Here is a 57671-nt window from a genome sequence, read left to right as displayed (position 1 = left end):
GAACGTGCAGCACCGCAACGTCGACGCCGTCGGCTTGCAATTGCTGGGCGACCTCCAGCGAGCGCATCGTCATGAAGCCGCTCGAGATCACGAGCACGCTCTTGCCGTCGCGAATCAGCTTGGCCTTGCCGAGTTCGAACTTGTAGTCGTACTCGTCGAGCACGAGCGGCACGTTGCCGCGCGGCAGCCGCATGTAGACGGGGCCTTGGTGATCCGCCATCTGAGGCACCGCCTGCTCGATATCGAGTGCGTCGCACGGATCGATGATCGTCAGGCCGGGAATACCGCGCATCAACGCCAGATCCTCTGTCGCCTGGTGGCTCGGCCCATAGCCGGTCGTGAGCCCCGGCAGCGCGCAGCACATCTTGACGTTGAGGTTCTCTTCGGCGATCACCTGATGCACGAAGTCGTAGGCGCGGCGGGTGCCGAACACCGCATACGTCGTTGCGAAGGGGATGAATCCTTCCTTGGCCATGCCGCCCGCCGCCGCCATCAGCAATTGCTCGGCCATGCCCATCTGGAAGAACCGTTCCGGATACTCCTTGGCGAACAGGTGCAGGTCGGTGTACTTGGCGAGGTCGGCCGTCATCCCGACGACGTCCGGGCGATTGCGGCCCAGCTCGACCATGGCCTTGCCGAACGGCGCCGCCGTGACGCGCTGGCCCTCGCCGGCGATGGAAGCAATCATCGCCGAGGTCTTCAGACGCGGCTTCTTCTCGATAGTGGCACTCATCACAAGACTCCTTCAGGTTGCGTGCTGTCGACATGCTCGATGGCTTGCTGCCACTCCGGCGGATCGACTCGGATGAAATGGTTCTTGTCGCGGGTCTCCAGGAACGGAACGCCCTTGCCCATCAAGGTGTCGAACAGAATGACGCGCGGCTTGTCTTCGTTCAGCGCGCGGGCCGCGTCGAAGGCAGCGATGACGGCGGGCATGTCGTTGCCATCGACGCGCTGCACGTGCCAGCCGAACGCGGCCCACTTGTCGGCGAGCGGCTCGAAACCCATGATCTTTCCGGAGGGGCCGTCGGCCTGCTGGTTGTTGATGTCGATCAGGCAGATCAGGTTCGACAGCTTGTGGTGGGCGGCGCCCATGGCGGCCTCCCAGGTCGACCCTTCGTCCAGCTCGCCGTCGGACATCGAGTTGTAGACGAAGGCCGGGTTGTTCTTCAGACGCAGCCCGAGCGCCATGCCGACGGCAATCGGAAGACCCTGCCCGAGCGATCCACCAGACATTTCCATGCCGGGCGTATAGGTGACCATCCCCGACATCGGCAGGCGGCTGTCGTCGCTGCCGTAGGTTTCAAGCTCCTCTTCAGAAATGATCCCGGCCTCGATCAGCGCGGCATAGGCTGCGATCGCGTAGTGGCCGTGAGACAGCAGGAAGCGGTCGCGGCCTTCCCACTCGGGATCCTCGGGCTTGTAGGTCATCGCGTGCTTGTAGGCAACCGCGAGAACGTCGGCCCATCCGAGCGCCTGGCCGATGTAGCCCTGCCCCTGGACTTCGCCCATCCGCAGCGCGAAGCGGCGAATGCGATAAGCGCTCTGTCGAAGCGTCGATAAGTCAGACATTGAAATCTCCTGGTTAGAGTGAAATGCGGAGTTGTCCGCGCGAGCGAGAAAAGCAGTGGTTGCGGTGATCGGTTGCATGTGTCATTTCACGAACCCCGTCGAGATCCATGGAACCGCCGCCACGATGACGACACCGACAAACAGGGCGACCATGTAGCCGACGATCGGCTTCATGCCCTCGTTCGGATGGATCCGGCTGATCGCGCAGGCCGCGTAGTACCCGACCCCGAACGGCGGCGCGAAGAGGCCGATGCCCATCGCGAGGGTGACGACCATCGCGTAGTGCACTTCGTGAATGCCGACCTGGCGGGCGATGGGGAACAGCAGCGGTCCCAGCAGCACGATGGCAGGGATGCCTTCCAGTACCGATCCGAGGATGATGAACGCCACGACCGACACCGCCATGAAGGTGACCGCGCCGCCGGGAAGTGCCTTCATCGCGTCCGCCAATGCGGTCGAGAACCCGGACTGCGTCAGCGCCCAGGCCATGCCGGTGGCCGCACCGATGATGAACAGGATGGACCCTGAAAGCGCCGCCGTGCTCACCAGCATCGGATACACGCGCTTCCAGTCGAACTGGCGATAGATCAGCAGTCCCGCAACCACCGCGTAGACGATGCCGATGGTCGACACCTCGGTGGCCGTTGCGACGCCCTCCACCACCGCGGCGCGAATGATGACCGGCAGCGCCAATGCGGGGATCGCCACCAGCAAGGATTTGCCGATCTCGCGAGCGCTGGCCTTGCGCACACCCGACAGGTCCTCGCCACGATAGCGCCACCATACGAGGGCGCCCAGGGTCACGCCCACCACGACGCCCGGCAGCAGGCCGCCGGTGAACAGAGCCGCAATCGAGACGCCGGTTGCGGAGCCGATCGTGATCAACACCAGGGACGGCGGAATCGTCTCGGTCTGCGCGCCCGTTGCCGACAGCAATGCCACCAGGTCGCCGGGTTTGGCGCCCCGCTTGCGCATCTCGGGGAAGAGCGCCGGTGCCACCGCTGCCATATCCGCCGCCTTGGAACCGGAGATGCCCGAGACCAGGTACATCGCGCCGATCAGCACATACGAGAGTCCACCCTTTACATGCCCCAGCAGGTTGGCCAGGAAGTTGACCATGGCGCGTGCAATGCCCGTCATCTCGATGAGCAGGCCCAGCAGCACGAACAGCGGCACCGCCAGCAGGATCAGGTGGCTCATGCCCTCGTCCATGCGACCGACCACGACGACGGTCGGCGTGGTGGTCGTCAATGCGATGTAGCCGAACGTCGCCAGTCCGAAAGAGAAGGCGATCGGCACGCCCAACAACACCAGTGCGCCAACACCGACGACGAAAAAGAGCAGAAGATTCCAATTGCCAAGCGACTTGAGCAAAGGCCCCACCAGTGCCAAGCCCCCGACGACAACCGCCACGATAGCCAATGCGAGGAACGCGTCCTTGAGCCGGCCGATGCGGAAGATCTGGAGGACGCCGACGATGAGCATCAATCCGAGCCCGATCGGCAGCGCGGCAGCGCGCCAGGAGTTGACGATGCCCATCGCTGGCGTCGTGACATACACCTCGTCCTGCGCGAACTCGTAGGCAGGGTGGACGACGAAAGCGAGAAAGGCAATCGCCGCGGCGATGGCAATCAGGTCCAGGAAGGCGCGTGACCTCGGTTGCAGCTTGCCGACGATGGCCGTCATGCGCATGTGCTCGCCGCGCTGGAACGCAACGATCGACCCCAGCATCGCCAGCCAGAGGAAGAGGATGGAGGCCAACTCGTCGCTCCAGCCGAGCGGCTGGTGCAGCACGTAGCGGCTGGTCACGCCCATCAGCAGCACGATGACCTCGGCCAGCACCAGCAACGCGGCCGGGACTTCGACCAGAATGCCGATGGCCTTGTTCAGTTGCTCGACCCACGCGATCGGCTCGCGCCGGCCCGTTTCATGAAGGGACCCGGCAAGGCCAGGGTCGTCACTTGGTATGTTCATGGCTTTCTCTCCTGTGAAGGGACGAAGGCAGGCCTCCGCCAACGGCGCGGCTCACCGATCAAAAACTTTCATTGGGTGTTGCGCTTCGCCTGGGCAGGCGAAGCGAGGCGGGCGATGGATCAGCCGAGCTTGCCGGAGACCTTCTCGAGGAGACTCCAGGCTTCTGCGCCGTACTTCGACTTCCACTCGCTGTAGAAGCTGGTGCCGGCGAGCTTCTTGCGGAAGTCGTCCTGCTGCACGTCGACGAAGCTGATGCCCTTGGCCTTGAGATCGGCCTTGAGGGTGCCCGTGAGCTTGGCGATGTCGGCGCGCTGGTCGGTCGCGGATTTGTCGATCTCGCGCGTGATGATCTGCTGGACGTCCTGCGGCAGCTTCTGGAATGCGCGCTTGTTGCCAAGCACCCAGTAGCCATCCCAGACATGGCCAGTCAGGCTGCAACTCTTCTGAACCTCGTAAAGCCGCGCGGTTGCGATGATGGCGAGCGGATTCTCCTGGCCCTCCACCACCTTCGTCTGCAAGGCCGTGTAGAGCTCGTTGAAGTTGATGGGCGACGGTGCGGCCTCGAGCGCGGTGAACAGCGAGGTCAGGGGCGGCGCCGGCGGTACGCGCACCTTGAACCCCTTCAGGTCCGCCGCTGTCTTGATCTCTTTCCCGGAGGAGGTGATCTGGCGGAAGCCGTTGTCCCAGATCTTCGAAACGGTAAAGATGGGCGTCTTCGCGATCTCGGCACGAATGTAGTTGCCCAGTTCGCCGTCCATCGCCTTCCAGACATCGTCGTAGTTCTTGAACGCGAAGCCGACGCTGGTGATGCCCGAGACCGGTACGAACGTCGCGAGGATCAGGGACGACAGGTTGAAGAACTCGACCGAGCCATTGCGAACCTGCGTGAGCAGGTCCGTGTCGCTGCCGAGTTGATTGGCCGGGAAGAGCTTGATGTTGACCCGTCCGGACGTTGCCTCTCGGATGCGGTCGAGGGCTTCCTTGGCACGCAGATTGATCGGGTGCGTCGGATCCTGTCCGGTGGCGTACTTGAGCTCGAACTCGGCTGCATCCGCACGGTGCGAGATGATCGAGAACAGCGGAAGTGCAGCAGATTGGGCCAGCAAGGCGCGGCGAGTCAGTTTTGTCATGATGCTTGTCTCCATTAGCTCGGGTGGTTCACGTTGTGCCGTTGGTGAGCGGCGTTCGGGGGATCGTCAAAAGACGGCAGCCACAGGCGGGCCTCTCATCGGGCGCGTTGGGCGCCCACTGAGTTCCTGCTTGCAGATACGGGTGGATCGGGGACCTGCGAAGAGGTCCGCGCCAATTCAGTGAATCAGCATTCCGCCGTTGACATCCAGCGTCACGCCGGTGCAGTACGCCGACAGCTCACTTCCGAGGAAGATGCAGGCACCCGCGATGTCATTGGGATGGCCCAGGCGGCCGAGCGGGATCGTCTCGGCAATCTCGGCCTTGCGGTCCTCCGTCAGCTTGCCCTTGATGATGTCGGTGCCGATCAGGCCGGGGGTGATGCAATTGACGCGAATGCCGGCGGTGCCGAGCTCGCGGGCCATGGCGCGCGCCAGTCCCAGCACGCCGGCTTTGGCCGCGGAGTAGTGCGGACCGCCCAGGATGCCACCGCCGCGCTGCGCCGAGACAGACGAGATGCAGATGATGGAGCCGCTGCCTTGGCGCTCCATCGCAGGAATCACCGCCTGGGAACACAGCAGCGTGCCACGCAGGCTCACATCCAGCACCGCGTCGTAGTCGGCGGCGGAGATGTCGACGGTCTTGCGCGGCTGGGTGATGCCGGCGTTGTTGACCAGGATGTCGATGCGGCCGAACTTCGCGAGGATCTGCTGCACCGCGTTGTCGACAGCCGTCTTGTCGGTAACGCTGGCGACGACGCCCAGGTGTTCGTCGCCCAGTTGCTTGGCGGCCTCTGCGGGCTTGGCGCCCTCGAGATCCATGATCGCAACGCGTGCGCCATGACTGGCCATCTGAAGCGCTGTGGCGAAGCCCAGCCCGTTGAGCCCGGCGCCGCCGGTGATGAGTACGACCTTGTCTGCAAGAAGCATTTTGTGTCTCCACGTGAGTTGATGCCGTGATTGTGGAAACTTGCTTTGTTGAAGACAAGCGATAGTATTTCAGGGTAGGCTGATGTTTCGTCATCATTGGGTTTTCCCCCATTCACACCATGCGCTCATCCTTCCCGCCTTTCGCCTGCCTCGCAGCCTTCGAAGCCGTCGCACGGCGCAGGAACTTCTCGTTGGCAGCGGGCGAATTGCACCTGACCCCTTCGGCGATCAGTCACCAGGTCGCCAAGCTGGAACAGTTCCTGGACATTCGGCTCTTCGAGCGCACGGCGCACAGCGTCGAGCTCACTGTCGCGGGCGATGACTACCTGAATCGGGTAAGCGGTGCGATGGCTGCAATCAGTGCGGCAACCGACAACGCAAGAAAAGGAGTGCGCAACTCAATGCACGTGCACTCGACGCCGAGCTTTGCCACGCTCTGGCTGATGCCGCGCCTGACGGACTTCGTGAAAGAGCATCCCAGCATTTCGCTGTCGATGTCAGCTTCCGTGACGCATTCCGATTTTTCCGCCGGCCACACGGACATCGACATTCGCTATGGCGCGGCGCATTGGCCGCAACTGACAGTGCGGACGATCTTCGACGAGCAGATCATGCCCCTGGCAAGTCCTTCATTCATCAGGCGCCATCGGATCGTCACGCCTGAAGACTTGATGCACGTTCCGCTCATCCAGTCCACCGTCGGCGTGCTCCAGTGGCCAGACTGGTTCACGGCCCAGCACATCGTTCACACGCCTGGAAGCTATGCCTATCGTTTTGATCGCGCATTCATGGCGCTCGATGCTGCCGTGCAGGGTTTGGGCGTTGCATTCGAGAGCACGTCGATCGGCGAGCCACATCTACGGAAAGGCCGGCTCAAGCCGGTGTTCGAAACGGGCGAGTACCTGCCAGTTCAGGCGCATTTTCTGGTGTACCCCGAGCGACACGCTCAACGTCCGGAAGTCATGAGCTTCGTCGATTGGGTCCTGGAACGGGCTGCGAGCGAACCGGACCTGAACATGCGAAGAGCTGGTCTGGGGCGATCTTCACGTCCACGGGCAAAATAGAGACACGGCATTTGCGGGTAAATACCTAGGGGTTTACACTTAGTCCACAGGCGCAGTGCCTTGTTGGAGCCCCCCCATGATCCTGTCGTTCCTCTCTGTGGCAATCGTTCCCGGCGTGGCCGCTCTCATTGGCTTTCTTGCTGAAAGCCCGACAACCGAATTCGGGCCTTCGGTCGAACCGGAGGCTTCGATCATCTAGCTGCTTCGCCAAGTGCAACAGGGATGCGCTGCCTGGCGAGTGGCCTCGCCGTTGTCGAGAGCCAGCGATCTCTGCGGCGAATTCCTTCTGGTCGCATCCGCCGACCCTCTCACCGACCGGAGGCTGCGAAGGGTTGCGGTGAGCGGGCCACAGGGCAGGTGTATCCCGTAAAGCGCTTACCGCATGTAGGAAACGTCGGGTGTTGCGAAGGTATTGCGGACCAACTCCGCGCGCTGCGTGACCTTGACGCACGACTCTTCGAGATGGCGTTGCAGCAACGACTGTGCGCGGTCGGCGTCGCGTTGCATGGCCGCCTGGAAGACGTCCAGGTGTTCCGCCATGAATGGATCGTTCCTGGGCATCGGTGCCGCGCCGCCGAGCACGTGCTTGCTCAGCGTGAGCAGGCAACGGGTGCGTTGCAGGCTTTCGAGCAGCGGCCTGTTGCCGCAATAGGCAAGATAGGCCACGTGCAGATCGTGCTCGAGGTCGTCCATCTCGCCGCGCGTGACGTCCGGGTAGGACTTCATGGCCTTGCGCAGCCGCTTCATCATCGCTGCGACTTCGTCCTTCGGGGCCACGCCGATGGCAGACCGCAGCGCGGCGGGCTCCAGCAACCAGCGCAGCTCATAAAGATTGCTGATCCGCTTGCCGTCGAGAGGCGTCACGTGCCATCTCAATCGCTCGTCCTTTTCGACGAGGCCGAGGGCTTCGAGGCGCAGCAGCACGTCCCGCGCCACCGTTCGCCCGACGTTGAAATGCCGTGCCAATTCGACTTCATTGATGCGGTACTGGTCGAACACGGACAGGTGCACGACATCCCGCTCGACCTCCAGATAGATCGCTTCCCATCCGGGCGCGTTGCGTACGGGCGTGGCGCTTTCGTCCTGTCCCAGCATGGCCGGTGTGAGCGTCACCCGTGAGGGCTGCGCGCCGGCCGGCCCGGCCAGCACCCCGCGGCCTTCGAAGCGGCTGACCAGGGCCTCCAGCTCGAGTTCGTGCAGGGCCTGACGCACCGGCGTGCGCGTCACACCCAGGATCTCGGCGACATGCCCCTCCAGCAGGACCGCGCCAGGGGGGATGGATCCCCCCGCGATGGCCTCCTGCAGGACCTGCTTGACGCGCGCATAGACCGGCGAACGCGGGCTGCGCTCGCTGGCGGCCTGTTCATCAGGCACCGGGTCCGATGGTTCCCGGTTCGCCCTTTTTGCATCCTTGTCCATGCGTCGATGGTACGGCGCGCGGACTGTCTGCAGACCCGGCTAGGGGAAAACCATAGTGAGTTCTGCTGGCATAAGTCATTTACATTTGACTCATGCCCGCACAAGTCATTTCACCCGCATGAACTACGACTTCGATTTCAGTTTCCTGTCCACGCATTGGCGCGAGCTGATCGACGGCATGCTGCTCACGCTGCGCCTGTCGGTTGCGACGATCGTGTTCGGGTTCGTGCTGGGCGTGGCGCTTGCTGTCGTGCGCACCCAGGGCTCGCCGCTGGGACGCCGGCTGGTTTCCGGCTATGTGGACCTGATCCGCAATACGCCGCTGGTGATCCAGGCGTTCTGGTTGTTCTTCGGTCTCGCCGCGCTGCAGATCCGCGTTCCGGCCATGGCCGCGGCCATCATCGCGCTCACGATCAACGTCTCGGCGTACACCACCGAGATCGTGCGTGCCGGCATCGAGTCGATCCCGCGCGGCCAGCTCGAGGCCGCATCGTGCCTGGGCATGTCACGCTGGAAAGTGCTGCGCCTGGTCATCCTGCCGCAGGCCGTGGAGCGCATGTACCCCGCACTCATCAGCCAGTTCGTGCTGATGATGCTGGCGACTTCGATCATGTCGCAGATCTCCACCGAGGAACTCACGGCAGCGGGCTACGCGATCCAGTCGCAGACATTCCGCGGGTTCGAGATCTACCTCGTGATCGCCGCGCTCTATCTCGTGCTGTCCTGGCTGCTCAGGCTTTCGATGGCCGGCTTTGCCGCCGTCGTGTTCACCCGCCGTCGCCGTCTGAAGACTCCGCTCTGACCCATCTCACGAAAGAAGACGGAGACAACCATGGAAGGCATCTCGATCAGTCAGCTGGGCTTCATCTTCAAGGGTGCGGGCTGGACGCTCGTGCTCTCGGCGATGGGTTTCGCAGGGGGCGCGCTGGTGGGTCTGCCGCTGGCGCTGGCACGCACCCGTGGTGGCGCCGTGCTGCGCGCGGCGACCGGCGCCTATGTGCAGCTGGTACAGGGCATCCCGCTGCCGGTCATCATGTTCCTCTGCTACTTCGGCATCAGCATCGCGGGGTTCGACGTGCCCTCGCTGGTGGCCGCGGGCATCGCCATGACCGCGTACTCGAGCGCCTACCTCGGGGAGATCTGGAAGGGCTGCATCCAGGCCGTGTCGCGCACCCAGTGGGAGGCAGCCGAATGCCTGGCCCTGCGCCCGGTGCAGCGCCTGGCCTACGTGATCCTGCCCCAGGCCGCACGCGTCGCCATCGCACCGACGGTGGGATTCCTGGTGCAGATCGTCAAGAACTCCTCCTACGCCGTGGTGATCGGCTTCTTCGATCTGACCTACTCGTCGCGCGTCGTCAACAACTCGACCTTCAAGCCCTTCCTCGTCTTCAGCCTCGCGGCATTGATCTATTTCGCGATCTGCTATCCGTTGTCTTCGCTCTCCTACCGCCTCGAAAAGCGGATGGCACGGCGCTGACCCTCCCTGCATTCCCCAACTCACGGAATCCACGTCATGGATGAAATCGTTCGCTTTGACAAGGTCTGCAAGTCCTACGGACCGACGCAGATTCTCAAGGGCGTCAGCTTCACGGTGGGCCGCGGCCAGGTGGTCGCCCTGATCGGCCGCAGCGGCTCGGGCAAGACCACGGCCCTGCGCTGCATCAACGGACTCGAAACCATCCAGGGCGGCGAGCTGCACGTGTGCGGTCGGGCCATGCACGGCGGGTCGGTCGACCTGATGGCCCTTCGCAAGGAAGTCGGCATCGTGTTCCAGAGCTACAACCTGTTCCCGCACCTCACCGTCCTGCAGAACATCACCCTGGCCCCGCGCAAGGTCAAGGGTGTGCCGCGCAAGGAAGCGGAAGCACTGGCGATGGAGGTCCTGCAAAAGGTGGGGCTCCATGAGCGCGCAGCGTACTACCCGGAACAACTCTCGGGCGGCCAGCAGCAACGCGCGGCCATTGCGCGCTCGCTGGCCATGCAACCCAAGCTGATGCTGTTTGACGAGGTGACCTCGGCGCTCGACCCCGAATTGACGGGCGAAGTGCTGAAGGTCATCGAAGGCCTGGCCAACGACGGCATGACCATGGTGCTCGTCACGCACGAGATGGCCTTTGCGCGGTCCGTGGCGGACCAGATCATGTTCATGCACCAGGGCATCGTCTGGGAGTGCGGCAGCGGAGACCTGCTGGGCCAGCCCACCACCCCTGAACTGCAGCAATTCGTCGGCAGCGGACTGTGACGCCGGCCGACCTCATTCCCTTCCCATTCCCTTCCGATTGATTTCAACCTCCCACGGAGACACCCCATGCCATTCACCCGCCGCCAACTCGCGTTCCTCGCCTCGGTCCTGCTTCTGGGCGCCACTGCGACGGCCTCGGCCGATACGCTCGACACGATCAAGCAACGCAAGAAGGTCCTGATCGCGGTCGACATTGGCGCGCCGCCGTACGGGTTCCTCGACAGCGACGCGAAGCAGGCGGGCTCCGACGTGGAGGCCGCGCGCATGCTGGCGAAGGACCTGGGCGTCGAACTGGAGATCGTCCCGGTCTCGGGCCCGAACCGCGTGCCGTTCCTCCTGTCGAAGAAGGCTGACCTGGTGATGGCCTCCTTCTCGATCACGGACGACCGCAAGAAGGTCATCGACTTCTCCGATCCCTACGGCGTGGTCCCCATCGTCGTTGCCGGACCCAAGGCCACGACGCTCAAGAGCTTTGCCGATCTCTCCGGCAAGAACGTTGCCGTGACGCGCGGCACGACCAGCGACCAGGAGCTGTCGCGCGGGGTCAAGGAGATCTCGGGCGTCACGGTCGTGCGCTACGAAGACGACGCCACGACCAACACCGCCGTGGCCACGGGTCAGCAGGACTACATGGCGGCCGCCCCCAGCGTGATTCCGGCCGTCAAGAAGGCCAATCCCTCGCGCGACATCGACATCAAGTTCGTCATGAAATCCTTTCCCTACGGCGTCGGGCTGCGCAAGGACGACTCGGCGCTCAAGGCGTGGGTCGACGGCTGGGTCAAGACCAACCTGAAGAACGGCAAGTTCAACGAGATCTACAAGCGTCACTTCGGCATGTCGTTGCCCGAAGAAATGCTGAAGTAACCCATTCGACACCGGAGCCCCAGACCATGTTCTCACCCACCGAAGAGCAGGCTTTGAAGCAGCCCGCCGAGCCGCCGGCGCGCCCTCATGTGCGGGTGATCCGCCTGCACCCCGAAGACGATGTCGTCATCTCGCTCGACCAGCTGATGTCGGGCACGCACATCGCGAGCGAGGGCGTCGACGTGGCGGGCCTGGTGCCGCCCGGCCACAAGATGGCCACCCGAGCGATCGAAACCGGGCAGGCCGTGCGCCGATATGGGCAGATCATCGGCTTCGCCAGCCAGCCGATCCGCCCCGGCCAGCACGTGCACACGCACAACCTGGCGATGGGCGACTTCACGCGGGACTATGCCTACGGTGCCGATTCCAAACCGTCGCCACCGGCCGCCGAACCGGCGACGTTTCAGGGCATCGTGCGCGAGGACGGGCGTGTCGCCACGCGCAACTACATCGGCATCCTGACCTCGGTGAACTGCTCGGCCACCGTGGCCCGCGCCATCGCCGATCACTTCCGCCGCGACATCCACCCCGAAATGCTGGAGGACTACCCCAATGTCGATGGCGTCGTCGCACTCACGCATGGCGCTGGCTGCGCGGTCGACCCCGATGGCGAAGGCCTGGCCATCCTGCAGCGCACGCTGGGTGGCTATGCATGCCATCCCAACTTTGCGAGCGTGCTGGTCATCGGGCTCGGTTGCGAGACCAACCAGATCCCGAAGCTGCTCGCCACGCAGGGGCTGAGCGACAGCGCGCGGCTGCGCAGCTTCACCATCCAGGACACGGGCGGTACCACGCGCACCATTGCGCATGGCATCGAGCAGATCAAGGCGATGCTGCCCGAGGCCAACAACGTCAAGCGCGAGACCGTGCCCGCGAGCCATCTGGTCATCGGCCTGCAGTGCGGCGGCTCCGATGGCTATTCGGGCATCTCGGCCAACCCGGTGCTTGGCGCCGCGGTCGATTTGCTGGTGTCACATGGCGGTACCGCCATCCTGAGCGAGACGCCCGAGATCTACGGTGCCGAGCACCTGCTGACGCGTCGGGCGCAGACGCCGGAGATCGGCCACAAGTTGATCGCGCGGATTCGCTGGTGGGAGGAATACTGCGGCCGAAACGGCGCCGCGATGGACAACAACCCCTCCGCTGGCAACAAGGCCGGAGGCCTCACCACGGTGCTCGAGAAATCACTTGGCGGCATCGCCAAGGCCGGTTCGACCAATCTCGTCGACGTCTACGAATACGCGCAACCCGTGAAGGCGCACGGCCTGGTGTTCATGGACACGCCGGGCTACGACCCGATCTCCGCGACAGGCCAGGTCGCGGGCGGCGCCAACCTGATCTGCTTCACGACCGGGCGAGGTTCCGCCTACGGTTGCGCGCCCTCGCCTTCGTTCAAGCTGGCGACCAACACAGCGTTGTGGGAGCGGCAATCCGACGACATGGACCTGAACTGCGGCGAGGTGCTCGACGGCACGCGCAGCATCGCGGAACTCGGTGCACGGCTGTTTCGCATGTTGCTGGACACCGCGTCGGGTCAGCCCTCGCGCAGCGAACTGCATGGCTATGGCCAGCAGGAATTCGTCCCTTGGCAGATCAGCGTGATCACCTGAACACAAGACAGGACATGACCAGACAAATGACTTCATCTTCCCGCGTCCGCTACCAGGGGCTTTTCCCCGTCGTGCCCACTCCCTTCACCGAAACCGGCGAGCTCGACCTCGACAGCCAGAAGCGCTGCGTCGACTTCATGATCGACGCTGGCTCCAACGGCCTGTGCATTCTCGCGAACTTTTCCGAGCAGTTCCTGCTGTCCGATGAGGAGCGGGAGGTACTCACGCGCACCGTGCTCGAACACGTCGATGGCCGCGTGCCGGTGATCGTGACCACCACGCACTTCAGCACCGACGTCTGTGTGGCGCGCAGCCGCTGCGCGCAAGAGCAGGGCGCGGCGATGTTGATGGTGATGCCGCCGTATCACGGCGCGACCTTCCGCGTGCCCGAACCGCAGATCCACGAGTTCTACGCGCGACTGTCCGACGCGGTGGCCATTCCGATCATGGTCCAGGATGCACCAGCGGCCGGGACGCCGTTGTCCGCCGCCTTCCTTGCGCGCATGGCCAAGGAGATCGAGCATGTCGCCTATTTCAAGATCGAGACCGCCGGTGCCGCCGCCAAGCTGCGTGAACTGATCCGCCTGGGCGGCGACGCGATTGAAGGCCCGTGGGATGGCGAAGAGGCCATCACGTTGGTGCCTGACCTCGACGCGGGCGCCACCGGCGCGATGACGGGTGGTGGCTTCCCGGACGGCATCCGGCCGATCCTCGACGCCTGGCGCGCCGGGCGCCGCGACGAAGCGATCGCGGGCTACGAGCGCTGGCTGCCGCTCATCAACATCGAGAACCGCCAGTGCGGTCCGCTGGCCGCCAAGTCGCTGATGAAGGAAGGCGGCGTGATCGCCTGCGAGGCGCCGCGCCATCCTTTTCCTGCGATCCACCCTGCGGCCCGCGCACTGCTGATCGAAACCGCCAAACGCCTCGATGCGCAAGTGTTGCGCTGGGCCCGATAAGCTGAAAGCCAGCGTGGCGATAGCCGCGCCCGGCGTTACGGCCATGAAAACAAAAAATGGAAGCGTCGCGCTTCCACGCCGGACCGGCAGGCGGGACCAGGCTCAACCTAGTCGCTGACTTCGGCCGCAATTTTTTCCAGCACTTCGCGCGGGCGATCGGTGATGACATCGCCATGGCTCACGATGATGCGTGCCAGATCCGGCTCGGCTGCCCAGGCGCGCAGCGCGCCCGCCACCGCGGCATGGTCCTTGACGAACATTTTCTCGCCGACCCAAGGCATCTGTGGTTGCTTGACTCCAAAACCCATGAGGCGCGCCATCACCTTGGCGCCCAGCCCGTCGGGATGACGCACGTTGGCGATGATGTCGTTGACGACCAGTGACGTGCCGTCCGGGCGCCGGATCAGCAGGGCGGCTTCCTTGCCGTCCACGCCCGGCACGGTCTGAAACGCCACGGTAGGATCGTCAAGCACATCCACGGTGGCATCGACGGGCACGGCCTCGGCCACCGCCTCCCGCGCTCCCGGCGGACAGACAACCTTCGCAGCGGGGTACCGGTGCTTCCAGGCCTTGAGATCGAGGCGATGCGCAACGCCGGGCACGATCAGATAGGCCACCGAACCCATCGATTCGAGTTGCGCCATCTCCGTTTCGCGCAAAGGAATGGCGCTCCACACGGCGAGTCGCCCGCCCTGCAATGTGAGCACCGTCATCCGGCGTGGGAAGTGGCCCAATGGCATGTTGATCTCGCCAGCCACGCTGTGCAAACCCTCGCCGAGCATCTCGAGCGGGCCGTGCTTCTCGACTTTCCATTCGTCGTTGAGCCTGGACATCTGGACACCTCCATTCGCCTGATTCGCCGCAAGCTAGACCTGTGGATCGCACCCGGGCGCCGGTCTCTCGCGCCATTTCGTGTAGGAAACCTGATCCCTTCAATCGAGCTTTTTCAAAGGTCGAAATGGGTCGGCATCATGACGACGTCGCGAATGGTCATGCCACGCGGCCGGGTCAGCATGAACTTCACCACCTCGGCAACTTCGCTGGCCTCCAGCAGGCTGCCGGACGCCCTCGCCTCCGCCAGTTTCTCCGGCGGCCAGTCGGCGAGCAGCGCGCTGATGACCGGGCCCGGCGAGATCGAGCCGACCCGGATGCCGTGCTTGAACACCTGGCGCCGAACCGTCTGCACGAAGCAATTGATCGCCCATTTCGACGACGCGTAGACGGGCTCCCAAGGCGTCGGAAAGTGGGCCGCCAACGAACTCGTGACGATGATGTCGCCGGTCTTGCGCTCGATCATGTGCGGCAGCACGTCATGCACGTTCTTCATCACGACGTTGACGTTCAGGTTCAGCATCCGGTCGATGGCGGCGGTGTCGGCGTCGACGAGGTCGCCACCGATATAGGTGCCGGCATTGGCATGCAGGATGTCGAGCTGGCCGGCCTTTTCGAGCACCCGCGGCAGTAGCGTCGCGCAGTCCTTTGCATCCAGCAGGTCGATGACCAGCGGGATCACCGCATCGCCATGCCTGCTGCGATGCGCCTGCAGCGCGGCCTGGTCGCGGTCCACCATCACCACGCGCGCGCCTGCGGCGAGCATCGCCTCGGTGCTGGCCAACCCGATGCCCGAGGCGGCGCCGGTGACGACGGCCACTTTGCCATCCAACTCTCTTGTCATGCTATTGATCCTTGCTTGTGCTGTGATAACAGGCGGTCAACATTCGTCGGTGAAGAGCCGCCGACCGCACTCCGGTATTCAATCGATGCGGGCGTGCCAGCGCAAAACCGCCTAGCAGCCTCCTCGTGAAGCAACGCCTCTTCCAAGCCGAGCCAGGGCCTGATGGCGAAACTCGCTGGGGGTGGTGCGCTTGACCTCCCGAAAGCGCCTGTTGAAGTTGGCGAGATTGTTGAATCCGACGGCGTAGCAGATGCTGGCGATCTGGCTCTCGCTGTGCATCAACAATTCACATGCCTTGTGGACGCGCAAGCGGTTGACGAAGGCCGTAAAGGTGCTGGACGTGGCCTTGCTGAAAAACCGGGAAAAGCCGCTTTCAGTCATGTTGAAGTGGGCCGATATGTCGCTGAGAGAAAGGTCCTCGGCAAAGTTTTCGTTGAGGTACTCGACGATCGTGTTGATGGTGGACGGAGTGTCCCCGGCGCTCCCGACCGCTGCCGGTTCGGACGACAGCACCCGGTAGTCGTCGCAGCGTCGCAGCAGGCACAGCAAGCTGATGAATTCTGCGAAACGCTCCAGCCCATGGCTGCGCTTGATGCGATAGAACCGATCCCTCACGTTGTCGCTCAGGCCGAAGAACTCGATGCCCTGGCGTGAGCGCTCGAGCAACGGTCGCACTTCCTCCATCTCCGGGATGGCACGCATCCCGTCTCGAAGCGGCTCCGCGCGAAACTGGAGGACCAGGCTGCGCACGTCGATGCCGTTGGGCGGCAGATCGTTCGAAATCCAGTTGTGCGGCAGGCGCGGGCCGGTCAGGACAAGATGGCCCGGCTCGAAATGACCGACGTAATCGCCCACGAAGGCGCGGCCGTGCGCGCCGACGATCAACTGCAATTCGTACTCGTCGTGGCAATGCCAGCGCTCCAACGGCGTCGGACTGCCATGTTCCACGCAACGGACGAAGTCCGGAGACGCTGCCTCATAGCCAAGGCGAGGGTCTCGACAAAGGTCATGTTCGAACTCCGGGAGGAGCTTGAGGCGTCTATTTGCCATCGTGGATTGTCCTTGCGAGGCACGTGCTTCTCGTGCGGCTGGTTGATCCGCCCGACGATAGGACACCTGCCGAAGAACACCGATAGCGATGGATTCCGTTCTGATACTTTTCTGCGCTGAGCACCTAGGGTGGACCCTATGATCGCAACGCGAGACTTTCCTTCGGACGCTGTGAAGGGTGTGCCCCTCGCGCGGACGGCTACGCGTCGGGTGAACTCATCGCCTCAAGTGCCAGACGGGGCGTATCGAGTGCCAGCGGGCGACGCTGCCGATTTCGCGATCGCATCCATTGCAAGGATGGTGACAAATGCTGCGACCATCCTTAAGCTGCCTGTTTGCGCACTCGAAGGCTGTGATGAATGGGGAGCAATGTCATGAATCCGGTTGTTCACTTCGAAATGCCCTACGACGATCCCGATCGAATGTCGCGGTTCTACGAGAAGGCCTTCGGCTGGCAAACGCAACAACTCGGTGCCGAGATGGGCGGCTACGTCACGGCCGCGACGGCGGAAACCGGGCCGGAAGGCCGCCCGGTGCGCCCCGGCACCATCAACGGCGGCTTCTTTCCGCGCAAGCCCGACTGGCCCGCCCAATATCCCTCGGTCGTGATCGCAGTGGACGACATCCAATCGGCCATGAAGCAGGTCGCGTCCTCCGGTGGCACGGTGCTCGGCGAGCCGATGGAGATTCCGGGCGTCGGGCACTACGTGTCGTTCATGGACACGGAGAACAACAGGGTCGGCATGCTGCAGCCATTTCCCCGAGCGAGTCAATGATTCGGACGAATGGATTCGAGTTCAACGAAACAGGGCAGTGAACGAACCGGGAGCACGCCATGCACCACGATCCCACCAAGACGTGTCTGGACCGAAAACCGATCTCCCTGGACATGCCCAACGAGGTTCGCTTGTGGTGCAACGTGTTCGGCACCACCGAAGCTGAATTGCGCTTCGCCGTCAGCAAGGTCGGTAACTCGGCAAGGAAGGTGCGCCAGTACCTGAAGGGTTCCATGTCTTTGTCCAATGCCTGGGAATGATGATCGCGCCATAGCCGAAGGATCATCGACATCTCGTCGATTGCGGGCGTCCCGGGCCTCTCTTTCCGCAGCCCCGACCATTCGGCATCCAAGGCCGGCGTCATCGGCTTTACCCCGAGCCGTCGGTTGGGTGCACCGGCATACGCTCTACCGGCGACTTGCGGACCAGGGGGCCGACTGCACCGCCCTGATGGAAGAGTCGCGCTCCCGCATCTCGACGCATTTGCTCCCAGGAACCGACATGTCGCTCGGTGAGGTTGCCGCGCTGCTCGGCTACAGCACGCAATTTAACTTCACAGCCTTTGAGAATGACCACCAGTCGCCCATCACGCGCTTGCACCGGGAATACCGGTGGCGCGTGGCCCTGCGCCTGATGGCATGCGGCCTCCACAACCGAGGTCACTTGGGTGCGGACGATGCCTTTGCCTTGACCAGCATGAAGTCGATGAAGGTCGTCGCCGCCTTCGTGCGGTGGCGGCCGGGCATGTAGAGCATGTACATGTGCGTGCCGAAGATCGACAGGCGCCACTCGCTCAGCGCGGCCACCACTTCTGCGTTTCGCAGTTCTTCGTCGAACACGTAGTCCGGCACGATGCCCACGCCCAGGCTGGCGAGGATCGCCTTGCGCAGGAAGAGGAAGTTCTCGGAGATGAGGGTCGGCTCCAGCAGCACCTCGTGCCGCTCCTGGCCAAGGTAGGCAGAGACGCGCAGTTGGCGTCCATGCACGGCCGAAGTGATCAGCGGCACGTGGCGCAGATCCTCCAGTTGCACCGGCAGGCCGTGCTCGCGTGCCCAGGCACTGCTGGCGCATGCCACGTAGTGCACCGGCCCCATGTCGCGCGCCACCAGATTCTGCGGCGGCTCGGACATCACGCGGATGGCGATGTCGACCTCCTCGCGCATTAGGTCTTCCACCCGGTTTTCGAACATCACGTCCAGCACGATGCCGGGGTAGGCGCGCTTGAAATCCACCAGCCAATCGGACATGACGAGCTGCCCATAGCCGCTGGGGACCGACAGCCGCACGCGCCCCTGCAGGCTCTGGCCGAGGGATGCCACCGATTCGCTCGCGGCCTGCAATTCGTCGCGGATGGCGCAGCCGTGCGCGTACAGGCGCAGCCCGATCTCGGTGGGCTCGATCCGGCGGGTGGTGCGGCGCAACAGCTGCTGGCCCAGGCTGCGCTCGAACTGGCCGAGCCGGTTGCTCACGTTGGCGCGGCTCATGCGCAAGCGGCGCGCAGCCTCGCTGAGATTGCCGGCCTCGACGATCTCGACAAACAGGGACAGGGCGTTCTGGTCCACGTGCAGGTGCCTTCCACGATCTACTGTCAACTAGAGATTGACAGTGTGTCAATCCCCGCGGCAATTGTAGATTTTGGATTGGCATATCAGAATTGGCACCAAGACCCCACTCGTGGCCGAACGTACTTCGAAGCCCCCTCGCATGACCACCATTCCCACACCCGCCAACGTCGTACGCAGCACCCGCCACGGCGACGTGCAGTGCATCACCATCGACAACCCGCCTGTCAACGCCATCTCGTCCGCTGTACGCCGCGGCTTGAAGGAAGCCGTCGAGGCCGCCGACGTCGACGCCAGCGTGAAGGCGATCCTCATCGTGGGCGAGGGCGCCAACTTCGTCGCCGGCGCCGACATCCGCGAGTTCGGCCAGGCGCCGCAGCCGCCTTCGTTGCCCGAGGTGTGCAACCGCATCGAAGCGTGCGGCAAGCCGGTGATCGCCGCCATCCGGGGCGCCGCGCTGGGCGGCGGTCTGGAGATCGCGCTGGCCGCGCACTACCGCGTGGCGCTCCAGGACGCCAAGCTCGGCCTGCCCGAGGTGCAACTGGGCCTGATGCCCGGCGCCGGCGGCACGGTGCGCGCGCCGCGCCTGGTCGGCGCGCAGGCCGCACTGGACTTGATGCTGAGCGGCCGCCACGCCAAGGCCAGGGAAGCCGCGTCGCTGGGCTTGGTGGACGACCTGGCCGCCGGCGAGGACGCGCAGGCCGCCGGCTTGGCCCATGCCAGCCAATTGCTGGCACAAGGCGCCGGCGTGCGCCGCACCCGCGACGCGCAGGGCCTGGCCGACCGCGCCGCCGCGCAGGCCGCCATCGACGCCGCCAGGGCCGACACGTCCAGGAAGTCGCGTGGCCTGTTCTCGCCCATGAAGATCGTCGAGGCTGTGCAGACCGCCCTCGACAAGTCCTTCGACGAGGCCGTGAAGCTGGAGCGCGAGGCCTTCCTCGCCTGCATCGACAGCCCGCAGCGCGCCGGCCTCATCCATGCCTTCTTCGCCGAGCGCGAAGTGGCCAAGGTGCCCGAGGCCAAGGCCGCGCAGCCGCGCAAGCTCGAGCGCGTGGGGATCGTCGGCGGCGGCACCATGGGTGCGGGCATCGCCGTTTCCGCGCTCGACGCGGGCTTCCCGGTGGTGATGGTCGAGCGCGACCAGGTTTCCATCGAACGCGGCCGCGCCAACGTCGAGAAGGTCTACGACGGCCTGATCGCCAAGGGCCGCATGGCGCCCGACGCCAAGGCGGCCGTCATGGCGCGCTACACCGGAAGCACCGACTACGCCGCGTTGGCAGACGTGGACCTGGCCATCGAAGCGGTGTTCGAGGACATCGAGGTCAAGAAGGCCGTGTTCAAGGAACTGGACCGCGTGTGCAAGGCCGGCGCCGTGCTGGCCACCAATACCTCCTACCTGGACATCGACGCCATTGCCGCCAGCACCTCGCGCCCGCAGGACGTGGTCGGCCTGCACTTCTTCAGCCCGGCCAACATCATGAAGCTGCTGGAGATCGTGGTGCCCGCCAAGGTGAGCGCCGACGTGGTCGCCACCGCCTTCGCACTGGCCAGGCGCATGAAGAAGGTGCCGGTGCGCGCCGGCGTGTGCGACGGCTTCATCGGCAACCGCATCCTTGCCGCGTACCGGCAAGCCGCCGATCACATCCTTGAAGATGGTGCCAGTCCCTACGAGATCGATGCCGCCGTGCGTGGCTTCGGCTACCCGATGGGGCCCTTCCAGGTTTCGGACCTGGCCGGTGGCGACATCGGCTGGGCCACGCGCAAGCGCAAGGCCGCCACGCGCGACCCGAAGGCACGCTACGTCGAGGTGGCCGACCGCATCTGCGAGCGCGGCTGGTTCGGCCAGAAGACCGGCCGCGGCTGGTACCTCTACCCCGAGGGCGCACGCGCCGGCCAGGAGGACCCCGAAGTGCTTGCCATCGTCGACGCCGAACGGCAAAGGAAGGGCATCGCGCCGCGCAAGTTCACCGCAGACGAAATCATGCGCCGCTACATGGCCGCGATGGTCAACGAGGGCGCCAAGGTGGTGGCCGAGGGCATCGCGCTGCGCCCGCTGGACGTGGACGTGACCTTCCTCTACGGCTACGGTTTCCCGCGCCACCGCGGCGGCCCGATGAAGTACGCCGACATGGTGGGCCTGCCCAGGATCCTGGAGGACATCCGTGCCTTCGCCAAGGAAGACCCGCTGTTCTGGAAACCCGCGCCGCTGCTCGAAGAGCTCGTCGCACAAGGCAAGGACTTCTTGAGCCTCAACCAGCCCAAGGGCTGAATTTCATCCATCCATGCCGCATCCTCCGAAGCCGGGGGAGGGCGGCGCTCATCCCGAACTCCAAGGAGAATTTTCATGCGCCAGGCCGTCATCGTCTCCACCGCCCGCACGCCCCTCACGAAATCGCACCGCGGCGAACTCAACATCACCCCCGGCCCGACGCTGGCCAGCTTCGCGGTGCGCGCCGCCGTCGAGCGTTCTGGCGTCGACCCGGCACTGATCGAGGACGCCATCCTCGGCTGCGGCTATCCCGAGGGGATCACCGGCCGCAACGTCGCGCGGCAGGCCATCATCCGCTCCGAACTGCCCCTCGGCATCGCCGGCACGACGGTCAACCGCTTCTGCGCCTCGGGCCTGCAGGCCATTGCGATTGCCGCCGGGCGCATCGTGGTGGACGGGGCGCCCGCCATGATCGCGGGCGGGGTGGAGAGCATCTCCGGCATCCGCACCCGCGACGACGGTAATTCGGGCATGGATCCGTGGATCGTCGAACACAAGCCGCAGCTGTACATGGAAATGATCGACACCGCCGACATCGTGGCGCAGCGCTACGGCATCAGCCGGGAGGCGCAGGACCATTTCTCCGTGGAGAGCCAGCGCAAGACGGCGCAGGCGCAGGAGGCGGGCCGCTATCGCGAGGAAATCGTGCCCGTCACCACCACCATGGCCGTGACGAACAAGGACACCGGCGAGGTCAGCAGGAAGCAGGTGACCGTGGACCACGACACTTGCAATCGCGCCGGGACCACCTACGAGTCGCTGGCCAGGCTGGCGCCGGTGAAGGGCGCCGACAAGTTCATCACCGCCGGTAATTCCTCGCAGCTGTCCGACGGCGCCAGCGCCTGTGTCCTGATGGAAGCCAAGGAGGCCGAGCGCCTCGGCCTGCAGGCACTGGGCGCCTTCCGCGGCCTGGCGGTGGCCGGTTGCGAGCCCGACGAGATGGGCATCGGCCCGGTGTTCGCGGTGCCCAAGTTGCTGCAGCGCTACGGCCTCACGGTCGAGGACATCGACCTGTGGGAACTCAACGAAGCCTTCGCCTCGCAGTCGATCTACTGCCAGCAGACGCTGGGCATCCCGGCCGAGCGCCTCAACGTGGACGGCGGCGCGATCTCCATCGGCCACCCGTTCGGCATGACGGGCGCGCGGCTGGCCGGCCACATCCTGCTCGAGGGCCGTCGCCGCAAGGCCAAGTGGGGCGTGGTGACGATGTGCATCGCCGGCGGCATGGGCGCAGCCGGCCTGTTCGAGATCTTTTGATCAAGGAGCGACGACATGGATCTGAAATTCACCCCGGAAGAAGAGGCGTTCCGCAGCGAGGTGCTGCAATTCCTGCGCGAGAAGTTGCCCGAGCGGCTGTCGCACAAGGTCAAGAACGGCTTGCGCCTGACGCGCGAAGACACGGTGCAGTGGCATGCCATCCTGCAAGAGCGCGGCTGGCTGGCCAACCATTGGCCCCGGCAGTACGGCGGTCCGGGCTGGAGCGCGGTGCAGAAGTTCATCTTCGAGAACGAGTGCGCCCTGGCCGGTGCGCCGCGCATCCTGCCCTTCGGCGTCAGCATGCTGGGGCCGGTGCTCATCAAGTTCGGCAGCGAGCCGCAGAAGCAATACTGGCTGCCGCGCATCCTGAATGGCGAGGACTGGTGGTGCCAGGGCTACTCGGAGCCCGGCTCGGGCTCGGACCTGGCCTCCGTCAAGACGACGGCGGTGCTGGACGGCGACCACTACGTCGTCAACGGCCAGAAGACCTGGACCACGCTGGGCCAGCACGCCAACATGATCTTCTGCCTGGTGCGGACCAACAAGGAGGCCAAGTCCCAGTCGGGCATCAGCTTCCTGCTGGTGGACATGAAGTCGCCCGGCGTGGAAGTGCGGCCGATCATCACGCTCGATGGCGACCACGAGGTCAACGAGGTGTTCTTCAACGACGTGCGGGTGCCGGCCGCGAACCTGGTGGGCGAGCAGGACAAGGGCTGGACCTGTGCCAAGTACCTGCTGACCTACGAGCGCACCAACATCGCGGGCGTGGGATTCTCCGTCGCGGCGCTGGAAAAGCTCAAGCGCATCGCCAGGAAGGTGCAGCGCAATGGGCGTCCGCTGGCGCAGGACCCGCTGTTCGCCACACGGCTGGCCAAGGTCGAGATCGACCTGGAGAACATGAAGACCACCAACCTGCGGGTGATTGCCGCCGTGGCCGGTGGTGGCGTGCCGGGCGCGGAAAGCTCCATGCTCAAGATCCGCGGCACCGAGATCCGGCAGGAGATCTCCTCGCTGGCACGCCGTGCGATGGGCCCTTATGCGCAGCCTTTCATCGAGGGCGCGCTGCACGAAGGCTGGGGCGAAGCGCCGGTCGGACCGGCCGAGGCGGCGCCGCTGGCCGCGCAGTACTTCAACAACCGCAAGCTGTCGATCTTCGGCGGCTCCAATGAAATCCAGAAGAACATCATCTCCAAGATGATCCTGGGTCTGTGAAAGGCGCAACATCATGAACTTCGAACACACCGAAGACCGCCGCATGCTGGCGGACACGCTGGACCGCTTCATCGCCGAGCAGTACGGTTTCGGCACGCGTGACCGCATCGCCCGCAGCGACGAAGGCTTCAGCCGCGAGCATTGGTCGCAACTGGCCGAGATCGGCGCCCTGGGCGCCCTGTTCCCCGAGGATGAGGGCGGCCTTGGCGGCGCCGGCTTCGACGTGGCCGTCGTCTTCGAGAGCCTGGGCAAGGGCCTGGTGGTGGAGCCTTTCCTCGGTGCGCTGATCGTGGGTCGCGCCATCGCGAAGGCCGGCAACGGGGCGCAGAAGGAAGGCATGGCGGGGCTGATCGACGGCAGCACCGTCGCCGCCCTGGCGCACGAGGAGCCGGGCTCGCACTACGAGCCGACACTGGCTTCCGCCCGTGCCGAGCGTTCGGGCGAAGGCTGGCTGCTCCGCGGTGCCAAGGCGGTCGTGCAGCAGGGCGCTCTGGCTGATTTGCTGCTGGTGTCGGCGCGCACGAGCGGCGCCGATGGCGATGCCGAGGGCATCTCGCTGTTCCTGGTGCCGGGCGACGCGCCGGGCCTGACCTGGCGCAGCTACGCAAAGATCGACGGAGGGCGCGCTGCCGAACTCACGCTGGAAGGGGTGCGCGTTGACGCCGATGCGCTGCTGGGCACCGAGGGGGCTGGCGCCCCGATCCTCGAGCACGCGGTCGGCTGGGGCCTGCTGGCGCTCGCCGCCGAATCGCTGGGCGCGATGGAAGTCGCCAAGCGCGACACGCTCGAATACCTGCGCATCCGCAAGCAGTTCGGCGTGCCCATCGGCAGCTTCCAGGCGCTGCAGCACCGCATGGCCGACCTGCTGCTGGAGATCGAGCAGGCGCGCTCGGCCGTCATCAACGCAGCCGCGGCCATCGACGCTGGCGAGCGCGTCGACCGCGAGAAGGCGCTGTCGGCGGCCAAGTACAGCATCGGCCGCATCGGCACCCGCGTCGCGGAAGAGTGCATCCAGCTGCACGGCGGCATCGGCATGACCTGGGAGCTGCCGCTGTCGCACTATGCCAAGCGGCTGGTGATGATCGATCACCAGCTCGGCGACGAGGACCATCACCTGGCGCGCTACATCGCGCTGGGCCAGGAGGCCGTGCAATGAACGCCATCACTACCGTCGCGCCCATCCTCGTGCGCCGCGAAGGCCCGGTGCTGGTGCTGGCCATCCACACGCCCGGCAAGCGCAACGCGCTCAGCCCGGGCTTGTTCGACGCGCTGACCGAGGCGCTGGCATCCGCCGCGAACGATGCCACCGTCGGCGCGGTCGTGTTGACGGGCGCCGATGGCTACTTCTGCTCGGGTGGCGACCTGAACCAGCTCGCCACCCGACGACTGCTCACGCTCGAGCAGCGGCGCGAGAACCTCGAAATACTGCATGGCCTGCTGCGCCTGCTCAGCAAGTTTCCCAAGCCCATCATCGCGTCGGTGGAAGGGGGCGCGGCCGGGGCCGGCCTGTCGATGGCGCTGGGTTGCGACCTGCTCGTCGCCGCACGCAACGCGAGCTTCTCGGTCGCCTATGTGAAGGTGGGCCTGACGCCGGATGGCGGCGCGACAGCCTTCCTCGCGCAGGCGTTGCCGCGCCAGTTGCTGACCGAGATGTGCCTGACCGGTGACCTCGTCGGCGCCGAGCGTTTGCACGCGCTGGGCGTGGTCAACCGGCTCACCGAACCGGGCGATGCGGATGCCGAGGCGATTGCATTGGCGACGCGCCTGGCAGGCGGCCCCGAGCAGGCGATGACGCGCATCAAGACGCTGTGCCGCGCAGCGGTTTCGAACACGCTGGGCGCGCAGCTCGACCTCGAGGCCGGGTTCATGGTCGAGGCGCAGGGCAGCGCCGAATCCGCCATCGGCATCGACGCGTTCCTTGCCAAACGGAAGCCCGATTTCGTGTCGCTGCGGAGCAAGCGATGAGCGCTGCCGGCGCATCGCGCCTGCCGCTTGCCGGCGTCCGCGTGCTGGATCTTTCGCGCGTTCTGGCCGGTCCCATGTGCGCCCAGGCGCTGGGCGACCTGGGCGCGGAAGTCATCAAGATCGAGCATCCCGGCCGCGGCGACGACACGCGCGACTGGGGCCTGCGCGTGGGCTCGCGCAACACCGCCTACTTCAACAGCGCCAACCGCAACAAGCAGTCGGTGGGCGTGGACCTGCAAAAGCCCGAGGGCCAGCGCCTGGTGCGCGAACTGGCTAGGAAGAGCGACGTGGTGATCCAGAACTTCAAGTTCGGCGGCATCGCGAAGATGGGGCTGGACTACGAGTCGTTGAAGGCCATCAACCCGGGCCTCGTGTACTGCTCCATCACTGGTTACCGCACCGACGGCCCCGAGGCCGCACGCCCGGGCTACGACCTGGTGGTGCAGGGCGAGGCCGGCCTGATGGCGCTCAACGGCGAGGAAGGGCAGGGCCCGCTCAAGTTCGGCGTGGCGGCGGTGGACATGTTCACCGGCATGTACTCGGCGCAGGCGATCCTGGCGGCCCTGTTCGACCGCCATCGCACGGGGCACGGCCGGCACGTGGAGATGGCCCTCTACGACTGCGGCTTGATGATCACCGCCTACTACGGCATGGAGGCGCTGCTCATGGGCAACGACCCGCCCAAGTACGGCAATGCGCACCCTTCGATCGTGCCCTACGGCGTGTTCGATGCGGCCGACGGCCCGCTGGTCATCACGGTCGGCAACAACGCGCAGTTCCAGCGCTTCTGCATCGAGGTGCTGGAACGAGCAGACCTGGCGGCCGACGAGCGTTTCGCCACCAACCTGGCCCGCTCGCAGAACCGCCACGTGCTGCTGCCTGAACTGCGCGCCGAACTGGCCCGCCGCCCGCGCGAGCTGCTGCTGGCGCGGCTGACGGCGGCCGGCATTCCCTGCGGCGAGGTGCTGGGCCTGCTGGAGGCCCTGCAGTCGCAGCGCAGTACCGAGGCTGGCCTGCTGGCCGAACTTCCCAACCCCGAAACGGGCCGGGTGCAGGTGCTGGCGCCTCCTTACCGCATCGACGGCCAGCGCATGCCCGTGCGTGCCGCGCCGCCGCTGCTCGCGCAGGACACCGATAGCGTGCTCGGCGACCTGCTGGGCATGGACGCGCAGGCCATTGGCGCGCTCCGCCAGGGCGGCGTTCTGTAGCTGCCATTGATTTTCTGAACGTGGAGACTTCCTGATGAAATTCGCAACCTTCACCCGCCGCCAGTGCCTGGCGATCGCCATGGCTTCGCTGGCGGTCGTTGCGGGTGCGCCGGCCGCCGCGCAGGATTGGCCCGCCCGACCGATCAAGCTGATCGTGCCTTTCCCGCCCGGAGGCCCGACCGACACCGCCTCGCGCGTGGTCGGCCAGAAGCTGGCCGAACGCCTCAAGCAGCCCGTGGTGGTCGAGAACCGCGCCGGCGCTTCCGGCACCATCGCCGCCCAGTTCGTGGCCAAGAGCGCACCCGATGGCTACACCTTGATGATGCTCGCCACGCCCACGCTGCTGGCGCCGCACCTGTACAAGGCGGCGGGCTACGACATCGCAAAGGACTTCGCGCCCGTCGCCACCGTGTACGACCTGCCCATCGTCGTGGTGGTCAACCCCACTGTCCTGCCGGATGTGAAGACCTTGCCCGACCTGATCGCCAAGGCGAAGGCCGAAAAGGGCAAGCTCAACTACACCAGCTCCGGCCCGGGCAGCTTCGGCCACCTGACGATGGAGATGCTCAAGGACCTGGGCGGCTTCGACATGCAGCACATCGCCTACAAGGGAGGCACGCCCGCCGTGACCGACCTGCTGGGCGGCCAGGTCCCGGTGATGTACGCCGACCTGGTGGCTGCCTTGCCGCACATCCAGTCCGGCAAGCTGCGCGCCATCGCCGTCGGCTCGCCCAAGCGCATCGAGCAATTGCCGGACGTGAAGACGATCGCGGAGCAGGGCTTCAAGGGCTTCGACGCCGTCTCCTGGGGCGGCCTGCTGGCGCCGGCCGGTACGCCCAAGGCGGTCGTGGATCGCGTGAGCGCCGAAGTCAAGCAGATCCTGGTCGACAAGGACGTGCAGGCACACCTGGTCAAGGCAGGTGCAGAAGCGGCTTATGGCGACCTGGCGCAGATGTCCTTGCGCATGCGCACCGATTTCGACAAGTGGGGCAAGGTCATTCGCGACAAGGGAGTTGCCGTCAACTGAGCAAGGACGCGTGCTCAACTCTGCCGATACTGCTTCGCGGGCCACGCGTCGTCGCCGAAGGTTCGCCAGACCACAAAATCGTTGTCGATCGCAATCGGATAGCTAAGCCCGTGGTCGCGTATCCCGCGGTCGATGTTCTAAGCGCGCTTGCCGAACTCGAATTCGGGTGCATGCACGCCGATCACGACCAGGCCGGACTTGGCGTAGTCGCGATTCCATGCCTTGAGGTAGGGCGAGGTGCGAATCCAGTTGATGCAGGTGTACTCCCAGAAGTCGACCAGCACGACCTTGCCGCGCAGCCCTTCGGCGGTGAGCGGCGGCGAATTCACCCATCGTTCCGGCTTCAGAACGGGCATGTCACTTGCCGCGAAGGCGAGGTTCGACGCCGCGGCAATCCCGAGAAAAAGCAAGGAGACAACGGCCCTTGTTGCCAACAAGACAAGGCCTCTCAAGTGTGGCCTCCTTCTTCGATGGTTCGCCTCGAACGAGTCAACCATGGTCCCGATCGGCCAGCCACCCCGTTCCGGGCTTCAATGGCCTGGATGGTGTTTGCGAACGCCTTCTCCAGAACGCGCTTGCCGATGGTTCCCAGCACGAACCCGAGCATCCGTCCCTTGAAGTTCTTGCCTTCGCGCACCACGACGGCGTCCAGCTTCGTTGTGCCGTCGGCCAGACGGGTGAAGGTGTAGGTATGGCCGGATCGGCCTCCCCATACATTCGAGTCCGTGGTGGCCATGACGACGCGGTTGGGATCGGACCAGTCGTAGTGCAGGCGCTCCCAGATGCCGCTCGAACTCTCCGTGACATCGGCCTCGGACGGACCACGATGATGCACCTGTAGCGTTGAAATCCGCTCGAAGTTCTTCGCATCAAGATCGCTCGGCAGACGTTTGGCGGAAACCGTCGGTCCTGCGCGCGAGCGTCGTCAAGACGCTGTTATTGCAGTGCAATCATTCCCCGCATAAAGTTCCATCCCGGCCTCCCTTGCAGGATCCATCGGTTGAATCGCAATCCAGACGATAGGCTCAGGAGCAAAGGCCGACCTCGCGGGCTGGATGGTTGTAGGTTTGCCCTTGCCTTTGCGAGCCAAGGCTTTCACAGTGGCCAGAACGCTGCGCAAAAGCAGCAATACAGGAGACGAGCATGGATGCCAAAGTAAAGATGATCGGGCAGGGAGACGAGCGCCTGGACGAGGTGCTGCAACTGATCCGAAGCAAGGTCGCCGTCGATCAGTCCGGCCTGCTCATCGCCTTTGCCCAGCAGTACTATGGCCAGGTCGACCCGGAAGACCTTGCCGAGCGCCAGGTGGCCGACCTCTACGGCGCCGCCCTTTCGCACTGGAGCTTTGCGCGCAAGCGCGAGCCGGGTCGCGCGCGCCTGCGCGTGTTCAACCCGACGATTCGGGAGCACGGCTGGCAGTCCACCCACACCATCATCGAGATCGTCAACGACGACATGCCCTTTCTCGTCGACTCGGTGACGATGGAGGTCAACCGGCATGGACTCACGCTGCACCTGATCGTCCATCCGATCGTGACCGTGGCTCGCGATGCCGAAGGCACGCTGCAGGGATTGGCGGCCGATGCGTCATTGCCCGACGCGCGCCGCGAGTCGTTCATCCATGCCGAGGTCGACCGTGTGGCCGATGCGGGCAAGCTCGAGGCGCTGGCGGCCGACCTCACGCGCGTGCTCGGCGACGTGCGGCTGGCCGTGACCGACTGGAAAAATATCCAGGGGCGCGTTCTTGCGATCGTCGACGGACTGGAAGCGCATGCGCCGCCGCTGCCGCCGCAGGAATTGGCCGAGGGCGTGGCCTTCCTGCGTTGGCTTGCAGATGACCACTTCACCTTCCTGGGCCACCGCAGCCACGAACTGGTGACGGTCGACGGCCAGGACGCGCTCAAGATCGTGCCCGATTCGGGCCTCGGCATCCTGCGCGCGATGACCAAGGACCCGTCGGCCGCTTTCGCGGCGCTGCCGCCGGAAGTGCGGGCCTATGCGCGTCGGCCCGATTTGTTGGTGATCAGCAAGTCCAACTCGCGCTCGACCGTGCATCGCCCCGGCTATCTCGACTACATCGGCGTCAAGCGCTTCGATGCACAAGGCCAGGTGTGTGGCGAAGACCGCTTCCTCGGCCTGTTCACCTCCACGGCCTACAGTGCCAACCCGGCCGACATTCCGCTGCTGCGACACAAGGTGGCCGAGGTGGTGGCGCGCGCCGGCCTGCCGACCGGCAGCCACTCCGGCAAGGCGCTGATCAACATCCTCGATACCTGGCCGCGCGACGAGTTGTTCCAGACCGGCGCCGACGACCTGCTGCACACGGCAATGGCCATCCTGCACCTGGGGCAGCGCCAACGCTTCCGCCTTTTCGTGCGGCGTGACCCGTTCGAGCGCTTCGTGGCCTGCATGATCTATGCGCCACGCGAGAACTACACCACCGAGTTGCGCAAGAAGTGGCAGTCGATGCTCACGCAGGTCTTCAACGGCACCAGTTCCGAATTCAACGTCAGCCTGTCGGAATCGGCGCTGGCGCGCATCCAGATCACGGTTCGCACAAAGCCCGGCGCCATCCCGCCCTTCGATGTGCATGAACTCGAGCAGCGCCTGGTGGCCGTGGCGCGGCGCTGGGACGACGACCTGAAGGATGCGTTGATCGAGGCGACCGGCGAAGCGCGCGGCAACGAACTCCTGCGCCAGTTCGGCGGTGCTTTCCCGGCCGGCTACCGCGACGAGTTTGCGGCGCGCGCCGCCGTGCACGACATCGAGTTGATGGAACGCCTGAGCGACACGCAACCGCTCGGCATGAACCTGTACCGTCCGCTGGAAGCAGCGCCTGGCACGCTGCGCTTCAAGCTGCTGCGACGCGGGGAGCCGCTGGTGCTGTCGGCCAGCCTGCCGATGCTCGAGCATCTGGGCATGCGGGTGCTCGACGAGCATCCGCACCGTATCGCGTTGCAGGACAGGGCGCCGATATGGGTTCACGATTTCGGATTGCAGGGGCTGCAAGGCGATGCCGAAGTCGATGTGGATGCCCTGCGGCCGGTGTTCGAGGAGGCCTTTGGCGCGGTCGTCAGCGGCGAGGTCGAAAACGACGACTTCAACCGCCTCGTGCTCGCAGCACGCCTACCCGCGCACGAGATCGTCGTGCTGCGCGCCTACGCGAAGTACATGCGGCAGATCGGGTTCGCGTTGTCGCAGACCTTCATCGAAGGCACGCTGGTGGCCAACGGTCACATCGCACGGTTGCTGGTTGAACTGTTCAAGCAGCGCTTCGATCCGGCGCATCAATCGGACGGCGATGTCCCGGTCAACGAGAAGGTGCAGGCCATCGAAGCCGCTCTGGAGAACGTGGCGAACCTGTCGGAAGACCGCGTGCTGCGGCAATACCTCGCCTTGATGCTCGCCACCACGCGCACCAACTTCTGGCGCCGTGATGCGACCGGCAAGCGACGCAGCTTCCTGTCGTTCAAGTTCGATTCGTCCAAGGTGCCCGACCTGCCGGCGCCCAAGCCGATGTTCGAGATCTTCGTCTACTCGACGCGCTTCGAGGGCGTGCACTTGCGCGGCGGCCGCGTTGCGCGTGGCGGGTTGCGCTGGTCGGATCGGCCCGAGGATTTCCGCACCGAAGTGCTGGGCCTGGTGAAGGCGCAGATGGTCAAGAACACGGTAATCGTGCCGGTGGGTTCCAAGGGCGGCTTCGTGCTCAAGCGCGCACCTGCGGCGAGTGACCGCGATGCCTACATGCGCGAAGGCGTGGCTTGCTACCAGAACTACCTGCGCGGCCTGCTCGACATCACCGACAACCTGATCGGCCAGAAGGTCGTGCCGCCGCCGGATGTGCGGCGCCACGACGTCGACGACCCCTACCTCGTGGTCGCGGCCGACAAGGGCACCGCCACCTTCAGCGACTATGCCAACGGCATCAGCAAGGAATACGGCTTCTGGCTCGGCGACGCGTTTGCGTCCGGCGGGTCGGTGGGCTATGACCACAAGGCCATGGGCATCACGGCACGCGGCGCGTGGGAGTCGGTGAAGCGGCACTTCCGCGAGATGGGCGTGGACACGCAGGCGACGGACTTCACCGTCGCCGGCGTCGGCGACATGTCGGGCGACGTGTTCGGCAACGGCATGCTGCTGTCGACGCACATCCGGCTGGTGGCGGCGTTCGACCATCGGCATGTGTTTCTCGACCCGGATCCGGATGTGCAGAAGAGCTTTGCCGAGCGCGAGCGCCTCTTCAAGCTGCCGCGCTCGTCGTGGGCCGACTATGACGCGACGCTGATCTCCGAAGGCGGCGGCATTCATGCGCGAACAGCCAAGTCGATTGCCATCACGCCGCAGGTCAAGCAGGTGCTCGACATCACGGCCGATGCGCTCACGCCGACCGAACTGGTCAACGCCATCCTCAAGGCCCCGGTCGATCTGATCTACAACGGCGGCATCGGCACCTACGTGAAGGCCAAGGGCGAGACCCATGCGCAGGTGGGCGATCGTGCCAACGACGCACTGCGCGTGAACGGCAGCGAACTGCGCTGCAAGGTGTTTGCCGAAGGCGGCAATCTCGGCTGCACGCAACTCGGGCGCATCGAATTCGCATTGGCGGGTGGGCGCATCAACACCGATGCGATCGACAACTCTGCCGGCGTGGACACCTCCGACCACGAGGTCAACATCAAGATCCTGGTCGGCCTGCCGATCGCCGAAGGCGAACTCACCGAGAAGCAGCGCAACACGCTGCTGCCGGAGATGACCGACGAGGTGGCGGCGCTGGTGCTGCGCGACAACATCTTCCAGACGCAGGTTCTCTCGGTCACTGGCCGCGTCGCGCCGCAACTGCTCGATGCGCAGACGCGCTTCATGCAATTCCTGGAGAAGGGCGGCCGCCTCAACCGCGCGATCGAATACCTGCCCACCGACGAGGAACTGGCCGAGCGCCGCGCCAAGGGCCAGGGGCTGACCACGCCCGAGCGCGCGGTGGTGCTGGCCTACAGCAAGATCTGGCTCTACGACGAGATGCTGGCCTCACCGCTGCCGGACGACCCGTGGGTCGCGACAGCACTGGAGCGTTACTTCCCGACGCTGCTGCGCCAGAAGTTCGCGGCCTACATGCCCAAGCACCCGCTGCGGCGCGAGATCATCGCCACGCACGTCATCAACAGCACCATCAACCGGGTCGGCAGCACCTTCGTGCATCGGCTGGTCGAAACCACGGGCGCGCGCGCCTTCGAGGTGGTGCGTGCCTACCTGATGAGCCGCGAAATCTTCGGCATGGTGCCGTTGTGGCTGGCCATCGATGCGCTCGACAACAAGGTCGACGATGCCGTGCAAGCCAGCCTGCTGATCGATACCAGCCGCCAACTGGAGCGCGCCACCAAGTGGTTCCTGCGCTCGCGGCGGCTGAACGAGGACATGGACGCGACCATCGACCACTTCAAGTCGAATGTCGAGGCACTGGCCACGCGCTTGACGGAACTCCTGGACGCCGACGAGCGCGCGCGCGTGGATGCCGCGGTGGCACGTTACGCTGTTGGCGGCGTGCCGCGTGAACTTGCGGAGCGCGTCGTCACCTTCGACTCGCTCAACGCCACGCTCGACATTGCCGAGATTGCCGGCGGCGCGCGCTGGCCGGTGGCGCTGGTGGCGGCCATCTACTTCGACCTGGCCAACCGGCTCGGCATGCCGTGGTTGCGCGAACGCATTGCGGCGCTGCCGGGTGACCACCATTGGCAAATGCTCGCAAAGGGCGCGATGCTCGACGACCTCGCCGGGCTGGAGCGTTCGATCACCAGCGCGGTGCTGGCCGGCGGCGGCGAGGTCGAATCGCCGACCGCGCTGGTCGAAGCATGGCAGGCCAGCAATGGCCGCACGCTTGAACGCGCTGCGCAATTGATGGGCGAGTTGCGCGCGGTGCCTGCGCCGGATGCAGCGATGTTGTCGGTGGCGTTGCGGGAATTGAGGGCACTGGCCTAGCTGCGCAATCAAGGCCGGGCGGCGGTGGCGGGCGCCTTCGGTTCCTCCTTGATCCGCATCTCGGCATGCCCCAGCCCACGCCGTGACCTGCGTCATGCTTCTGCGATGCCGCGCAAGCGGGTCGCGTCCAGTACAGACACCTTCCCATATTGCATGGCGATCAGGCCGAGCCCGCGGAACTCGTGCAGGACCTTGCTCGTCGTCTGGCGCGACACGCCGGCCATCGCCGCAATGGCTTCGTGCGTCAGCTTGAGATGTTCTCGCAGTTCGGCGGGCTCCCGGCTGAAGAGCATCAACAGGATGTGCGCTATCTGCGAGCGTGGCGGCGCGCTGTGTTCTTCCACCAGGATTCCCAATGTGGTGTGAAGGTTCTCGCAGATAAGTGCGACGAAGGCCTCGCGCGCCGCGGATGAGTTGCGATAGAGGTCCTGAAATTCGGCGTGCGGCAGTTGCAGCACGGTCGTCTCGCTCCACGCGCGTGCGTCGCTGAAGCGCGGCGATTGGTCAAGTTCGCTCAGCAGTCCGAAAAAATCTCCGGCGCGAAGGGCCTGGTAGAACGCGAACTTCCCGCTCTTGGCCGAATGCTCGAGTCGCACTTCGCCACTGAGCACGGCGTAGAGGCCGCTGGGTGCAGAGCCTGCGGCGTAGATCAATGAGCGCGCCGTGCAGCGACGGACCACCGCACGGTCCAGCAATTCCCGCTTTAGAGCCGGCGCCAGCGCCGCAAACCAGGTGCTTCGGTCGAGCACGCGCAGTCGGGCACTGCCTGCGCCAACGCCTCCCGGAAAAGTCATTGCAACCGTGGCCTTCATGGGCGTTGGAGCCTAGTGCATACCCTTGAAATGTCAACTCTTGACATTCATCCACCCATCGGGGGAATAGCCTGCGGCAGCGGGTCCGATGGCGACGACGCCAACGAGCTCTGGGCCCATAACCACAGGAGACAAGCAATGACCTTACGCAATCACTCCCTCACGGGCGAAACAGGCGTCGATCGACGCACGGTGCTGGCCTCGCTCGGAGCGGTGGCGCTCGGCGGCGGACTGTTGCCCCGCGACGCGCATGCGGAAGACGACGTGAAGATCGGCTGGGTCAAGCCGATCACCGGCCCGCTCGCCAGCAGCTTCGCGCCGCTCTACCTCCCGGCCCAGATCGCAATGGACGAGATCAACGCCGCCGGCGGCATCATGGGCCGCAAGCTCGTGAAGGTGGAGGTCGACGACCAGGGATCGCCTGCGCAGTCACCGATAGCGACGCGGCGGCTGATCGAAGACGGCGTGAAGTTCATCGTCGGCCCGATCGGCAGTTCGCAGGCGCTGGCCTCGCTCGAAGTGGCAACGCCGGCGAAGATCATCCAGGCGTCCTACGCGTCGGCCAACGAGATGGGCGACGGCACGCGCTTCCCCTATCACTACCAGTTCAACTTCACCTCCGGCGCGCAGGCCAAGCGCCATGCCGAGCTGCTGGCCAAGCTGGGCGTCAAGAAGGTCGGCCTGCTGATCGAGGACTCGGCCGCCGGCGCCTCGACGCGCGACGCGCTGCTGAAGGAAATCCCGGCGCACGGCATGCAGGTCGTGTCGGACCAGACCTTCCCGATCAAGGTGGCCGACATGACGCCGTTCCTGCGCAAGCTGCGCAGCGACGGCGCGGAAGGCATCGACACCCACGTGTCGAACAACGTCGACATCACGCAGTTGCTGGTCGGCCTGTCGCGCATGGCCTGGAAGCCGCCGATCGCCGGTCACACCGGCCTGCTGTTCGCCGGCACGCCGGGTGCGGTGCCGGACAGCGCGCGCTACAACGAGATCTATGCGGCCACCTACCGCGCGCTGACCTACACCGACAAGGAACAGCCGCCCGAGCGCCTGCAGACCTTCTGCGGCAAGTTGCTGAACGCCAACGTGCCCGACTCGCTGCTCGGACCGGCCGCGACCACGCCGTTCTACGACTTCATCTATGCGCTGAAGTACGCGGTGGAAAAATCGAAGTCCTGGGACACCGAGCAGATCAAGAAGACGCTCGACGCGTCGACCTCGGTCGAAGGATTGTTCGGCAAGATGGTCTTCTCGCCGTCACGGCACTCCGCCTACGACTCCGAGGTGGTGGCGATGGCCGTGGCCAATTCGATGGAAGACCCGCTCAGCAAGCAGTACCACGGCCTGTTCCGCCGCCGCGCGCCCGGAGTCTGAGATGCTGCTCGAAGACCTGCTCGCACTGCTGACCACCGGTCTCACGATGGGCGCCATCTACGCGATGGTGGCCGTGAGCTTCAACATCGCCTACAAGCCGACCAACGTCTTCAACATGGCGCAGGGCGAACTGGTCATGCTGGGCGCGATGTTCGCCTGGGCGTTGATGACGCAGCAACACCTGTCGTGGATCGTCGGGCTGGTGGTGGTGATGGCGGCGGTGGCGTTGATCGGTTTGTTCGAGGAGCGGGTCGCGGTGGCAACGCTGATCAAGCGGCCGTCCCACCACCACGGCTGGATCATCAGCACGCTGGCGTTCTCGATCATCCTGATCAACCTCGGCGACCGCGTCTGGGGCACCGACCCGCAGGTCGTGCCGCCGGTGCCGGGCGCCACCATGGACACGGTGCAGATCGGCTCGCTGACCTTCTCGACCCAGCAGGTGGCGGTGTTCGCAATCGCCGTCGCGAGCATCGCCGCGGTCGAATGGGTGTACCGGCATACGCTCGCCGGCAAGGCAGTGCTCGCCGTCGCCGAGGATCGCGATGCCGCGCGGCTGAACGGCATCAGCCCGTCGCGACTCACGATGACCTCGTTCGCGATCGCAGCCGCGTATGCCGCACTGACCGGCGTGGTCGCGGCGCCCCTGCTGCTGGCGAGCACGTCGATCGGCATGGCGCTGCTGGTGAAGGGGTTCATGGCGCTCGCCATCGGTGGCGTCGGCAGCAACTGGGGTGCGCTGGCGGCCGGGCTGATGCTGGGCTGCGTCGAGAGCATCAGTTCCGTGCAGCTCACGCCCGGCTACCGGCAACTGCTGCTGCTGGGCGTCGTGCTGATCGTGCTGCTGGTGCGGCCGTTCGGCCTGTTCGGACGCGGCGCGCTGCGGGAGGTCTGACGTGAAGCCGTTCGTCGGGACATCGCTCGTGCCGGCGCAGCGCGCCGGGCCGAGCCTCTCCGTGCCAACGCTTTCGCTGGTCGCCTGCGCCTTGCTGACGCTGGTTGCAACGGGGACCGCGCTGGTCAACTCGTACTACCTGCTGCTGATGACGTTCGCGGCGATCTACATGGTCGCAGCCATGGGCCTCAACGTGCTGACCGGCTATGCGGGCATCGTGTCGATCGCGCATGGCGCGCTGGTGTGCGTCGGCACCTATGCGGCGGCGATAGCCAGCGTGCGCTATGGCTGGGGCTTCTGGCCGTCGGCCGTGCTGTCGGCGGCCGTTGGCCTGGCATTCAGCGTGGTGCTCGGATTGCCGGCACTGCGGCTGTCGTCGTGGTACTTCGTGCTCATCACCATTGCATTCACGCTGGCGGTGACCGCGATGCTGAACGACCTGCGCGGCTTCACCGGCGGCTATGGCGGAATCGTCGGCATTCCCAAGCCGTCGCTCGCGGGCGTGAAGGTCGAGGGCTTCGGGCTCTTCGCCCTGGTCGTCGGCGTCGCCGGGCTGCTGTGGTGGGTGATGCACAACCTGATCGACTCGCGCATCGGCTGGGCCTTGCAATCGATCCGCGAGGGCGACGTGCGGGCACGAGCCAACGGCGTGTCGACGGCGCGGCTGAGGTTGTTCGCGTTCGCCTTCTCCGGCGCGGTCGCCGGGCTCGCCGGCGCTTTCTATGCAAGTGCCAAGGGCGTTGTGACGCCCGAGGACTTCAGCTTCGACTTCTCCATCTTCTTCCTGTTCGTCGTCGTCCTCGGCGGCCCGGCACGGCTGTCGGGGCCGCTGCTCGGCGTGGCCGCGTTCTACGTGCTGCCGGAGCTCCTGGACAGCCTCAAGGAATACCGCATGATTGCCTACGGCGTCGGGTTGCTGGCGTTCTCGGTGTTCCTGCCGGAAGGGCTGGCCGGTGCGATCGCCGGCTTCGACGACCGCCGGCAGGCACGGCGCGCCACGGCGCGTGCGGCCGCGATGCCGCGCGATGCGGGCCCGGCGGTGGTCGAGCCGGTGCAGGGCATGGCGCTCCTCATCCGCGGGCTGGCCAAGGAGTTCGGCGGCGTGCGCGCGCTCGACGGAATCTCGCTCGATGTGCAGCCGGGCAGCATCCACGCGATCGTCGGGCCGAACGGCTCGGGCAAGACGACGCTGCTCAACATGATCTCGGGCTTCTATCCAGCGAGCAGCGGCTCGATCCGCCTGGATGGTGCCGAGGTGGTCGGGCGCGGGCCGACCTCGATTGCGCGACTCGGCGTGCAGCGCACCTTCCAGACGCCCAAGCTGCTCGGTGAACTGAGCCTGCTGGAAAACGTGCGCTTCGGCGCCTATGCGCGCGAGCTTTCCAGCGGGTTGGAGATCGCGTTCAGGCTGCCGCGCGCACGTCGCGAGGCGGCCGCACTGGACGCGGAAGCGCTGCGGCTGCTGGCGCTTGTCGGACTGGCCGCACGGGCCCATGAACACGCCGCATTGCTGCCGCACGGCCAGCAGCGCCTGGTCGAGATCGCACGGGCGCTGATTGGGCGGCCCAAGCTGCTGTTGCTCGACGAACCAGCGGCCGGGTTGTCCATGGGCGAGCTCGATGAGCTTGGCGATCTCATGCGGGCGATCCGTCGCATGGGGACCACGCTGATCATGGTCGAGCATCACATCGAGCTGGTCGCAAGCATCGCCGATGCGGTGACCGTGCTCGACCAGGGGCGCATCCTGGCCGAGGGAACACCCGAGCAGGTGTTCAGCAGCGCGGCTGTCGTGCATGCCTATACCGGAGGTGCGCGATGAACCGCCCCGAAGCACTCCTGCGCGCGCAGCATCTCTCGGTCGGCTACGGCATCGTGCCGGTGGTGAAGGAGGCGACGATCCAGGTCGGCCGCGGCGAAGCCGTGGCGCTGCTCGGCGCGAATGGGGCGGGCAAGTCGACGCTGCTCAAGGGCCTGTCGGGGCTGCTCAAGCCGAGCGCCGGCGTGGCCACTTTCGATGGCATCGACATCATCGGCAGCAGCGCGGAAGCACTGGTCCCCAAGGGACTTGCCCATGTCGCCGAGGGCCGCCGCATCTTCCGCCGCGAGACGGTGATGGACAACCTGCTGCTCGGCATGTACCGCATCAAGCTGGGTCGTGGCGAGGCGCAGGCGCGCATCGACGAGGTGCTGCAACTGTTCCCGGTGCTGCGCGAGAAGGCGTCGCTGACGGCGGGGGGCCTGAGCGGCGGGCAGCAGCAGATGCTGGCCATCGCGCAGGCGCTGGTGCGGCGGCCCGCCCTGGTGATGCTGGACGAGCCTTCGCTCGGCCTCGCGCCGAACCTGGTCGACGAGGTGCTGCAGACGCTGGCCACGATTCGCTCGCGCGGCGTCGCGGTGCTGCTGGTGGAGCAGGTGGTGGAGAAGGCGCTGGGCTTCGTCGACTACGCGTACCTGCTGCAGAGCGGACGCATGACGGCGCAAGGCACGCCCGCCGAACTGGCCACCAGCGACGTGGTGCGCAGGGCCTACCTGGGCGACGCGGCAGCCACTGCCGAGGCCGCCGTGTGACCGATCGTGCACTGGTCCTGGGACTGCCCTTGCTCCATGAAGCCGGTCGGCAGGCGCTGCGGGCGCACTACCGGTTGATCGAGCATGACGACCCTGCGCAGGTGGCGCAGGACATCGCCGAGGCAGACGCCCTGTATGCCTATCCGCCAATGAAGGTGACAGCGCCGGTGATCGCCAATGCGCGGCGTCTGAAGGTGATTGCGGCGGCAGGCAGCGGCGTCGACCATATCGATCTCGTCGCCGCGCGGGCCGATGGCATCGTGGTCACGCATGCGGTCGGGGCCGGTGCCCTGTCGGTGGCCGAGCATGCGATCGGCCACGTGCTGTGCCTGGCAAAGCGCCTGCTGGAACTGGATTGCGCGGTGCGCGAAGGAGGGCGCTTCGGCCCGCGCCTGGACAATCCCTACGAGGAGATCTCGGGCCGCACGCTGGCCATCGTCGGCTTCGGTGCGATCGGCCGGGAGCTGGCGCGCATCTCGGCGCGCGGATTCGGCATGGACGTGATTGCCGTGACGCGCGATGGCGCACCGGTGCACGACGACAACGTACAGCGCACACTGCCGCTGCACGAGGCGCTCGCGATGGCGGACATTGTCTCGGTGCACACGCCGCTGACTCCGGCCACGCGCGGGCTCGTCGGCCGTACCGAACTCGCGTGCATGAAGCCCACGGCCTGGCTGGTCGACACCTCGCGCGGCGGCGTGGTCGACGCGGCGGCGCTGTACGAGGCACTGGCGCGGGGACGCCTCGCGGGCGCCGCGCTCGACGTCTTCGACCCCGAACCGCCGCCCACGAGCCACCCGTTGCTCTCGCTGCCCAACGTCATCGTGTCGCCGCACTGCGCCGGTATCACGCGCAGTGCCTACCGGCGCCTGTCGTTGGCAGCGGCGGCAGACATCGACCACGCGCTGCGCGGCCTGCGCCCGCCCGGCCTGGTCACACCCGAATCCTGGGCCGGCTCTCGCGCCGCGGCCTTGTCGTCCCGGTCCGAACGGACCATCCAACCCGGAGAACTCCAATGAAGATCACGAGCGTGAAGGCGCATGTGTTGAAGCCCAACGAGCGCAAGTTCCGCTGGAAAGAGGAATGGGCGCCGATGACGATCCACCATGTGCTGCTGCGCATCGGCACCGATGAAGGCCACGAAGGCGTCTGCATCACCTGGCTGCTCGACCCCGGCGCGATCGAGACCGCGCTCCCCGGCCTGCGCGAACTGCTCATCGGCCGCGATCCGCACGAGGTCGAGGCGATCTCGTACAAGCTGACCGATTCGCTGCGATCGCCCAGCGCCGTGGCGAGCACGGTCGACATTTGCCTGTGGGACCTCATGGGCAAGTACCACAAGGAGCCGATCTACCGATTGCTCGGTGCGGCTCGCCCGCGCATCAAGGCCTACGCGAGCACCGTCATGTACGACACGGTGCCCGAGTACATCCAGTGTGCCCAGGAGTCCTATGACCAGGGCTTTCGCGCGTTCAAGCTGCATGCCTTCGGCGTGCCCGACAAGGACATCGAAGTCTGCCGCGCGGTGCACAAGGTCTTCAACGGCAAGATGGACCTGATGCTCGACCCGGTCAACGCCTACGACCGGCTCGGCGCGTTCAAGGTGGGCAAGGTGCTCGAGGAACTCGACTTCTACTGGTACGAGGCGCCGATCGCGGACTCCGACCTCAACGGCCTGGCCGACCTGACCCGCAGCTTCAAGATCCCGATCACGGCGGTCGAGAGCGTGGCCGAAGGCCTGCGCGGCTATCCGAAATACCTGTCCGGGCACGTGGTCGACAGCATCCGCTCGGTCGGCGACTGGATCGGCGGGATCAGCGCGATGCGCAAGGCGGCCGGCCTGTGCGAGGCCTTCAACACCAAGTACGAGCCGCACAGCTACGGCACGACGCTCGTGCAGGCGGCGCACCTGCACGTGATGCTGGCGATCCACAACTGCGACCTGTTCGAGATTCCGGTGCCGCAGGGGATCCTCGACGTGGGCATGAAGGATGTGATCCGCTGCACCAGCGACGGCTACGTCGAGGCGCCGACCAAGCCCGGGCTCGGCTACGACATCGACTGGGACGCCATCCAGAAATTGACCGTCAAGGAAATCTGAGCATGAAGATCACCGACGTCAAGCTGACCTCGTTCCGCCCACCGATGCCCGAGGGCTTCCAGGTTCCGACGCTGTATGGCGGCCAGTCCATCGGGGCCTATGTCACCGACTTTCTCGCGGTACAGATCAACACCGACGAGGGCGTTTCCGGCGAGGTCGTCAGCGCCTACGGTGGCCTGAGCCTTGCCCACTCGATTGCCGACCGCCTGCGGCCGCTTCTGATCGGCAAGGACCCGGCCTATCGCGAGGCGATCTGGCAGGACATGTGGCGCAGGGATCGACTGCTCTACACCACGCAGTTCGCGATCGGCACGGTGGACGTGGCACTGTGGGATCTCTATGCCAAGAGCGTCGATGCGCCGCTCTATCAACTGCTCGGCGGCGTGCGCGACAAGGTGCCCGTGTACGCCAGCTCGATGGAGCACGCGAACGTCGATCTCTTCGTCGAAGAGGCCTTGAAGTACAAGGAGTTGGGCTACCAGGGCTACAAGCTCCACGTGTGGGGCGACGCGCGCCGCGACATCGACCTGTGCATCGCGGTGCGCGAGGCTGTCGGCAAGGAGTGGCCGCTGATGATCGATGTCGCCGGCAACTACAACCATGCGCAGGCCCTGATGGTCGGCAAGGTGCTGGAAGAGCTGAAATACCACTGGTACGAGGAGCCGCTGCGCGACTTCGATCTGCACGGCTACCGCATGCTCGCGGACAAGCTCGACATCCAGATCGCCGGCGTCGAGGTGGTGGGCGGGTCGATGTACACGACGCCGGAGTACATCACCACGCGCGCCGTCGACATCGTGCGCGCCGACGTGTCGTTCAAGGGCGGCATCGGCCCGGTGAAGAAGATCGCGGGGCTGTGCGAGGCCTTCGGCATGAATCTCGAGATCCACACCAATGCCAACACCATCATCGACGCGGCCAACCTGCACGTGATCGCCTCGATTGCCAATACCGAGTATTTCGAGCAGCTGGTGCCCGAGCCGCTCTTCACGCTCGCCGGCGTCGAGAAGATCCACATCGACAAGGAAGGCTTCGCCCACGTGCCGCCGGGGCCGGGCATCGGCGCGCGCATCGACTGGGACCTGGTCGAGCGCTACAAGGTGGCAGAGATCTAGAGCAATGAAGCCGGCGGTCAATCGCTGTTCGGTGGCGTGCCTTGTGCCCGCCCGCGTTCGGCGATCTCGTGGCGCCGACCTTCGATGTCGGTGCCGCGGAGGTTGACGGCCCATGCGCGCGAGCGCTCGCGCTCCAGTTCCAGCCCGGCGGCGAGGTTCGTGCGCAAGCCGGCGTCGATCAGGCTCTTGTAGGAGCTCAACATCTCCGGCAGCACCGACAGCATGTCGCTCGCCAGCTTCAACGCCGTGGGCAACAGTGCTTCGGGCTCGACAGCGCGGTTCACCAGCCCCCACGCTTCGGCCTGCTCGGCGCCGATGAAGTTGCCGGTCAGGGAAAGTTCCTTCGCGCGCCCGGGGCCCACGAGGCGCGGCAGCCGTTGCGACAGACCCCATCCCGGCAGCACGCCGACGCGTGCATGCGTGTCGGCGAAGCTCGCGTTGGTCGAGGCGATCAGCAGGTCGCAGGCAAGCGCCAGTTCGAAACCGCCGGTGATGGCCGGGCCGTTGATGGCGCCGATCACCGGCGCCGCGAGGTGCGACATGGCGAGCACCGGGTCTTCGTCGGCGGTGGGCACCACGGCCGCGCCCGGATCTGTCGCAGCGCCGAGTTCCTTGAGATCGAGCCCGGCGCAGAACGCTTTGCCCGCGCCGGTCAGGACCACCACCCGCGCGTCGGCGTCGGACCGCAAGGCTTCGAAGGTCGACACCAGCGCCCGACGCAGCGCGAGCGACAGCGCGTTCATGGCGCGCGGACGATTCAGCGCGACGACCGCGCAACCCGCAAAAGGCCGGTCGACGAGCACCAGGGGCGATGCGTCGTGTGTCATGTCGTGCCGTACCGCGGCGTGCGCTTCTCCAGGAAGGCAGCCACGCCTTCGGCGAAGTCTTCCCCCTGCGTGCACAGCACCTGGTTGCGGTCTTCTAGCGCAATGACCGCTTCGAGCGAGCTCGCATCGATCGCGATGCCGAGTGCATCCTTGGTCAGCTGCAAGCCGAGCGGCGTGGCGCGCAGCATGTCATCCGCCAATGCACGCGCTTCGGTCTCGAGTTCCTCGGGCGTCCCAAGGCGGCTCACGAGGCCCAGTGCCAAGGCGCGCTGGGCCTCGATGAAGCGGCCGGTGAGCAGGAATTCGGCTGCCACCGATGCGCCGACCATGCGCGGCAGGAAGTAGCTCACGCCGACGTCGCACCCGCTCAGCCCGAGGCGGATGAACGAGGCGTTCATGCGCGCATCGGTGGTTGCCAGGCGGATGTCGGATGCCAGCGCCAGCGCAAAGCCACCGCCGCTGGCCGAGCCGTTGACGATGCTGATCACCGGCTGCGGGCAACGACGCATCGCGATCATGATGTCGCGTACGTTCTTCTGGAACTCGAGCATCTCGCTCACTCCCTTGCTGGCGCCGCCGGACTGGAAATCCTTCAAGTCGAGGCCGGCGCAGAACGCGCGACCGGCGCCGCGCAGGATCACCACGCGCGTCGGCGAACGTGCCCTGAGCGCTCCGAAGAAACCGTTGAGCTCCGCGATCATCTTCGGGTTGAGCGCGTTGAGTCGGTCCGGCCGATTCAGCGTGACCCAGGCGACGGCGCCTTCGATGTTCACTTCGAGGTGTTCGTATTGCATTTCTCTTCAGGCCTCACATCGCGCGGGAATGATGGTCGTGGCGATGGTGTCATACAAACGCCGTGCCTGAATCGTCGGTCCGGACGATTTGCGGCGCTGCGTTCGCGCGGCGCTCCAATGCCGATCCTCTAACTTGAAGAGGAGCGACCGGTCATCTGCTGGAAGGCCCAACGGGTCGACTTAGCGTGACGGCGCCGATGGGCGTCCAGTCGCGGGTGTCGCGCGATCAACGTGCAGGGTTGCGCTCTCGGGCCTGGATGTAGACCTCATGGCGCGCTGCGAGATTCGGCGGGCAACGAAACCCGCAACAGGTTGGGGGGATGCGAACACGGACGTCTCAACTGAGTAGCCCGAGCAATGCAGCACGCACCACCGCTGCTGTCTTGTTAGGAACTTGCAGCTTGGTCACGGAATTCTTGACGTGAAAGTCCACCGTGCTCTTCGACACACTCAGAATGTCCGCGATATCCTGCGCCGACTTTCCGTCGGCCGACCACTTCAAGACCTCCAACTCTCTACCCGAGAGGGTGCGGAATCCTTTCGTTGGCTTGCATCGAAGCAGCCGCGAAAACGCCAAGTGCGCCACCTGCACAAGCCACCGCATTTTTGGTTGTTTGGCATCTAGTTCTTTGGGGGTCAAAGGCAGGCAAGACCTTGACAGTGTGATCATGCCTCCAGCGCCCAGGCCGTCTAGGCTGGACTGTACCCAGCCGACCCTCAGCCCATGCGCTCTGGCTTCATCCCAAAGACTCTGTGCACCCATAAAAACTTGATCTGCCCAGATGATCGATTCTTGAGAGCGACGGCCGTGAGCGACGGTTGGGTCGACTTGAAGGTATCCCGCTTGGTTATAGCGTTCTTGCCACGATCGAGGGTAGTTGTTCAACAGCGTGATTTTCGGTCTGCTGAACGGCAATGGCGATTGAAAACCATAGGCCACATGGTCGAACCCAAGCGCAAGCGCCGCATCCTCAATACGTCTGAATACCTCAAGCTCACACGTCGCGTCGTCAAACACGATGTCAAGTAGATCTTCTTGCCAACATTTCATGTTGCGCTCCGAGCCCGTGTGTCATTACGGGGCACCATGCCCTTGCGCCGCGCACTCCATAGGCTGTCGACTATGCGGACTTCCTGCCTTACTGCTGGGCCGACACACTTACTCAGGGTCTGTCGCGGTAAGCCCGTCGTGGAGAATGGAGCGATGATCCCGCTGCACTGCTGCTGCTGCTGGACGATCTGCTGGCGGTCACCCGCGAGTTCATCTGCGAGGTCGTCTCGCGCTCGGGGCTCGATCGCTGCCTTCGCCGCCACGGCGTGGGCAACCTCCATGCGCTCAAGCCCCCAAAGCCGGCGCAAGTGCACAAGAGCTCCAAGGCGTATGAGCCGGGCTACCTGCACATGGACATCAAGTACCTGCCGCAGATGGCCGATGAGACGAAGCGTCGCTACCTGTTCGTGGCCATCGACCGGGCCACGCGTTGGGTGCATGTGGCCATCAAGGGCGACAAGACGACGGCCAGTGCGCGCAGCTTCTTGCGTGCCGTGTATGAGGCCTACCCGATGAAGATCGTCAAGCTGCTGACGGACAACGGCAAGGAGTTCACTGATCGCTTGTTTGCGGGGCGTCAACGCGACCCCACTGGAGCGCATGAATTCGATCTGCTTTGCAAGGCGCTGGGCATCGAGCACCGGCTGACCCAGCCCCGAACGCCCCACACCAATGAGATGGTGGGGCGCTTCAAGGGGTGCATTGGCGATGTGCTCAGAACGCATCGTTTCCACTCGGGTGAGGATCTGGCCCAGACGCTGCTGCGCTATGTGACGCTGTACAACCATCAATTGCTCCAATCGGCCTTGAACAGAAAAATCCCCAATCCAGACCGTGAAGAATTGGCACGCTTCACATCCGCATCTGTTCAGGAAGCGTCCTTATGATCGTCCGGGATGTGACAGGTAGAGGCTCAAAAATATCACATAGAAATCTCTTTGCAACCTACTTTTTTTGGTAGGTTTACCCCAAAAATACTTGGGGTCAAAATCTAATTAATTAATTAATTGGCCAGGATCTGTGGACGTGATCCCGACGCAGAATTTCTTCCTCCTCTAGCGACCTCATACAGCGCTCGGCGGCAAATTTGTAAATCAAATACCCTGGAGGTACTATATTTGGAGAGAAACAGTTACTAGATGGTTATTGGGCAATCAAGTTTATCAACCATTATAGTTTGAATATATTTTTTCTGGAAATCTAATCAAAAATGTCACTGGTCATAGAAAGCAATGTTGGATCGGTCCGTGTAATCGAACTAAACCATCAAAATAGCAAAAATCCGTTTAGCGAGGATCTCGAGAACAGTATCAAGCGGGCCCTTGCCACAGCCAACAACGACACGAGCATAGACTCGATTGTGGTGACGGGTGGGGCTAATCGCTCGTTCAGTGCCGGTGGTGACTTCAATGAAGTACGGCAATTGCGCGGTGGTGAAGACGTCAATAACTGGATCGATCGTGTTACGGACCTCTATCTGAGCGTACTGCGGGTTGACAAACCCACGATCGCGGCAATCGACGGTTACGCGATCGGGATGGGATTCCAGTTTTCGATGATGTTCGACTGGCGGATCGTGGCCTCATCCGCGGAGTTCCGAATGCCGGAATTGAAGCACGGCATCGGGTGTTCCGTTGGAGTTGCGATTCTTCAACACGCCATCGGATACACGGCCATGCAGGAGATCGTATTCGCCTGCGAAAGTATTTCCGCAGACAGGGCCGTTCGTTATGGAATTGTCAATCAACTTACAAGCACTGACTGTCTGCTCGTGGAGGCGATTTCGCGAGCAAACACCTTCGCAAAATATCCTCAGGTTCCATATCGCTCCACAAAGCGCACCATCGTAAGCAGCATGGAAAAGGTTCTGCTGCGCTCAGCGGAGTCCTCGAAAGAGGTTCACAGAGCCGCGTTCTCCTCGCGCAGCCCTCACCCTCATTTCGACCGGGTTCTTGGTAACAGCAATCAGAACAATCGTGCATCACCACTATCGGGTCATTTATGAAAGTGACCCCGAAGTCAGCCTTGTCAGTCCAACACGCGGGCGGCAATTGAAATTTCAGTGCGATCCATCGTGTGGTCGTTATTCAAAAAAGACGGAGTACCAAATGAGTGAAATTCTTTGCCTCTACGAGGATGAGGCAATGCTGCCCAGCGGTTTCGGGGCACACTTCAACAAAGACGCGTTCCTGAGCGCCGATCCTGAAATGGTCAAGGATATCCTGAAACAGAAAGGCTTCGCTCTTGTGCGAGGACTTGACCTGGACAAGCGGAACTTCCTGGATATCTACTCGAAATTCGGAAACGTCGTCGCGTACGTCAACGATCGCGAGAAGGTTGGGTACGGGTACAAGGACACACTCGATCTCGACGGCGACAAGAAAAAAATCGTTACCGGCCGTGGCCAGCTTCCGTATCACGCGGATGGCGGTCTATTGCTAAGCCAAGTCGACGTCGTCTTTCTTTACGGCGCGCGCATCGACAACCTCAAGTTCCGCGGATCCACGCTCGTGACCGACCATGTACTGGCGTGCAAGGAGATGCCGAGGCATCTCCTTGAGATTCTCGAGAATGAGTCGTTCGAGGTGCGAGTTACCGAACGTGGCTACTACGCCGACGTTTCCCCTGACGGCTGGTTTCAGGTTCCGGTATTCACGGATCTGGGATGGGTCAGAAAAATGCTGATCTATTTTCCATTCGACGAAGGCCAGCCAGCGAGTTGGGAGCCTCGTATTGTCGGCTTCACGAGCATAGAAATGAAAAAGTTTTTCAACGAGTTATCGCAGTTCTTCAAGAACCCACGCTATACCTACACGCACTACTGGAAAAGGGGCGATCTCCTGATCACGGACAATCGCCGTAGCATTCACGAGCGGGAAGAGTTCGATGACCCCGCGGCGGAACGGACACTTTGGCGCGGGCAGACCGCTGAAGGCAACTTGTCCGGCCCTATACGTGACATCGCCTTGGGCTAACCGGTTGACGTCGGGCTCGCGCGATTGTTGCGCTGGCAGACCCATGGACTGGCTCTTCGCGAACTATCTATTGCATAACGGCGAAAAATAGCTGGCGATGAGCATCAAGTCATAACGCAATCTTTCGGCACTTCGTTTACCGTACGAGGTGCCGGGATTCGACGACATTACATCATGATCGATATTCTCACCCACCTTATTTATCGGAAGTTGATGAAGGCAGATTTTTATCCCTGACGATTCGACCCGCGACAGCTTTTGCTGCATATGAACTCGGAGAATTCCATAGAATCAGAGACGAATGATTTCAAGCCCGCGCCGCCCTATTTTCCAAATTTTGTCTTAACGCCTCCTCACACGAGGCAGTTTAAGAAAAATTAAACAACGTTATTTGCTTGCTAAAACTTATAACATCAATTGCCAATGAACACAAATAACACGGCAGCCGTGCATTCAAAAGTTATAATCAAGCTTGGCAGCAGCACGTTGACCTGCGCAGGCAATCCAAATCACACGTTAATAGCTCGGTTGTGCGAGGACCTGAATGCCCTGCGCACAATGGGCCTTCATCCAGTGCTGGTGACGTCAGGCGCCGTACAACTTGGTCGATGCGATATCCAACCAAATAGTGACGCGGCGATAACGCGCGCCTGCCGGGCTGCCATTGGGCAGATCCGGCTTGTTGCGGCTTTCTCTGAACACCTGTCAAAGCTCGGGTACTGTGCGGCGCAAATGCTGCTCAGTCGTGAAGAATTTCGCTCGCCACTCGCAAGCGCCGGAATCGCAGCGGCCATCGACGCCATCTGTTGCAGCAAAGGCATACCACTAATTAACGAAAACGACGTCACGTCGTCTGACGGTGGATTTCCGAGCAACGACGAGCTCAGTGCGGAGGTGGCTGTTGTTCTGGGCGCGAGAAAGTTGATCATCCTAACGGATCGCTCCGGCGTATATGAGGTTGACCCGCGCCTGGACAGTCAAGCGCGGCTGTTCGAGACCATCAGTGCCTTCGACGAACGACTGTTGGCGGCAGCCTCGGAGGTGCCGGGCGTGATGGGAACTGGCGGGATGAAATCAAAGATCAAGGCCGCGCAGATGGCGGCCGCGCGGGGCACCATCACGGTCGTTACCTGCTATGACGAAGCGTTGAAGCTGTCGAAGATCGCCCAGGACACTCGCCTCGGTACGTGGATCATGCCTGTTGATGACGCGCGTTCGCTCCAGTCTCAATTACTTAACCACGAAGAGGAATCGCCCGCATGACTTATTCACTTATCGCACGTAGACAGGTAGCCGGGGATACCAGTACAACGCATTTTGCAAATCAAGGCGGTTGGGAAGGACTCGGCGCAATGGGATGGGATATTTTTGTCCGTTCGCTGGAGGGTGTGTGCCTGCAGGATCGGGTGCATATGTCCACCACGCGGGTGTCGATCGTGCTCGGATCACCGACCAATGTCATCTTCCTGCGATCGGTCGCGGTCGCATTAGACGGTGGCGCGAGCACCGCGAGCACCGTACAGCTATTCCGCATTCTGTACTCCGGACTTGGCCCATCCATCTTTACTCTTGTAGAGGGGCCATTTAACTATCTGGAGTTCACCCGAGACACGGTCTTCGCCGTCAATGATGCGCTCGGCATGCAGCCGCTCAACGTCGTCCATGCGCGCAGTGTGTGGCTGTGTTCCGAACTCAAGCACGTGGGGCGGATAGAGCCAAGTGTTTTCCGCTTCCATCCGGTTCAGCAGGTGCTCGCATCGGACATCCGCGCCGACGACTATCTGCCAATCGAGAACGCGTCGCGTCTGAAACCAGGCACGTATACGACGCTCTACGTGGACGGGTTCGGTCAGGCGAGTGTGGATACGTCGGCCTACTACGTGCCGCGCCTGGCAGACGCACAAAATGTGCCAGCAATCGTCGCCAGAGAAAGAATAGCCGAGCTATTGACGTCAAGCGTATCGTCGAGCGTCGATACCACCGGGCGCATTCTGATCCCGCTTTCGGGTGGACTGGACTCGAGCATGGTAACGTCGTTGGCTTCAAGAAAACGTGCCGATATCGAAACGTTCGCGCTTGGTACTGGTCTGAGCAACGAATTTCCATTTGCACGAATCGTATCGGATCACCTGAATACCAAGCATACAGAGATTGACTACTCATCACCGGAGATCATCAACGGCGTTCATCAGGCCATTTACCACAACGAAATCTTCGACGGACTGTCCGCCGAGATCCAGTCAACACTGATGTGCTTCTACCGCAGTGTTGGCGCAAAGGATGCACGGGTCATTACCGGTTATGGATCGGATCTGCTGTTCGGGGGTGTGCTCGATCAGAACGATGCCATGGAAGATATCAATGCGCGTCTGTGGGCACAAATTTATCGTACCCGTTGGACAGGAGAATTTTCCCCATTCGGTGCAGCTGCGTTCGGCCTGGATGTTCAGCATCCTTTCTGGCGCCCATCGGTCATAGGCTTCGCTGCGAGCCTTGCTCCGCAACTGAAGCTGTCCGAGCGCGACGTTAAGATTGCATTGCGCGAATGCGCCGAAGAGCTTGATTTGCTGCCCGCGAGCATCGTATGGCGCAAGAAGATCGGCATTCACGAAGGTTCATCCGTGAATACTATTTTTGCTGACCACGTTCGGGCGAATGTCCGGGATTACACGTCAAAAACGGCTTATTGTTACGAAAAGTACAAGTCGTACATGAACGGTCAAGCCACGCCACCAGACTGTCCCGCGTAAGCGTCGTCTTACGCTGACCTGCTACTCGCGTCACTCCGAGGGTCATCGGCCAAGCGTCGAGCCGATGACATATTACCTCGCGAGTCTTTATTCAAGGGAGTTTCAATGCCAGGAACCTTCTCGCATTTGATCCAGGGATCGTAACGTGGATTTATACGATGACATGCCCCAACCGCTGGGGTTTAAAACACTTGTGGGAAATGTCGGGATCAAGGATGGAAGTGACGATTTCGCCTGCGTTTTCTCTACCGAGCCATGCTTGGTATCGGCGATGTTCAGCCAGAACCTGTTCGCTGGACCCAGCGTCAAACTTAGCCGGCAGCATATGGTGCAGGGCCAGCCGCAGTTGTGGTTGTAGCGAAAAACGCCAACGTTGCTACGGGCAGGGAAGGACGGGCCAATGCGGTCGAACTGACGCAACGGGTCTCGGCAAAACTTCATTTCGCACCACATGACATTCTGGTGGCGTCGACCGGCATCATTGGTTCACCCTATCCGATGGACAAGGTTCGTATTTTCGTTGACGGCCTTGAACCCGATACGGCCGACTGCAGTTTTCCCGCGATCGCGCGGGCGATCATGACCACCGATACGGTTCCCAAACACGTCGTTGTACGGGTGGGTGGCGCGACCATCGTAGGCGTCGCCAAGGGCGTTGGCATGATTGAGCCCAATATGGCGACTATGCTGGCGTTCTTCTTCACCGATGCAGCACTGGCGCAACCGCTGCTGCACCGTATCTTTCGCAAGGTTATTGATGCGACCTTTAATTGTCTTAGCATCGATAGCGACACCTCCACGAGTACGGCAGTCATTTTTGCGAACGGGTTGGCTGGTGCGGTGCCGGAAGATGAGTTCGAAGACGCACTACATGGGCTGGCTCTGGCGCTGGTCAAAAAGATCGCACGCGACGGCGAGGGCGCGACGAAGTTACTGGAAGTCGGCGTCAAAGGCGCGCGTGACAGCGCGCAGGCTAGGCGTGTCGCGAAGGCAATTGTCAATTCTCCCCTGGTCAAGACAGCGATTCATGGTGCCGACCCGAACTGGGGGCGTGTGGCGATGGCGATCGGCAAGTGCGAACAGGACATCGACATCGAACCCGAGCGCGTGCGTATCGGATTCGGCGATCTTCAGGTTTATCCGGATCAGTTAGCAGCGCGTGATCTTCAGCGGCTTTCGGATATGCTGCGCGCTGAGAACGTGCGAATTGCTGTCGATCTTGGTTGTGGTGGAGGGGAAGCTACCGTCTGGGGATGTGACCTGTCTGCCGAATATGTCAGCATTAACGCCGACTACTCGACCTGATATACACCGCTTTCAGTGAACGGCCGCAGGGTGCGGCAGGATCGGCTAACGCTTTTGGTCATGCCATCGGGTAAGTGACATGTGCGAGTCGACTCGCTCCGGTTTGTCGGTCCAGTCTCGAGGGTCATCTGAAAACAGCTCCCAGTCCGAAGTTGCATTGTGCCCGGAGCGCATACTTGGCTTCTTCGATTCCTCGCGCGCCCGCCCTGCAATACCAGTACCCGGACTTACAGGAATTTCGGGGTGTCCCGTACCCCTCAAAAAACATAAATCCCAGAATAATTGAGGCTTCTCGCTGCTCTTTCGTAAAGAAGTAGTGCACGCGAGAAATCCTGTGGCCCTCTCACATTATGGAAGTAGGTAGTCGTCGCTGCAAATTCAATTCATCATGCCAGTTAACAATCTTGTCGAGCAGGACCACCGCGGCATCACGCGACGAATCCGGCCCATGTTGGGATTCAAGTCCTTTCGCTGTGTGGCCCGGCTGATCGCCGGCATCGAGACCATTCACATAATTAAGAAGGGGCAGCTGCGCTGCCCCGGGGCTTGACATTTTCAGATGCCAACTCCTTCTACAGCCTCCCCGTGCGTTGATCCGGACAAACTTCCGGGATCAACTCGCCTCGAGCGGCGTATTGCGACAGAGCCAGCATGACCACAAGACCCTCACCTCCCGGGAGCATAGGTAGTTTGATCATCAAAGATTATCAAAATATGGGCCATGAGCGAGCAGAGCTTAATGGCAATTCGTTTGAGAGAATTCTTTTTCGTAGACAGGCGAAAAGTTCGAAATGGATGCGGAGTCTTTTATTTTCTACAAAAGTTGTATTTCTTTTTGGCGGATTTTTCATTGAGGCCTTTGCGTCAACATCCAATAATGAAGTGATCCTTCGGTTCAATAACGGATCAACACGTCGCTACGTTTCAAATGACAATCCGCGCCGTGGTTCGCCGGTGTATTACACCAATAAGGGGTACTTGTCGACGCTTGATGCCTACGCAGTGGAGGTCAGGCGAATCAATGTTCAATTGATCCTGCTGCCGGCCCGTACGGGCGAGGAAATAAAAATCGGTACCCACTTTTCTTCCTCTCCTGGACGGGGCAAAATTTTTTCTTCAGACTGCTTTGAATCCGGTTGCTACATCCAAATGATTAGTTGGCCTAGCGGGCGCAATGAATACTATTCTGAACACCTTGAGACTGCCGATAAGACCGACTCAACATTACTTCAGGCATATGTTCACGAGAATTCAATGAAATGGAAATCGAATCGGGAGTTCCAATTCGAGATGCCGTGCGCAGTGTATGGGAATCACATTGAATATAAGCCTGCATCGCTCATACTGGTTGCAAAGGGATGGGCGCTTTACCCGACCAAGCCATGCGCAGCGTAATCGTCCTGACCGTTCTGGTGGTCTTAGGGTCCGGGACAGCCTGTGCCGCGGAGCAGGTGGTATGCGCTTCAAACAAATTTAAAGGGGCGTCGATTGGTTCGTCGCAACCCCGTGGGTGTCGAAGCGATCGCATGGACGGGGGGTCAAACCGTCTCGAATGGCAACGCTGCAGTGTGGGAATGTTCTGGAGCGCTGGAGTCTGCAAAGGATCACTTCGACCCTTATCATGGAATGATGCGAAAGTGTATGCAAACCGTTTCGGCCCTGGGTGGCGCCTCCCCACGGTCCACGAGTTGATGAGTTTCCAGAAGTCGTGCTGTGTGTCACCAAAGTTGGCTTCTGCCAATGGAATCGAAGCAATCGAAGGGGACGGCGCGCCCTATTGGACACAGACTTCAGTCCCAAAAATGCCGCCGCTGATTTACTACGTCGACTTGCTGGACGGTACTATCGATGGGCATAGCCCGGGTTTTGCGCTTGGTGTGCGCTTGGTACGCAGCGCGACGTCGAGGACTGTTGAGAATTGATTTTCATCTGGAAAACCAGATCGCTCCCACGATGAGAAGAAAAATAGTCGTCACATTTCTATGCATGGCTTTGTTCGGTGGCAGCACAGCTTTGGAACAATCATCGAAGCCACTATTACCGGTAATGATGATCCATTTCGATGAATACCCCAAAGACCGAGCTCGAATTATGGCCTTGGAAAATCGACTAAGAAGCGCGATAAAACATGCGGATGTTGGCGAACTTGGCGAGACAGAGTTTCATATTGACGGTAGTGACGGGTACTTTTACATGTACGGCCCCGATCCCGATCGAATGTATAAGGTAGCTGCTCCCATTCTGAAATCGTCCAAGCTGATGACCGGTGCCGAGGTGACGAAGTACTATGGTTCTCGCGCGGAAACATTCGTGATACGGCGGGATGGCGTCCGGTGACGCCTCCCCCCGCGTCAGAATAGTTGTAAGGATCGGCGCCGCATCGAGGAGCTCGAGCGCGATCTGCGGCGCAAGAATGCGGCGCTGGCCGAGGGCATCGCCACGCTGTCCGTCAAGCCGGTGCTGCACGGCGACAACGGCGCCACGCTCAAAGCCGCTACCGTGCTGGCGATGCTGTACTGGCTGGGCGTCAAGCCTTCGTACTCGCGCCCGCGCGTGAGCGACGACAACGCCTTCTCGGAGTCGTTGTTCCGAACCGCCAAGTACCGCCCAGAGTTCCGCGCCAGGGGCTTCGTCGATCTGGACGCGGCGCGGGCATGGGCCACCGCCTTCGTGCGTTTGTACAACTTCGATCATCGTCACAGCGCCATCCGCTATGTCAGCCCGACACAGCGCCACGCCGGCGACGATCACCTGATCCTCGCAGCGCGCCATGGGCTCCTACATCCAGGCCCGAGATTCGCAACCCTGCTCGTTGGTCGCGACACCCGCGACTGGACGCCCATCGGCGCCGTCACGCTTTAGCGCGATGCCGAGGGTGGTTCAATTCTCACCGAGCATGCGACTGGCCTTGCTGCCGAGCGAGCTTTCCGCGCGGAAGCAGTCCATGACGGTGGCCACGCCGTGGTGCGCGGCCATCGCCATGGTCTCGGGCAAGGACATGGCCTGGCGACCGGCCTGTGTTGCAAGATCCAATCGCCCTCAGCGAGCGCAGGGCACACCGCTGACAGGGCTGCTGTCGGTTCTCACCGACCAGCCTCGCCGGCAGAGGTCAGAACCTGGCAAAGGAGGTCGTGGGCGTGAACCGGGAGTCCTCTTGCGCAGAGCCAACGCGGCCTGCGGCAAGTGCACGCGTGGAGAAATGCAGCGTTGCGAGCGACATCAATCCGCACGCCACCAGAACCTGCCAACCGATGCAGGTCACGAGGATTGTCGAGATCGCCATCGCGATGAGCCAGAAGAGTGATTTGTGCATGGCCGCCATGTTGCACGGAAGCGGTCAAATCGCCGCGTTAACAAATGCGCACAAACCGACGGGACCTTGCCCGACCTCCCGATTGCCGTCGCCTTTTCACTCTACGTGGAACCGGCGCGAGGCGCGACCGGCCCCAGGCGCGAAAAGTAACCTTCTGCAAAGGCGTCGCAATCGACCAGGCTGCTCATTCGCTGGGCATCCTGTCGGTTGCGAGGCGCGGCGCGGCTCCGGCGCGTCGCCCTGTCAGTTATCCACAGAGTCATGCACCGCCTGCGGGGACAACGGAGTGTTGACTTTTCCCGAATGGTGCACTGCACAAATGATCTTCTCATTCGTGATGCGCGCGTTTGGTGCCGATTCATGCAGTCGATGGGCGATGCACGCCCGAGAGAGGTGCGCCGCTTGTCCACAAAACATCCAGCCGCCGCGCGCATGCTTGAACTTACCGTGTCCCCATCAATTCTCCACAGGGCGACCGCGTAATCGAATGAGGTGAACCTGGGCTCGACTACAACGCATACCTGCTTGGCGAGAGCCAGCCGATCACAGCAACATACTCCGACCGAGGCAGGAGAAGTTCTGCTGTCCGATCCCGATCTGGCGCCGAAGGCTACCGGAGTGAAAGGTAGATGAGCGCGACGGTGACGAGAACGGTGCCCAAGGCAAACCATGCGACAGAAGGCGCCTGAGCCTTCGGCCGGTGACCGTGGCGCTTGGCCCGATCGCGGCGGGGAGCCCGCGAACCATGGGGCGGGTGCGCACGCTTGGCTGGGGTGCTCATTGGAGTGAGGCGAGATCGTCGCGCATCGCGGTGGCGCGATCACTGACCCTCGACGCGGCCTCCGGCAGCGCCGACCGGGGACATCGGCGGTGCTTGCACCGGTAGTGCAACTTCAGTTCGTCGACCACGAGGATCCGGCCCGGATCCAGGGGCTTGAAATGGCTCAGGCGGTCATCGGTCATGCGGCCTCCTCGGTGCATGGGGGCGGTTTGTTATAGGCCGGGGCGATTCAATCTGCAAGCGCGCCGGCCCTCAGCCGTCATTGCCTGCCGCCAACGCGAGCAGCCGAGATGAGGTGTCCAGCGTGAGCGCCCGCCGCGCCGCCCGGGTCTCCACCTCGTCGAGACTCACCAGCGCGTCGAACTCACCGGCCACGCTGGCCGCGATCGGCACGCCATCGCGGTACAGGACGCGGGAGCCGGCCACCCTCGGGACCTTCGCGCCGTGCACGATCGTGCCAAGCAAGTTGGCCGGGTCGCTGGCCGCGAGCGCGACGAGCGCGCCATCGCCCGGCGTGCGGCGCACCCTGCGCATGGCAGCAATCGCTTCTGGCAGGGCGAACTGCTCGCCCGAAATGCCGGCGATCAGGCGCCCGCCACGGATTTCGCCGCGCGCTTCCAGCCGGCGGCACACGCGCACCATGTCGCGCCATGGCGGCAGCCAAGCGGCTTCGCGTTCGAGCAAACGCCAGCAGATCACGCCGTAGCGGCGCAGCACCACATGGACGACCTGCTCGATGGCCGGCGTTGCGTTCGCGTCGGCCGCCTGCGGCTGAACCTGTGGCCGCACCAGCGTCCAACGCCCTGCGTCCTCGATGCCGAAGAGCGGCACGCGCCGGCGCCGGCGGGTGTCGGCCGATGCGCGCTTCGATGCGGGCACCAGCAAGGCACGCAGGCCGGCGAAGCTGTCGCAGCGCACACGGCCCTTGGCGACCAGCTCCGTCAACGCCATCTCGATCTCGACCGGCAGCAGGCGCGTGCCGCTCGCGATCTCGTCGAAGAAGCAGGCGCCGTGCTGCGCGAGGTACGCGGCGACACGCCCGGCACGCGAGCCCAGTGTGTCGTCATCGGTGGACGAGGGTGCCAGGCCGGTCCACAGCGCTGCACTGCGGCGCGGCAGCAGCACGACCGGCGTGGCGCGCAGCGAGTTGTTGCCCGTGCCCTTCGATGCTTCGAGGGCGGATGCGGGCAGTGGCCGCAGCCGCGTCCACAGCACGCGTCCCGCGGTGCACAGGTCGTCGAGCCATGCGCTTGCGTAGTCGGTCACGCGCGC

General features: G+C 63.6%; 53 protein-coding genes and 3 pseudogenes (2 of these 56 running past the window's edge). 36 read left to right on the top strand and 20 right to left on the bottom strand.

The features are described from left to right. The 5 genes from WKW80_RS25750 to WKW80_RS25730 all read right to left on the bottom strand — a co-directional run. Positions 1-733, bottom strand: the 5' portion of a protein-coding gene (locus WKW80_RS25750; protein ID WP_340366418.1) for a transketolase family protein. The gene continues 266 nt to the left of window position 1, outside the view; 733 of the gene's 999 nt are visible here — the first part of the coding sequence; its start codon is at positions 731-733; the stop codon falls past the left edge of the window. Then, the gene (locus WKW80_RS25745) at positions 733-1572 is read right to left on the bottom strand and encodes a transketolase (protein ID WP_340366417.1); all 840 of its coding nucleotides are present in this window, start codon (positions 1570-1572) and stop codon (positions 733-735) included. The genes WKW80_RS25750 and WKW80_RS25745 overlap by 1 nt, the downstream gene beginning before the upstream one ends. An 81-nt stretch (positions 1573-1653) precedes the next feature. Further along, complete coding sequence (locus WKW80_RS25740; protein ID WP_340366416.1) at positions 1654-3546, bottom strand: TRAP transporter large permease; 1893 nt, start codon at positions 3544-3546, stop codon at positions 1654-1656. A gap of 119 nt (positions 3547-3665) precedes the next feature. Beyond that, on the bottom strand, positions 3666-4676 hold the full coding sequence (locus WKW80_RS25735; protein WP_340366415.1) for a TRAP transporter substrate-binding protein: 1011 nt from the start codon (positions 4674-4676) through the stop codon (positions 3666-3668). Positions 4677-4853: 177 nt separating this feature from the next. Beyond that, entirely contained in the window at positions 4854-5603 is a 750-nt protein-coding gene (locus tag WKW80_RS25730; protein WP_340366414.1) for an SDR family NAD(P)-dependent oxidoreductase, read from the bottom strand. A gap of 119 nt (positions 5604-5722) precedes the next feature. On the opposite strand from WKW80_RS25730, the gene WKW80_RS25725 reads away from it, so the two are divergent. Together WKW80_RS25725 and WKW80_RS25720 are read left to right on the top strand one after the other, a co-directional pair. After that, positions 5723-6667 (top strand): LysR substrate-binding domain-containing protein, encoded by a 945-nt coding sequence (locus tag WKW80_RS25725; RefSeq protein WP_340366413.1) that lies wholly within the window; start codon positions 5723-5725, stop codon positions 6665-6667. 76 nt (positions 6668-6743) lie between these two features. Beyond that, a complete protein-coding gene (locus WKW80_RS25720) occupies positions 6744-6866 on the top strand; it encodes a hypothetical protein (protein WP_340366412.1) in 123 nt (40 codons plus the stop codon). 176 nt (positions 6867-7042) lie between these two features. Here WKW80_RS25720 and WKW80_RS25715 read toward each other — a convergent pair whose 3' ends face one another. Next, positions 7043-8041, bottom strand: a complete 999-nt coding sequence (locus tag WKW80_RS25715; protein WP_340366411.1) for a GntR family transcriptional regulator — start codon at positions 8039-8041, stop codon at positions 7043-7045. A gap of 163 nt (positions 8042-8204) precedes the next feature. On the opposite strand from WKW80_RS25715, the gene WKW80_RS25710 reads away from it, so the two are divergent. The 6 genes from WKW80_RS25710 (at position 8205) to WKW80_RS25685 (ending at position 13758) form a co-directional block, all read left to right on the top strand. After that, complete coding sequence (locus WKW80_RS25710) at positions 8205-8888, top strand: amino acid ABC transporter permease (RefSeq protein WP_340366410.1); 684 nt, start codon at positions 8205-8207, stop codon at positions 8886-8888. Between the two features lie 30 nt (positions 8889-8918). Beyond that, positions 8919-9563, top strand: coding sequence for an amino acid ABC transporter permease (locus tag WKW80_RS25705; RefSeq protein ID WP_340366409.1), 645 nt, complete (start codon positions 8919-8921; stop codon positions 9561-9563). A gap of 36 nt (positions 9564-9599) precedes the next feature. Next, complete coding sequence (locus WKW80_RS25700) at positions 9600-10328, top strand: amino acid ABC transporter ATP-binding protein (RefSeq protein ID WP_340366408.1); 729 nt, start codon at positions 9600-9602, stop codon at positions 10326-10328. 66 nt (positions 10329-10394) lie between these two features. Continuing rightward, entirely contained in the window at positions 10395-11192 is a 798-nt protein-coding gene (locus WKW80_RS25695; RefSeq protein ID WP_340366407.1) for a transporter substrate-binding domain-containing protein, read from the top strand. 26 nt (positions 11193-11218) lie between these two features. Next, complete coding sequence (locus WKW80_RS25690) at positions 11219-12802, top strand: UxaA family hydrolase (RefSeq protein ID WP_340366406.1); 1584 nt, start codon at positions 11219-11221, stop codon at positions 12800-12802. A 26-nt stretch (positions 12803-12828) separates the two neighbouring features. Further along, positions 12829-13758, top strand: a complete 930-nt coding sequence (locus tag WKW80_RS25685; protein ID WP_340366405.1) for a dihydrodipicolinate synthase family protein — start codon at positions 12829-12831, stop codon at positions 13756-13758. 107 nt (positions 13759-13865) lie between these two features. On the opposite strand, the gene WKW80_RS25680 is transcribed toward WKW80_RS25685, so the two are convergent. From WKW80_RS25680 to WKW80_RS25670, 3 genes are all read right to left on the bottom strand, one after another. Then, the gene (locus WKW80_RS25680; protein ID WP_340366404.1) at positions 13866-14591 is read right to left on the bottom strand and encodes a DUF4336 domain-containing protein; all 726 of its coding nucleotides are present in this window, start codon (positions 14589-14591) and stop codon (positions 13866-13868) included. Positions 14592-14704: 113 nt separating this feature from the next. Continuing rightward, positions 14705-15433 (bottom strand): SDR family oxidoreductase, encoded by a 729-nt coding sequence (locus tag WKW80_RS25675; RefSeq protein ID WP_340366403.1) that lies wholly within the window; start codon positions 15431-15433, stop codon positions 14705-14707. 111 nt (positions 15434-15544) lie between these two features. After that, positions 15545-16483: an AraC family transcriptional regulator gene (locus tag WKW80_RS25670; RefSeq protein WP_340366402.1), complete on the bottom strand. Its 939-nt coding sequence runs from the start codon at positions 16481-16483 to the stop codon at positions 15545-15547. Positions 16484-16857: 374 nt separating this feature from the next. On the opposite strand from WKW80_RS25670, the gene WKW80_RS25665 reads away from it, so the two are divergent. Next, positions 16858-17259: a VOC family protein gene (locus WKW80_RS25665; protein WP_340366401.1), complete on the top strand. Its 402-nt coding sequence runs from the start codon at positions 16858-16860 to the stop codon at positions 17257-17259. 59 nt (positions 17260-17318) lie between these two features. Further along, complete coding sequence (locus tag WKW80_RS25660; RefSeq protein ID WP_340366400.1) at positions 17319-17519, top strand: DUF3606 domain-containing protein; 201 nt, start codon at positions 17319-17321, stop codon at positions 17517-17519. A 399-nt stretch (positions 17520-17918) separates the two neighbouring features. On the opposite strand, the gene WKW80_RS25655 is transcribed toward WKW80_RS25660, so the two are convergent. Beyond that, on the bottom strand, positions 17919-18821 hold the full coding sequence (locus tag WKW80_RS25655) for a LysR family transcriptional regulator (protein ID WP_340366399.1): 903 nt from the start codon (positions 18819-18821) through the stop codon (positions 17919-17921). A gap of 142 nt (positions 18822-18963) precedes the next feature. On the opposite strand from WKW80_RS25655, the gene WKW80_RS25650 reads away from it, so the two are divergent. From WKW80_RS25650 to WKW80_RS25620, 7 genes are all read left to right on the top strand, one after another. Next, positions 18964-21090 carry a 3-hydroxyacyl-CoA dehydrogenase NAD-binding domain-containing protein gene (locus tag WKW80_RS25650; RefSeq protein WP_340366398.1) on the top strand — a complete coding sequence of 709 codons (2127 nt, stop codon included), beginning with the start codon at positions 18964-18966 and terminating at the stop codon, positions 21088-21090. A gap of 75 nt (positions 21091-21165) precedes the next feature. Continuing rightward, on the top strand, positions 21166-22347 hold the full coding sequence (locus tag WKW80_RS25645) for an acetyl-CoA C-acyltransferase (RefSeq protein WP_340366397.1): 1182 nt from the start codon (positions 21166-21168) through the stop codon (positions 22345-22347). A gap of 15 nt (positions 22348-22362) precedes the next feature. Beyond that, positions 22363-23559 carry an acyl-CoA dehydrogenase family protein gene (locus WKW80_RS25640; protein WP_340366396.1) on the top strand — a complete coding sequence of 399 codons (1197 nt, stop codon included), beginning with the start codon at positions 22363-22365 and terminating at the stop codon, positions 23557-23559. A 13-nt stretch (positions 23560-23572) separates the two neighbouring features. Further along, complete coding sequence (locus tag WKW80_RS25635; RefSeq protein WP_340366395.1) at positions 23573-24715, top strand: acyl-CoA dehydrogenase family protein; 1143 nt, start codon at positions 23573-23575, stop codon at positions 24713-24715. Next, on the top strand, positions 24712-25524 hold the full coding sequence (locus WKW80_RS25630; RefSeq protein ID WP_340366394.1) for an oxepin-CoA hydrolase, alternative type: 813 nt from the start codon (positions 24712-24714) through the stop codon (positions 25522-25524). The genes WKW80_RS25635 and WKW80_RS25630 overlap by 4 nt, the downstream gene beginning before the upstream one ends. After that, positions 25521-26732: a CaiB/BaiF CoA transferase family protein gene (locus WKW80_RS25625; RefSeq protein ID WP_340366393.1), complete on the top strand. Its 1212-nt coding sequence runs from the start codon at positions 25521-25523 to the stop codon at positions 26730-26732. The genes WKW80_RS25630 and WKW80_RS25625 overlap by 4 nt, the downstream gene beginning before the upstream one ends. A 34-nt stretch (positions 26733-26766) precedes the next feature. Further along, positions 26767-27759: a Bug family tripartite tricarboxylate transporter substrate binding protein gene (locus WKW80_RS25620; RefSeq protein ID WP_340366392.1), complete on the top strand. Its 993-nt coding sequence runs from the start codon at positions 26767-26769 to the stop codon at positions 27757-27759. Between the two features lie 137 nt (positions 27760-27896). On the opposite strand, the gene WKW80_RS25615 is transcribed toward WKW80_RS25620, so the two are convergent. Both WKW80_RS25615 and WKW80_RS25610 read right to left on the bottom strand, forming a co-directional pair. Continuing rightward, positions 27897-28115, bottom strand: coding sequence for a thioredoxin domain-containing protein (locus WKW80_RS25615; protein ID WP_422822963.1), 219 nt, complete (start codon positions 28113-28115; stop codon positions 27897-27899). Positions 28116-28207: 92 nt separating this feature from the next. After that, complete coding sequence (locus WKW80_RS25610) at positions 28208-28495, bottom strand: hypothetical protein (RefSeq protein ID WP_340366391.1); 288 nt, start codon at positions 28493-28495, stop codon at positions 28208-28210. 407 nt (positions 28496-28902) lie between these two features. Between WKW80_RS25610 and WKW80_RS25605 the strand changes: the two genes are divergently transcribed. Beyond that, positions 28903-33732 carry an NAD-glutamate dehydrogenase gene (locus tag WKW80_RS25605; protein ID WP_340366390.1) on the top strand — a complete coding sequence of 1610 codons (4830 nt, stop codon included), beginning with the start codon at positions 28903-28905 and terminating at the stop codon, positions 33730-33732. Positions 33733-33824: 92 nt separating this feature from the next. Here WKW80_RS25605 and WKW80_RS25600 read toward each other — a convergent pair whose 3' ends face one another. Next, on the bottom strand, positions 33825-34544 hold the full coding sequence (locus WKW80_RS25600) for a Crp/Fnr family transcriptional regulator (RefSeq protein WP_340366389.1): 720 nt from the start codon (positions 34542-34544) through the stop codon (positions 33825-33827). 138 nt (positions 34545-34682) lie between these two features. Here WKW80_RS25600 and WKW80_RS25595 point away from each other — a divergent pair, with 138 nt between their 5' ends. From WKW80_RS25595 to WKW80_RS25565, 7 genes are read left to right on the top strand one after another with little or no spacing between them, the layout of a single operon-like run. Beyond that, entirely contained in the window at positions 34683-35921 is a 1239-nt protein-coding gene (locus WKW80_RS25595; protein WP_340366387.1) for an ABC transporter substrate-binding protein, read from the top strand. Between the two features lies 1 nt (position 35922). Then, entirely contained in the window at positions 35923-36816 is an 894-nt protein-coding gene (locus WKW80_RS25590) for a branched-chain amino acid ABC transporter permease (protein ID WP_340366386.1), read from the top strand. Position 36817: 1 nt separating this feature from the next. After that, a complete protein-coding gene (locus tag WKW80_RS25585) occupies positions 36818-38635 on the top strand; it encodes a branched-chain amino acid ABC transporter ATP-binding protein/permease (protein ID WP_340366385.1) in 1818 nt (605 codons plus the stop codon). Continuing rightward, the gene (locus tag WKW80_RS25580) at positions 38632-39384 is read left to right on the top strand and encodes an ABC transporter ATP-binding protein (RefSeq protein WP_340366384.1); all 753 of its coding nucleotides are present in this window, start codon (positions 38632-38634) and stop codon (positions 39382-39384) included. Before WKW80_RS25585 ends, WKW80_RS25580 begins: the two co-directional genes overlap by 4 nt. Next, positions 39381-40406 carry an NAD(P)-dependent oxidoreductase gene (locus tag WKW80_RS25575; protein ID WP_340366383.1) on the top strand — a complete coding sequence of 342 codons (1026 nt, stop codon included), beginning with the start codon at positions 39381-39383 and terminating at the stop codon, positions 40404-40406. The genes WKW80_RS25580 and WKW80_RS25575 overlap by 4 nt, the downstream gene beginning before the upstream one ends. Then, a complete protein-coding gene (locus tag WKW80_RS25570; RefSeq protein ID WP_340366382.1) occupies positions 40403-41488 on the top strand; it encodes a mandelate racemase/muconate lactonizing enzyme family protein in 1086 nt (361 codons plus the stop codon). The genes WKW80_RS25575 and WKW80_RS25570 overlap by 4 nt, the downstream gene beginning before the upstream one ends. 2 nt (positions 41489-41490) lie before the next feature. After that, entirely contained in the window at positions 41491-42603 is a 1113-nt protein-coding gene (locus WKW80_RS25565) for an enolase C-terminal domain-like protein (protein ID WP_340366381.1), read from the top strand. A 17-nt stretch (positions 42604-42620) separates the two neighbouring features. Here the strand turns inward: WKW80_RS25565 and WKW80_RS25560 are convergent, their stop codons facing one another. The 3 genes from WKW80_RS25560 to WKW80_RS25550 form a co-directional block, all read right to left on the bottom strand. Continuing rightward, the gene (locus tag WKW80_RS25560; protein WP_340366380.1) at positions 42621-43430 is read right to left on the bottom strand and encodes an enoyl-CoA hydratase; all 810 of its coding nucleotides are present in this window, start codon (positions 43428-43430) and stop codon (positions 42621-42623) included. Beyond that, on the bottom strand, positions 43427-44224 hold the full coding sequence (locus WKW80_RS25555) for an enoyl-CoA hydratase/isomerase family protein (RefSeq protein WP_340366379.1): 798 nt from the start codon (positions 44222-44224) through the stop codon (positions 43427-43429). The genes WKW80_RS25560 and WKW80_RS25555 overlap by 4 nt, the downstream gene beginning before the upstream one ends. Positions 44225-44561: 337 nt before the next feature. Then, on the bottom strand, positions 44562-45275 hold the full coding sequence (locus WKW80_RS25550; protein ID WP_340366378.1) for an autoinducer binding domain-containing protein: 714 nt from the start codon (positions 45273-45275) through the stop codon (positions 44562-44564). Positions 45276-45442: 167 nt separating this feature from the next. Here WKW80_RS25550 and WKW80_RS25545 point away from each other — a divergent pair. From WKW80_RS25545 to WKW80_RS25500, 11 genes and pseudogenes are all read left to right on the top strand, one after another. Further along, positions 45443-46184: pseudogene (locus tag WKW80_RS25545) on the top strand (DDE-type integrase/transposase/recombinase); the annotation flags it as partial. 301 nt (positions 46185-46485) lie between these two features. Continuing rightward, entirely contained in the window at positions 46486-47280 is a 795-nt protein-coding gene (locus WKW80_RS25540) for an enoyl-CoA hydratase/isomerase family protein (RefSeq protein ID WP_340366377.1), read from the top strand. 103 nt (positions 47281-47383) lie between these two features. Further along, positions 47384-48250, top strand: coding sequence for a TauD/TfdA dioxygenase family protein (locus WKW80_RS25535; RefSeq protein ID WP_340366376.1), 867 nt, complete (start codon positions 47384-47386; stop codon positions 48248-48250). A 423-nt stretch (positions 48251-48673) separates the two neighbouring features. Continuing rightward, positions 48674-49513 (top strand): amino acid kinase family protein, encoded by an 840-nt coding sequence (locus WKW80_RS25530; protein ID WP_340366375.1) that lies wholly within the window; start codon positions 48674-48676, stop codon positions 49511-49513. After that, positions 49510-51000: a carbapenam-3-carboxylate synthase domain-containing protein gene (locus tag WKW80_RS25525; RefSeq protein WP_340366374.1), complete on the top strand. Its 1491-nt coding sequence runs from the start codon at positions 49510-49512 to the stop codon at positions 50998-51000. The genes WKW80_RS25530 and WKW80_RS25525 overlap by 4 nt, the downstream gene beginning before the upstream one ends. A gap of 348 nt (positions 51001-51348) precedes the next feature. Then, positions 51349-52305 (top strand): bifunctional glutamate N-acetyltransferase/amino-acid acetyltransferase ArgJ, encoded by a 957-nt coding sequence (argJ, locus tag WKW80_RS25520; protein ID WP_340366373.1) that lies wholly within the window; start codon positions 51349-51351, stop codon positions 52303-52305. Positions 52306-52699: 394 nt separating this feature from the next. Next, positions 52700-52899 (top strand): annotated as a pseudogene (locus WKW80_RS25515) (DDE-type integrase/transposase/recombinase); the annotation flags it as partial. A gap of 57 nt (positions 52900-52956) precedes the next feature. Continuing rightward, on the top strand, positions 52957-53700 hold the full coding sequence (locus tag WKW80_RS25510) for a hypothetical protein (RefSeq protein WP_340366372.1): 744 nt from the start codon (positions 52957-52959) through the stop codon (positions 53698-53700). Continuing rightward, entirely contained in the window at positions 53664-54227 is a 564-nt protein-coding gene (locus WKW80_RS37435; protein WP_422822962.1) for an Lcl C-terminal domain-containing protein, read from the top strand. Before WKW80_RS25510 ends, WKW80_RS37435 begins: the two co-directional genes overlap by 37 nt. Then, the gene (locus WKW80_RS25505) at positions 54217-54642 is read left to right on the top strand and encodes a hypothetical protein (RefSeq protein WP_340366371.1); all 426 of its coding nucleotides are present in this window, start codon (positions 54217-54219) and stop codon (positions 54640-54642) included. The genes WKW80_RS37435 and WKW80_RS25505 overlap by 11 nt, the downstream gene beginning before the upstream one ends. Positions 54643-54714: 72 nt before the next feature. Next, positions 54715-55164, top strand: a pseudogene (locus WKW80_RS25500) (integrase core domain-containing protein); the annotation flags it as partial. Positions 55165-55185: 21 nt separating this feature from the next. On the opposite strand, the gene WKW80_RS25495 reads toward WKW80_RS25500, so the two are convergent. The 4 genes from WKW80_RS25495 to WKW80_RS25480 form a co-directional block, all read right to left on the bottom strand. Further along, entirely contained in the window at positions 55186-55338 is a 153-nt protein-coding gene (locus WKW80_RS25495) for a hypothetical protein (protein WP_340366370.1), read from the bottom strand. A gap of 76 nt (positions 55339-55414) precedes the next feature. After that, positions 55415-55618 (bottom strand): hypothetical protein, encoded by a 204-nt coding sequence (locus tag WKW80_RS25490; RefSeq protein ID WP_340366369.1) that lies wholly within the window; start codon positions 55616-55618, stop codon positions 55415-55417. Between the two features lie 777 nt (positions 55619-56395). Next, positions 56396-56581, bottom strand: coding sequence for a DUF3606 domain-containing protein (locus WKW80_RS25485; RefSeq protein WP_340366368.1), 186 nt, complete (start codon positions 56579-56581; stop codon positions 56396-56398). 70 nt (positions 56582-56651) lie between these two features. After that, positions 56652-57671 carry the final stretch of a DEAD/DEAH box helicase gene (locus WKW80_RS25480; protein WP_340366367.1) on the bottom strand. Its footprint extends 3363 nt past the window's final position, so 1020 of the gene's 4383 nt are visible here — the last part of the coding sequence; its start codon lies beyond the right edge, outside the window — the gene reads right to left on this strand; the stop codon is at positions 56652-56654.

The sequence above is a fragment of the Variovorax humicola genome (assembly GCF_037889915.1).
Taxonomy (GTDB): Bacteria; Pseudomonadota; Gammaproteobacteria; order Burkholderiales; family Burkholderiaceae_C; genus Variovorax; species Variovorax humicola.
This window is presented reverse-complemented; position numbering and strand designations above follow the sequence as displayed.

Bases quoted from the DNA above. Each gene is read 5' to 3' on its own strand.
- WKW80_RS25745 (WP_340366417.1), bottom strand. From the start codon at position 1,572: ATGTCTGACTTATCGACGCTTCGACAGAGCGCTTATCGCATTCGCCGC.
- WKW80_RS25740 (WP_340366416.1), bottom strand. From the start codon at position 3,546: ATGAACATACCAAGTGACGACCCTGGCCTTGCCGGGTCCCTTCATGAA.
- WKW80_RS25735 (WP_340366415.1), bottom strand. From the start codon at position 4,676: ATGACAAAACTGACTCGCCGCGCCTTGCTGGCCCAATCTGCTGCACTT.
- WKW80_RS25730 (WP_340366414.1), bottom strand. From the start codon at position 5,603: ATGCTTCTTGCAGACAAGGTCGTACTCATCACCGGCGGCGCCGGGCTC.
- WKW80_RS25725 (WP_340366413.1), top strand. From the start codon at position 5,723: ATGCGCTCATCCTTCCCGCCTTTCGCCTGCCTCGCAGCCTTCGAAGCC.
- WKW80_RS25720 (WP_340366412.1), top strand. From the start codon at position 6,744: ATGATCCTGTCGTTCCTCTCTGTGGCAATCGTTCCCGGCGTGGCCGCT.
- WKW80_RS25710 (WP_340366410.1), top strand. From the start codon at position 8,205: ATGAACTACGACTTCGATTTCAGTTTCCTGTCCACGCATTGGCGCGAG.
- WKW80_RS25705 (WP_340366409.1), top strand. From the start codon at position 8,919: ATGGAAGGCATCTCGATCAGTCAGCTGGGCTTCATCTTCAAGGGTGCG.
- WKW80_RS25700 (WP_340366408.1), top strand. From the start codon at position 9,600: ATGGATGAAATCGTTCGCTTTGACAAGGTCTGCAAGTCCTACGGACCG.
- WKW80_RS25695 (WP_340366407.1), top strand. From the start codon at position 10,395: ATGCCATTCACCCGCCGCCAACTCGCGTTCCTCGCCTCGGTCCTGCTT.
- WKW80_RS25690 (WP_340366406.1), top strand. From the start codon at position 11,219: ATGTTCTCACCCACCGAAGAGCAGGCTTTGAAGCAGCCCGCCGAGCCG.
- WKW80_RS25685 (WP_340366405.1), top strand. From the start codon at position 12,829: ATGACTTCATCTTCCCGCGTCCGCTACCAGGGGCTTTTCCCCGTCGTG.
- WKW80_RS25680 (WP_340366404.1), bottom strand. From the start codon at position 14,591: ATGTCCAGGCTCAACGACGAATGGAAAGTCGAGAAGCACGGCCCGCTC.
- WKW80_RS25675 (WP_340366403.1), bottom strand. From the start codon at position 15,433: ATGACAAGAGAGTTGGATGGCAAAGTGGCCGTCGTCACCGGCGCCGCC.
- WKW80_RS25670 (WP_340366402.1), bottom strand. From the start codon at position 16,483: ATGGCAAATAGACGCCTCAAGCTCCTCCCGGAGTTCGAACATGACCTT.
- WKW80_RS25665 (WP_340366401.1), top strand. From the start codon at position 16,858: ATGAATCCGGTTGTTCACTTCGAAATGCCCTACGACGATCCCGATCGA.
- WKW80_RS25660 (WP_340366400.1), top strand. From the start codon at position 17,319: ATGCACCACGATCCCACCAAGACGTGTCTGGACCGAAAACCGATCTCC.
- WKW80_RS25650 (WP_340366398.1), top strand. From the start codon at position 18,964: ATGACCACCATTCCCACACCCGCCAACGTCGTACGCAGCACCCGCCAC.
- WKW80_RS25645 (WP_340366397.1), top strand. From the start codon at position 21,166: ATGCGCCAGGCCGTCATCGTCTCCACCGCCCGCACGCCCCTCACGAAA.
- WKW80_RS25640 (WP_340366396.1), top strand. From the start codon at position 22,363: ATGGATCTGAAATTCACCCCGGAAGAAGAGGCGTTCCGCAGCGAGGTG.
- WKW80_RS25635 (WP_340366395.1), top strand. From the start codon at position 23,573: ATGAACTTCGAACACACCGAAGACCGCCGCATGCTGGCGGACACGCTG.
- WKW80_RS25630 (WP_340366394.1), top strand. From the start codon at position 24,712: ATGAACGCCATCACTACCGTCGCGCCCATCCTCGTGCGCCGCGAAGGC.
- WKW80_RS25625 (WP_340366393.1), top strand. From the start codon at position 25,521: ATGAGCGCTGCCGGCGCATCGCGCCTGCCGCTTGCCGGCGTCCGCGTG.
- WKW80_RS25620 (WP_340366392.1), top strand. From the start codon at position 26,767: ATGAAATTCGCAACCTTCACCCGCCGCCAGTGCCTGGCGATCGCCATG.
- WKW80_RS25615 (WP_422822963.1), bottom strand. From the start codon at position 28,115: ATGCCCGTTCTGAAGCCGGAACGATGGGTGAATTCGCCGCCGCTCACC.
- WKW80_RS25610 (WP_340366391.1), bottom strand. From the start codon at position 28,495: ATGGCCACCACGGACTCGAATGTATGGGGAGGCCGATCCGGCCATACC.
- WKW80_RS25605 (WP_340366390.1), top strand. From the start codon at position 28,903: ATGGATGCCAAAGTAAAGATGATCGGGCAGGGAGACGAGCGCCTGGAC.
- WKW80_RS25600 (WP_340366389.1), bottom strand. From the start codon at position 34,544: ATGAAGGCCACGGTTGCAATGACTTTTCCGGGAGGCGTTGGCGCAGGC.
- WKW80_RS25595 (WP_340366387.1), top strand. From the start codon at position 34,683: ATGACCTTACGCAATCACTCCCTCACGGGCGAAACAGGCGTCGATCGA.
- WKW80_RS25590 (WP_340366386.1), top strand. From the start codon at position 35,923: ATGCTGCTCGAAGACCTGCTCGCACTGCTGACCACCGGTCTCACGATG.
- WKW80_RS25580 (WP_340366384.1), top strand. From the start codon at position 38,632: ATGAACCGCCCCGAAGCACTCCTGCGCGCGCAGCATCTCTCGGTCGGC.
- WKW80_RS25570 (WP_340366382.1), top strand. From the start codon at position 40,403: ATGAAGATCACGAGCGTGAAGGCGCATGTGTTGAAGCCCAACGAGCGC.
- WKW80_RS25565 (WP_340366381.1), top strand. From the start codon at position 41,491: ATGAAGATCACCGACGTCAAGCTGACCTCGTTCCGCCCACCGATGCCC.
- WKW80_RS25560 (WP_340366380.1), bottom strand. From the start codon at position 43,430: ATGACACACGACGCATCGCCCCTGGTGCTCGTCGACCGGCCTTTTGCG.
- WKW80_RS25555 (WP_340366379.1), bottom strand. From the start codon at position 44,224: ATGCAATACGAACACCTCGAAGTGAACATCGAAGGCGCCGTCGCCTGG.
- WKW80_RS25550 (WP_340366378.1), bottom strand. From the start codon at position 45,275: ATGAAATGTTGGCAAGAAGATCTACTTGACATCGTGTTTGACGACGCG.
- WKW80_RS25540 (WP_340366377.1), top strand. From the start codon at position 46,486: ATGTCACTGGTCATAGAAAGCAATGTTGGATCGGTCCGTGTAATCGAA.
- WKW80_RS25535 (WP_340366376.1), top strand. From the start codon at position 47,384: ATGAGTGAAATTCTTTGCCTCTACGAGGATGAGGCAATGCTGCCCAGC.
- WKW80_RS25530 (WP_340366375.1), top strand. From the start codon at position 48,674: ATGAACACAAATAACACGGCAGCCGTGCATTCAAAAGTTATAATCAAG.
- WKW80_RS25525 (WP_340366374.1), top strand. From the start codon at position 49,510: ATGACTTATTCACTTATCGCACGTAGACAGGTAGCCGGGGATACCAGT.
- WKW80_RS25510 (WP_340366372.1), top strand. From the start codon at position 52,957: ATGACCACAAGACCCTCACCTCCCGGGAGCATAGGTAGTTTGATCATC.
- WKW80_RS37435 (WP_422822962.1), top strand. From the start codon at position 53,664: ATGGGCGCTTTACCCGACCAAGCCATGCGCAGCGTAATCGTCCTGACC.
- WKW80_RS25490 (WP_340366369.1), bottom strand. From the start codon at position 55,618: ATGCACAAATCACTCTTCTGGCTCATCGCGATGGCGATCTCGACAATC.
- WKW80_RS25485 (WP_340366368.1), bottom strand. From the start codon at position 56,581: ATGACCGATGACCGCCTGAGCCATTTCAAGCCCCTGGATCCGGGCCGG.